We start from the raw sequence: 54,583 nt of genomic DNA, 5'->3' as shown, positions 1-54,583 counted from the left end.
CAATGCTGCTGGACTCGATGTTGTCACCACCGTTCTTGCGGATGACTTGACGGAACACCAAGCCCTAAAACTTGAAGCGGAGCTAATTTCTGCTTTTGGTACCGAATCTACCGGTGGGACTTTGACCAATTCGGTCATTCCAGGCGGGCCAATCAAGAAGATCAGAAAGGGCTTGGTGATTCCTTCCGGATCGGTAGAAAAGGCTCAAATTGGTCTAGAGCTTATCAAGTCATCGATTCTTGAATTAGCCCGTGCCAATCCGGGAGGTATCCTGAACTCAGACGCTGCAAAAGCACTTGGGCTTCAAAGCGATTACCTTGGTGGCTCTAAGGATTACTTAAGCTGGAGCGTACTTGGCGTGCTTATGCGAGAGGGGAAGATGGTTCGCGTTGAGCCTAGACGACACAAGGCGACAACTAAATGACGGCTAACAATTCATTCAAGCTGACAGCTCGACTTAACACAATCGTTGAACGAAATCTCCTGTCAAGCCGCCAATGACGGCAATGGGTCGTTCTGCGACCCCTCAACCAACCCGCAGATCGGCGTAGAGCAAAAGAAAGGCCCTTCCTCATAGGTGAAAGGCCTTTCGTTTTAGAACTGACTCAGCGTGGTTTATCCGCGCTTGAACAGGCGCTCGTGCATCCATCCATCGTTGGTCAGGATGACGGCCGCCTTACCCTGGATATCTCCCTGGGTCTGTTCCGCAAAATTCTTGTAATTGGCACGCATGCCTTCCGATTTGGCCCAGTCATCTGCACCTTCTACCTTGTAGCGGTAGTTCACCTGCGACAGCTTTACGCCCATCATGTCGCTGGGTTCAGTGAAGTTGCTCACTTCCACAACGGTGTACTTGCCGGTGCAGAAGGCATCTTGTCCAGCCATCGTGTTGGCACCATTGGCGATGAGGAATTTCTTGCCGGTGTCAGTGACTTGGTACTCGGTGGCCGGCTCCATCTTGTTGCCGAACATGGCTTTGACTGCGGTGTCCCGCTTTGTCAGCAGCCCGGCATCGACCAGCGCGTCGGCGCGCTTCTTGCTCTGACCGCGGCGTTCAGAGCGGCCAGCGAGTACTTGCCAAGATGCTGGATGATGACTTGAGCTTTCTTGTGTTCGCCGGCTTGGGTGGAGGCCCGCTTGGTGGGTGTGACTTCTTTGAGGTAGCGGGTCAGTGCCGCTGCGACGGTCATGCGCTCGGCGGGTGCGCGCTGGATATATACGCCGCGTACCATTTCGTCTTCGGTACGGCGCGCCCAGTCTTCGGCATCCCGCTTGGTGCGGAACGTCTTGGCCGTGGCCGGCCAGCCAGTCTTGCGAATTAGGGCTTTCCAAGTGCCCGAGGACGTCTTAACAATCGTAGCCATGAGTACTCCGTATGGGGCTAGCGCCGCATCACTGTACCGAAACTGTACCTGACCACAATTTTAGGAAAATCCCCCGGTGCGGGGCTTGTACTGCGAAATCTTCTAATGGCTTGAATTAGCAGAAGATTTGGAGATGGTGCCCGGGGCCGGAATCGAACCGGCACGCCTTGCGGCGGGGGATTTTGAGTCCCCTGCGTCTACCAATTTCACCACCCGGGCACGGGGGAACGGGCTTCGAGCGAAGGCCGTCTGGAAGGAAGGTTGCGATTATATGCGGTCTTGAAAATCTTCGCTTGTGCCCTCATGTGTAGGGGCACGCCCGGGGCCGCTGCCGTGCGCCGGCCCGCGATTGTTCATTCTTTGACCAGTTACGTACCACGATGAGCCAGACCACCACGAATTCCGCATCCGAAACCCTGGGGTTCCAGGCCGAGGTGAAGCAGCTGCTGCACCTGATGATTCACTCTCTCTACAGCAACAAGGAGATCTTCCTGCGCGAGCTGGTGTCGAACGCGTCGGACGCGTGTGACAAGCTGCGCTTCGAGGCGATCGACCAGCCGGCCTTGCTGGAAGGCGACGGGGAGCTGGCGATCCGGGTGGATTACGACAAGGCCGCCCGCACGATCACGATTTCCGATAACGGTATCGGTCTGTCGCGCGACGAGGCGGTGGCCAACCTGGGCACGATTGCCCGGTCGGGCACGCGCGAGTTTTTCTCGCAGCTGACGGGCGACAAGCAGAAGGACGCGCAGCTGATCGGCCAGTTCGGGGTGGGGTTCTATGCCTCGTTCATCGTGGCCGACAAGGTGACGGTGCTGAGCCGCCGCGCCGGGCTGGCGGCCAATGAGGCGATCCGCTGGGAGTCGGACGGGCAGGGCGAGTTCAGCATCGCGCCGGCCGAGAAGGCCGGCCGCGGCACGGACGTGACGCTGCATTTGCGCGCCGACGAGGACGAGTTGCTCAATGGCTGGAAGCTGCGCGAGATTCTGCGCCGTTATTCGGACCATATTTCGCTGCCGGTCCGCATGGCCAAGGAGGATTGGGACGCGGAGAAGGGCGAGCAGGTCAAGGGCGATGAGCTGGAGACGGTGAACCAGGCGAATGCGCTGTGGACGCGCAACAAATCGGATATCACCGACGAGCAGTATCGCGAGTTCTACAAGACGGTGTCGCACGATTATGACGATCCGCTGGCGTGGACGCATAACCGGGTGGAGGGCCGCAGCGAGTATACGCAGCTGCTGTACGTGCCCAAGCACGCGCCGTTCGATATGTGGGACCGCGACGCACGCCGCGGGGTGAAGCTGTATGTGAAGCGGGTGTTCATCATGGACGACGCGGAGCAGTTGCTGCCGTCGTATCTGCGTTTCGTGCGCGGGGTGATCGATTCGGCGGATCTACCGCTGAACGTGTCGCGCGAGATCCTGCAGGAGAGCCGCGACGTGCGGGCGATCCGCGAGGGTTCGGCCAAGCGGGTGCTGTCGCTGCTGGAGGACATGGCGGAGAACAAGGCGGAGGATTACGCGACGTTCTGGACGGAGTTCGGCCAGGTGCTGAAGGAAGGCACGGGCGAGGACGCGGCCAACCGCGAGCGCATCGCCAAGCTGCTGCGCTTTGCGTCGACGCACGACGGCGGGCAGGCGCAGACGGTGTCGTTCGCCGACTATGTGGGCCGCATGAAGGACGGTCAGGACAAGATTTACTACGTGACGGCGGATACCTTCACGGCGGCGGCGAATAGTCCGCATCTGGAGATTTTCCGGAAGAAGGGCATCGAGGTGCTGCTGCTGTCGGATCGGGTGGACGAGTGGATGCTGTCCTATCTGCGCGAGTTCGACGGCAAGTCGCTGGTGTCGGTGGCCAAGGGCGGCCTGGACCTGGCCGAGTTGGCGGACGAGGAAGAGAAGAAGCGCCAGTCCGAGGTGGCCGAGACGTTCAAGCCGCTGGTCGAGCGTCTGCAGCAGGCGCTGGCCGAGCAGGTGAAGGAGGTGCGGGTGACGCAGCGCCTGGTGGATTCCCCGGCTTGCGTGGTGGTGGGCCAGAACGAGCTCAGCCCGCATTTGCTGCGCATGCTGAAGGCGGCCGGCCAAGAGGCGCCGGAGGTCAAGCCGGTGCTGGAAATCAACCCGGACCACGCGCTGATCGCGCGGATTCGCGATGCCGGCGAGGCGGAGTTCGGCGATTGGGCCGCGCTGCTGCTGGACCAGGCGCTGCTGGCCGAAGGCGCGCAGATCGCCGACCCGGCGGCCTTCGTGAAGCGCTTGAACGGGCTGTTGCTGAAGGCTTGAGGGGTTTTCGATGTGCGACGTGCCTGTCCCAGCGGGGGCAGGTACCCTGTGCCGCAGGTGCCAGTCCCCGTTCGGGGTAGGCACGCGGAGGAGTCGGTCGGTGCCAGTCCCCGTTCGGGGACAGGCACCGAAGTATTAGGTTAGCGGCAGCGTCAGGATGCCCTGGGTGGCGGGGCGCATCATGAGGCGGCGGTACCAGGCCGCGATGTGGGGCGTGGCGGGGCGTTCGATGGGCAGGCCCAGCCAGCGGTGCGCGGCGCAGCCCAGCGCGATGTCGCCCATGCTGAATTGCGGGCCGGCGATGAAGTCGCGCCCGGCCAGGGCGTTCTCCAGCATCAGGGCGGCCTTGCCGGCCTGGCGGGCCGAGGCTTCGATGGCGGCGGTGTCGCGCTGTTCGGCCGGGGTGCGCACCAGGCCCAGGAAGGCGGCCAGCATGCTGGGCTGCCATTCGGTGGTCTGCCAATCCATCCAGCGGTCGGCGTCGGCGCGTAGGCACGGGTCGGCGGGGCTGATCGCGCCGTCGCCGTAGCGCGCGCCCAGGTAGCGCACGATGGCGTTGGATTCCCACAGGATGAAGCCGCCGTCGTCGATCAGCGGCACCTTGCGGTTGGGGTTCATGCGGATGTATTCGGGGGTGTCCAGCCCGCCGAACTGGCCGCCGGCCTCGATGAAGGTGTGCGGCAGCGCCAGTTCGCGCACGGCCCACATGACTTTTTGCACGTTGACCGAACTCAGCCGGCCCCAGATCTTCAGCATGTCGAAACCCCTGTCTTGATTGTCGGTACCGCTATACGGGCGGCAGGTTGCGCCGCGGAAAGCCGCTTTCGCGGCCGAACCGCACCCAGTTGAAGGCGCGCCCCGGGTCGGTCTTGCGGCCCGGGGCGATGTGTTCGTGGCCGCGCGCGTCGGCCAGCGGGTAGCGCGCGCGCAGCACCTGCGCCAGGCGCGCCAGCGTGGCGTACTGGGCATCGGCGTAGGGCAGGATGTCGGTGCCTTCCAGTTCGATGCCGATCGAGAAGTCGTTGCAGTTGGCGCGGCCCTTGAAGCTGGATACGCCGGCATGCCAGGCGCGCGACTCGGTGGCGGCGAACTGGATGACGGCGCCGTCGCGGCGGATGAAGAAATGGGCCGAGACGTGCAGGCCGCGCAGGCGCTCCAGCCACGGGTCGGCGCTGTAGTCCAGCCGGTTCAGGAACAGGTCCGCGACGTACGGGCCGCCGAACTGGTTGGGCGGCAGGCTGATGTTGTGGATGACCAGCAGGCTGATCTGCGTGCCCGCGGGGCGGGCATTGACGTTGGGCGAGGGGGCGCGGGTGACCGCGGGCCCGGGGATCAGCCAGCCGTGGCGGTCCAGTAGCAGTCGTTGCATGATGGGGTCAGGCTTGTTGCGGGTGACCCTGCATTATGCAGGATGGGGCCGGATCCTCCAGCCCGCCGGGATGCCGCGGCCGCCGTTCAGCCGCGATCGGCGCCGCGGCGGGCGTGGTCGCTGCTGCACCAGGTCTGGCCGCCCAGCAGCACGGCCTCGGCGCGCGGCAGGTGCACGCCGCAATGGGCGCAGCGCACCATGGGCTGGCTGGCGGCGTCCGGGGCGGGACGGGGGGGCTCGGCGCGCGGCGCGCGCTTGCCGGCGGCGCGGGCGCCGGCCAGGCGCGCGATGAACAGCACGGCCAGAATGACGACGAACCAGAAGATCAGCTTGCCCACTTCAACCTCGATGCAGAATGACTTCCAGCACGAACCGGCTGCCGGTGTAGGCCAGGATCAGGAACGCGAAGCCGGTCAGGGTCCAGCGCAGCGCGACGCGGCCGCGCCAGCCGCGGATGTGGCGGCCCAGCAGCAGCACGCCGAAGGTGGCCCAGGACAGCAGCGTGAAGATGGTCTTGTGGTCGAACGGCAGGAATTTGCCGGTCAGGGTGATGGAGGCGACCGAGCCGGAGCCCACCGCCAGGGTCAGGACCGCGAAGCCGATCCAGATGACGCGAAACAGCAGGCGCTCCTGCACCAGCAGCGGCGGCTGGGCATCCAGCACGCGGCCGACGATGCTGCGCTCGGCCGGCGCGTCCAGCGGACGGTGCAGGTGGCGATCGAGCAGGGCCATCAGCATGGCGTGCAGGGCGGCGATGGTGATCAGGCCGTAGGCGGCCAGCGCGATCAGCAGGTGGGCGCGCAACCAGGGGTTGTTGGCATGGGGCACCAGCTGGGCCTGCGGGAACAGCGCGGCTATTGCGGTTACGATAGCGGCTGCCGGCAGCAACAGCAGCTGCAGGCCGTCGATGCGGATCAGCAGGCTTTCCAGCCAGAACACGACCAGGCCCAGCCATACGGCGGCCGACAGGGCCAGCGCCCAGCCGATGTACAGGTGTTGCGTCCCCAGCATGGCTTGCTGCAGGGCCACGCCGTGCAGGACCAGCGCGCCCAGCAGGCCGGTTCGGGTTAGCTTGCTTGCTTGATCCACGCTGCCGCGGCCTTGCAGGCGTCGCCACAGCGACCCTGCGAGTACCGCATAAGCCAGCGCGGCCACGGCGTGAAATACAATGCCTGATGACATAAAAACCGTTGTCTGGATGGGGCCATGGGCGCTTGTCGCCCGCCGGCGGCTAGCTGCGCCCAGGCGGCCTCGTTCAATCAACTAGTGTAAGCGGAAACGCCTCTCATGCTCGATAACCTGACTCAACGGCTGTCGCGCGTCGTCAAGACGCTGCGCGGCGAAGCCCGCCTGACCGAGGCCAACACCCAGGAGATGCTGCGCGAAGTGCGCATGGCGCTGCTGGAGGCCGACGTGGCGCTGCCCGTGGTGCGCGACTTCGTGGCGCGCGTCAAGGAAAAGGCCCTGGGCGAAGAAGTGGCCGGCAGCCTCAGCCCCGGCCAGGCCCTGGTGGGCGTGGTCCACAAGGAGCTGACCAGCCTGATGGGCGGCGACCTGGGCGAGCACGCCGGCGAGCTGTCGCTGGCCACCCAGCCGCCCGCGGTCATCCTGATGGCCGGCCTGCAGGGCGCGGGCAAGACCACCACCACCGGCAAGCTGGCGCGCTGGCTGTCCGAGGGCCAGCACGTCCAGAACGGCCGCAAGACGGGCAAGAAGAAGGTGCTGGTGGTCAGCGCCGACGTCTATCGCCCGGCCGCCATCGAGCAGTTGAAGACCGTGGCCGCCCAGGTCGGGGTGGATTTCCTGCAGTCGGATGCGAGCCAGAAGCCGGAAGACATTGCCCGCAACGCGGTCGACCATGCGCGCCGCCACCACTACGACGTGCTGATCGTCGACACGGCCGGCCGGCTGGGCATCGACGAGGCCATGATGCGCGAGATCCGCGCGCTGCACGACCTGGTCAAGCCGATCGAGACGCTGTTCGTGGTCGACGCGATGCAGGGCCAGGACGCGGTCAATACCGCGCGGGCCTTCGGCGACGCGCTGCCGCTGACGGGCGTGGTGCTGACCAAGCTGGACGGCGACGCGCGCGGCGGCGCGGCGCTGTCGGTGCGGCATGTCACCGGCAAGCCGCTGAAGTTCGTCGGCGTATCCGAAAAGCTGGACGGCCTGGAGCCGTTCCACCCCGAACGCATGGCGCAGCGCGTGCTGGGCATGGGCGACATCGTGTCGCTGGTCGAGCAGGCGCAGAAGAACATCGACATCGCCGAGGCGCAGAAGCTGGCCTCGAAGATCAAGTCCGGCAACAAGTTCGACTTGAACGACTTCCGCGACCAGCTGGGCCAGGTCAAGAAGCTGGGCGACATGGGCTCGCTGCTGGAAAAGCTGCCCGCGCAGTTCCAGCAGGCGGCCGGCCAGCTGCAGGGCGGCCAGGCCGAGAAGCAGCTGCGCCGCACCGAGGGCATCCTGAACTCCATGACGCCGGGCGAGCGCGCCAAGCCCGAGCTGATCAAGGCGTCGCGCAAGCGCCGCATCGCCGCCGGCGCCGGCGTGCCGGTGCAGGAAGTCAACCGCCTGCTGTCGCAGTTCGAGCAGATGCAGGGCATGATGAAGCAGATGAAAAAGGGCGGCATGGCCAAGATGATGCGCGCCATGGGCGGCATGAAGGGCCTGGGCCGCTTTGGCGGCATGCGCTAGCGGCGAGCGTGGGCGTGCAATAAAAAAACGGCCAGACTTTGCGTCTGGCCGAATCGATCGGGGCTAAGCGGGGATAGCCGCCCCGATACAAACCGGCAAACGCTGCGGGGTTTGCCGGTCTGTCCTGGTTGTTACTCGGTAAGCGGCGGAATGCGCAGCACCTGGCCCGGGTAGATCTTGTCCGGATCGCTGAGCATGGGCTTGTTGGCCTCGAAAATCGTCGGGTACTTGGCGCCCTTGCCCTTGCCGTAGTTGGCTTCGGCGATCTTCCACAGGGTATCGCCCTTCTGCACCGTGTACATCACGGCGGCGGGGGCGGCCTGCGCGGTCTGCAGCTGGTTGTCCACCTGCGCCACGCCCACGGTGTTGCCCAGGGCCAGCACGATTTTCTCGGCCGCCTCGGTCGAGGCCGCGTTGCCCTTGACCGTGACCTTGTCGCCATCGACGGAGATGTCCAGCCCTTCGGCCGACAGCCCGTGCTTGTCCAATTCCTTTTTCAGCTCGTCGGCGGTCGCGGCCTTCGCTTCGCTGGCGCCGAACAGTTTCTCTCCGACTTCCTTGATGAAGTTGAGCAAGCCCATTTTTCTTCCTTGTGCGTTGAAAAAAGCATTGATCGCGAAAACGATTATGGGTGCAGCGGCGGCGCGGGTGATGCAGCAAGATGTAACGTCTTGCAGCTTCATGCTGCCGCCGCGGCGCCCGCGGACGGACGGCCTCGCGAGTTAGCCGCCGCCCACCGCCACGACGATTTCGATCTGATCGCCATCGTCCAGCAGGGTATCGCCATGTTTGCTTTTGGGCACGATTTCGCCGTTGCGCTCGACCGCCACGCGCTTGCCCTGGTAGCCCAGGGTTTCCAGCAGTTCGACGACGGTGGTCTGCAGAGGAAACTCGCGCGCCTCGCCGTTCAATGTGATGTGCATACGGATCTCCTCAAGCGGGGTTGGCTGCGTAAGTATCGGTAGCCTGGATCAGCCGGGCCAGGATGCCGGGTTCGTCGAACGCGTGGCCCGCGTCCGGAATCAGGTGGAACTGCGCCTGCGGCCAGGCGCGGTGCAGGTCCCAGGCGGTGCGCGCCGGCGTGCACACGTCGTAGCGGCCCTGCACGATGGTGCCGGGTATGCCGTGCAGCTTGTGCGCATCGCGGATCAGCTGGCCTTCCTCCATGAAGCCGCCATGCACGAAGTAGTGGTTCTCGATGCGGGCGAAGGCCAGCGCCGCGCGGTCGGCCGCATGGCTTTGCTGGTGGCGCGGGCTGGGCAGCAGGGTGATGGTGTGGTCTTCCCAGCGGCTCCAGGCCTTGGCCGCGCGCAATTGCTCGGCCGGATCGTCGCCGGTCAGGCGCCTGTGGTAGGCCGCGATCAGGTCGCCGCGCTCTTCGGGCGGGATGGGCGCCACGTATTCTTCCCAGCGGTCGGGAAACAGCCACGACGCGCCTTCCTGGTAGAACCACTGCACTTCGGCGCGCCGCAGCCCGAAAATCCCGCGCACCACCAGTTCGCTGGCGCGTTGCGGGTGGGTCTGCGCATAAGCCAGCGCCAGGGTCGAGCCCCACGAGCCGCCGAACACCAGCCAGCGCTCGGCGCCCATGACCTCGGCGCGCAGGCGCTCGATGTCGGCCACCAGGTGCCAGGTGGTGTTGTTCTCCAGGCTGGCGTGCGGCAGCGAGCGGCCGCAGCCGCGCTGGTCGAACAGCAGCACGTTGTAGCGGCGCGGGTCGAACAGCTGGCGGTGCACCGGCGAGCAGCCGCTGCCCGGGCCGCCATGCAGGAATACCGCCGGCTTGCCCTGCGGGTTGCCGCACAGCTCCCAATAGATCTGGTGGCCGTCGCCGGTGTCCAGGGTGCCTTGGCGATAGGGTTCGATCGGTGGATAGAGCATTCAGGCTCGCTTGAACATCAGGTCCCAGACGCCGTGGCCCAGGCGCAGGCCGCGCGTCTCGAACTTGGTTTGCGGACGGAAATCCGGGCGCGGTGCGTAGCCGTCGACGGTATTGCGCAGCAGCGGCTCGCCGCTCAGCACTTCCAGCATCTGGACCGCGTAGTCTTCCCAGTCGGTGGCGCAGTGGATGTAGCCGCCCGGCGCCAGCCGGCTGGCCAGCAGCGCCACGAAGGGCGGCTGCAGCAGGCGGCGCTTGTGGTGGCGCTTCTTGGGCCACGGATCGGGAAAATACACGTGCACGCCGGCCAGCGAGTCGGGGGCGATCATGTCGCGCACCACTTCCACCGCGTCGTGCTGGACGATGCGCAGATTGGCGATGGCCGATTCCTCGATGCGGTGCAGCAGCGAGCCCACGCCGGCGTTGAAGACTTCCACGCCCAGGAAATTGTCGCCCGGGCGCGCCAGGGCGATTTTTTCGGTGGTCTCGCCCATGCCGAAACCGATTTCCAGGATGGTGGGCGCCTGGCGGCCGAAGGTGGCGGCCATGTCCAGGGGGCGCGGCGCGTACGGCACGGACCACTTGTCCATCAGCTGCTCCAGCGCGTCGCGCTGGCGCTGCGTGATGTGGCCGCGGCGGTGCACGAAGCTGCGGATATGGGTGGCGCCCGGGCTGGCGGGGGCGTGCTCGGCGCTGGCCAGCGCGGCCTGGGTGGCCTCGCTCAGCGGGGCGCCTTCGGGAGGATTGGCGGGGGTGTTCGTATTCATAGGCTGAATTGTAGTAGGGCCGCGACCCCGGCCGGCGGGCCGCTGGCTACAGGTATAGTTCATCACTGCGTATCTGTCACGGCACCCCATCCATGAATCCAGCCCGCTTCGATCTGGTCACGCTGGCGCTGTTTGTCGCGGTGGCGCGCCAGGGCAGCATTTCGGCCGGCGCGCGCCAGTCGCACCTGGCGGTGGGCGCGGCCAGCAAGCGCATTTCCGACCTGGAGAGCGCCCTGGGCACGCCGCTTCTTTACCGCACCGCGGCCGGCGTCGAACTGACCGACGCCGGCCAGGCCTGCCTGGCGCACGCCCTGCGGGTGCTGCAGGAGGTCGAGCACATGGCCGGCGTGCTGTCCGATTTCGCGCAAGGCGTGCGCGGCCAGGTGCGCATCGCCGCCAACACTTCGTCGATCACCCAGTTTCTGCCCGAAGACCTGGCCGGCTTCATGCAGCGCCATCCGGCCGTGCGCATCCACCTCGAAGAGCAGAACAGCAGCGACATCGTCACCGCCGTGGCCGAGAACCGCGCCGACGTCGGCATCTTCGCCGACCGCACGCCCGCGGCCGGGCTGACCACCGTGCCGTACCGGCTCGACGAGCTGGTGCTGATCACGCCGCCGCGCCACCCGCTGGCCGCCCGTGCCCAGGTGGCGTTTGCCGACACGCTGGACTGCGACTACGTCGGGCTGCCGCCGGCCACTTCGCTGGCCACCCGCCTGGCCGACGAGAGCGCGCAGCTCGACAAGAGCATCCGGCTGCGCATCCAGGTGCGCAGCTTCGACGCGATCTGCCGCATGGTGGTGGCCACCGGCGGCGTCGGCATCCTGCCGCGCATCGCCGCCGAGCCGCACGCGCGCTCGATGCAGGTGCGGCTGATCCCGCTGTCCGACGACTGGGCCCAGCGCTGGCTGCTGCTGGGCGTGCGCGACCTCGACAGCCTGCCGGTGGCCGCGCGGCTGCTGGTGCGCAGCCTGGCCGAAGGGGCGGCCTGAGGCGCCGCCGGCCTTCTCCATCCACGAAAGCCCCCTTGCCCATTTGCTCATACCTGCCGCGCGGCAATTGCCCGCACACTGCTGCTCCATATAAGCCACGAATACGGAGACGACATGGCGGGGCAGATACTGGCCGGCATACGGGTGCTGGAGCTCGGGCAACTGATCGCGGGGCCCTTTGCCGCCAAGACGCTGGCCGACTTCGGCGCGCAGGTCATCAAGATCGAACCGCCGGGGCAGGGCGACCCGCTGCGCAAGTGGCGCCTGCTGCATGAGGGCACCTCGGTCTGGTGGGAGGCGCAGTCGCGCAACAAGCAATCCGTGTGCGTGGATCTGCGCCAGCCCGAGGGCCAGGACCTGGTGCGCCAGCTGGCCGCCCAGGCCGATGTGCTGATCGAGAACTTCCGCCCCGGCACCATGGAGAAATGGGGCCTGTCGTGGGAGACGCTGCATGCCCTCAACCCGCGGCTCATCATGCTGCGCATCTCGGGCTACGGCCAGACCGGCCCCAAGGCGCAGGAGCCCGGCTTCGCCGCCATCGGCGAAGCCATGGCGGGGCTGCGCTACCTCAACGGCGAGCCCGGCCGCGCGCCCGTGCGCGCCGGCCTGTCGCTGGGCGACACCGTTGCCGGCCTGCACGGCGCCATGGGCGTGCTGCTGGCCCTGTACCAGCGCGATGCGCGCGGCGGGCAAGGGCAGGTCATCGACGCCGCCCTCTACGAGAGCATCTTCAACCTGAGCGAGAGCCTGCTGCCCGAGTACTCCGTATTCGGCGCCGTGCGCGAGCCGGCCGGCGCCGCGCTGCCGGGCATCGCCCCGTCCAACGCCTACCCGTGCCGCGACGGCTACGTGCTCATCGCCGGCAATGGCGACGCCATCTTCCAGCGCCTCATGCAGCGCATCGAACGCAGCGACCTGGGCGACGACCCGGAACTCGCGCACAACGACGGCCGCGCGCGCCGCGCCCACGAGCTGGACGCGGCCATCGGCGCCTGGACCGCCCAGCGCGACATCGGCAGCGTGCTCGAGGCCATGCGCGCGGCCGGCGTGCCGGCCGGGCGCATCTACAGCGTGGCCGACATCGCGCAAGACCCGCACTACCAGGCCCGCGGCGCCATCGCCCGGCTGCGCGCGGCCAGCGGCATCGAGGTCGACATGCCGGCGGTCTTTCCCTGCCTGTCGGACAACCCGGGCGCCATCCGCGAACGCGCCCCGCTGCTGGGCGAGCATACCGACGCCGTGCTGGAAGAGGCTGGGCTCGACGATGCGGCGCGCGCCGGCCTGCGCGCCCGTGGGGTGATCGCATGAACGGCCCGCAACGCATCGAGATCAACGAAGTCGGCCCGCGCGACGGCCTGCAGATCGAGCGCACCCTGGTGGCCACCGACGACAAGGTCGCCTTTGTCGACGCTTTGTCGGCCTGCGGCTTCGCGCGCATCGAAGTCACCAGCTTCACCTCGCCCAAGGCCATTCCCGCCCTGGCCGACGCCCAGGACGTCATGCGCCGCATCGCGCGCAGGCCCGGCGTCGTCTACACCGCGCTCATCCCCAACATCCGCGGCCTGGAACGCGCGCTGCAGGCCGGCACCGACGAGATGAACCTTGTCATGTCGTGCAGCGAAACCCACAACCGCGCCAACCTGCGCATGACGCGCGAGCAGTCCTTCGACGAGCTGGCCGCCATCCTGCGCCGCGCCGGCGAGGCCGGCGTGCCGTGCAACGTATCGCTGTCGACCGCCTTCGGCTGTCCCTTCGACGGCGATGTGCCGGCCGACGACGTGATGCGGCTGGCGCGCCAGCTGGCCGACGCCGGCGCCCAGGGCATCACCCTGTGCGACACCACCGGCATGGCCTATCCCACCCAGGTCGCGCGGCTGTGCGAGACCTTCCAGCGCGCCTTGCCCCGCACCGCGCTGACCGTCCACCTGCACAACACGCGCGGCATGGCGCTGGCCAACGCCGTGGCCGCCTGGCAGACCGGCGTCACGCGCTTTGACGCCGCCGCCGGCGGCCTGGGCGGCTGCCCCTACGCGCCCGGCGCCAGCGGCAACGTCAACACCGAGGAAATCGTGCACATGTTCGATTGCATGGGCGTGGCCACCGGCGTCGCGCTGGCGCCCCTGCTCGACATCGTGCGCGGCCTGCCCGGCCTGGTGCAGCGCGCCCTGGCCAACCCCTTGCTGGCGGCCGGCCCACGCCTGGCCACCCACCAGCCGCCGGCCTGGCTGGCCGAGCGTTTCCCGGCCGCCTGACGGCGGCCATCGTCACCACAGTACCCATAACAAACAGGAGACCAACCATGCACATTGCCAAGCTACGCCTGCTGCGCGGCGCCGCCCTGGCCGCCACCCTGGCCGTGGGCGCCACCGCCGCGCACGCCAGCGACTATCCCCAGCGGCCCATCTCGCTGATCGTTTCGGCCGCGCCGGGCGGCACCACCGACATCGCCGCGCGCCTGATCGCCCAGCCCCTGGGCCAGGCCCTGGGCCAGACCGTCGTCGTCGACAACAAGCCGGGCGCCTCCGGCGGCATCGCCGGCCAGATGGTCGCGCGCGCCCAGCCCGACGGCTACACCCTGCTGCTGCAGTACTCGGGTTTCCAGGCCATCACCCCGCACGTCTCCACCAACCTTGGCTGGGATCCCATCAAGGACTTCGCGCCCGTCGCCAACGTCCTGTCGGCCCCGCAAGTCGTCGTCGTGCGGCCCGACCTGCCCATCAAGACCCTCAAGGACCTGGTCGACTACGCCAAGGCCAACCCCGGCAAGCTGAACTACGCCTCCTCCGGCAACGGCTCGCTGCAGCAGGTGGCCACCGAACTGCTCAACCAGATGGCCGGCATCCAGATCGCCCACATCCCCTACAAGGGAACCGGCCCGGCCTTGAACGACCTGCTCGGCGGCGCCGTCGACCTCACCATCACCACCCCGCCGCCGCTGCTGGGCCACATCGCCGCCGGCAAGCTGCGCGCCCTGGCCGTCACGGGCGACAAGCGCCTGCCCAGCCTGCCCGACGTGCCCACCGCCGCCGAAGCCGGCTACCCCGACCTCATCGTCTCGTCGTGGTTCGCCATGTACGCCCCGGCCGGCACCCCGCCCACCATCGTCGAGAAACTGTCGGGCGAAATCCGGAAAATCATGGCCACCGACGCCTTTCGCCAGAAAGCCGCCGAGCAGGGCGCCGAGGCGCGTTACATGGATCCCAAGCAACTGGGCGCCTACACCCAGGAAGAACTGGACCGCTGGGGCAAGGTCGTCAAGGCCGCCAATATCAGCGCCAACTGAGGCTGCGTGACCGCCCGCCCGCCGCGCGTGCGCGCGGCGCCGCTGGGCGCTATAATGCGCAGCTTCCCCGGCCCCTTGCGGGCCGGCGGCATCCAGAGCGGGTGTAGTTCAATGGTAGAACGGCGGCTTCCCAAGCCTCAAGCGTGGGTTCGATTCCCATCACCCGCTCCAACTCCCACCAAATATCAAGTGGCTACCGCGCCGCTCATGCAGAGGCATGCGGACGCTGGGGCTCGATTATCGGTGGCGTTGCCCCAAAATTGGCCCAGGTCTCCCAGACGCGCGGGCTGAATTTCAATGCGATTTTCCGTGGGGGTAGCAGGCTTGCTCCGCAGGTGTAGCGACTGGGCGGGTATGAACAGGCATGGTTCACCCAAGCCTGAATTTTTTGATGATTGCTATAACTTTGCGCAAGATTGAGGGGGGCTGGGGCGACAGCAAGCATTCTCGGTTCAGGCTGGTCATCGTCTGAGTCTGGCCGCAAGCACGAGCGCATTCCAGTCATCCGGCGGATTCCCTCTATCCAGCATCTTCCTGAATACACGATAAGCATCGTCGTCGCTTTCATAAGCGCGCTTCGTGTCTTCATCATTGACCCACGCCACCACGATGATCTTGCTGGCCGCATGGTATCGAAAGAACAATCGGTACTGCTGGAAGAATTTGGCCAGGAACCAATGCTTGTGCTGGTCTCCCAGCGTTCCACCTTGCCGATATTCCGCCCGAGTCGGATCTTGAGGGATGACCTCGAACGCCAATTTCGCGATAGCGGCCAAGCGCTTCGTGGCATTGCGTCGATGGTATCCGTCCGGATCTTTGCGCTTCAATGCTCCAACCTGCTGCTGAAGACTTTCCAGTTGCGCACGAAAGAGCGGATGCAGGTAGATGGTCCAGCCGTTGACCGTAACGGGGCCATTCGATTCAGCCGTCATTCGTCATCCGCGGACAGCGGCGCATCGAAGTCGATATCTCCAGCCTCGAGTGCGGCCTTTTTCATATAGGCAAGCAAGTCGTCCGACAAGGGGACGAGGCGTTCCGGATGCGACGCGATGTCGTGGGCGAGGAAAGCCAGGAATGCCCCAAGCACGGGGTCTTCCTCACCAGCTTCTTTGGCACGCGAGAGCACCACTTCGCCGTTGGCGCGGATGCTGTAGTGAATCTTGTCGCGTTTCTTCAGGCCGAGGGCTCGCCTTACCGTTTCGGGAACAGTGGTCTGGTAGCGTTCGGTGAGGGTGGATTCGACATCCAGGGTCGCGGGCATGCTGATCTCCCAAGGGCAGATAAAGCATGGTAATGCAATTGCATTACCATGTCTGGGCAGAGATCATGCGCCCATGCGCAATCTCGTGTGTCGCGCCCCAGGCTCCTTGGTGCGTTCCAAATCCGTCAGATGGCCGCACTCACTCACGCTTGGTTGGCTCGACTCCAAGACAGAAGGCTGCTGCTGCAGCGGTTTTCTCTGAGTGCGTCCTGATCGAGGAAAGCATCTCGAGAGTATGGTTCTATATAAGTCCAAATATGAATGTTTAATTTTATATATAACTCATATTTGATGGTTTATGCAAAATTTGGCGCATTGATTGTGCTGTGCCGGTGTGCTCAAATATGAGTGCCTATCGGCGGTTTTCACCCATATTTGAGCAGGTGCCCGCATGCCGACTTCCGAACAGAGAAATTCCAGCCCGCGGGTCGCGATGCCTCGGCCTGTGGAGCGTGCGTTGCAACGCCTTGGACAGGACATCTCCACCGCGCGCCGTGTGCGTCGCTTGAGCCAGGAAGACCTGGCGCAGCGTGTCGGCACTTCGCTCAGTACAGTCAGGCGTATGGAAGACGGCCATCCCGGCACGGCCTTGCATACTTTCCTGCGTGCCTTGCATGTGCTTGGCCGTCTTGACGATGTGCTGCGCGTGATGGCCACCGAGAATGATGTGCTGGGGATGGAACTGGTGCGGGAGCAACTGCCGCAACGCGTGCGCACGGTTCGCGGCAGCAAACCGCGAGTGGGTCGTTCCGCTGTCGCCAAAGAAGGTACGTCCGATGACGCCGATGAACTGGAGGGCTTCTGATGGCGACCAAGTCCTCGAGGCGTCAGGACCTGGAAGTGCATCTGGGATCCGCCGGCCAGGTTGTCGGGCGCTTGTATCTGGGCAGCGGCAAGCGCAGTGCGTTCAGCTACGACGAGCGCTGGTTGCGCGATGCGAGGTTCTTCACGCTGTCGCCTGATTTGCTGCCCGTCCTCAGCGTACAGCACCGGGCGGAGGTCGCTCAGGCAGTGGACCGCTGGCGTGTCGTGGCCAGAGGGCTCGGCATGCAAGGCACTGATCTGGTGGATTTCGAGCCCGCATTTGCGTAGGGCCGTACTATCCAGGCCCATCAAACTGGCACGAATTGCCGTAAATCGTCGCTGCAGTCGTGCGTGAAAGAGCGGGTGCGGACAGCGATGGTCCAGCCATTGCTTGCGACGTGGCCGCAGCGCGTTCCGCCGCCTTTGAAATCCCCCTACAACCCCAGCGCCGCCCGTAACGCCTGGACTTTCTCGTTGACCCGCTTGGCGCGATAGATCAGCGCGACCTGCGCGCTGGCCGGCGAGGGCGAGATGCGGATGGGGGCGACCGTGCCGGGGGGGACGTTCTGCAGCGTTTCGCCGTGCGCGAAGCCCAGCCCTATGCCGGCCACGACCAGCTGGATGCTGGTGGTGGGGTTGTTGGCCTCGACCACGGGCACCGGGGGCAGCAGCCCGGCGCGGCGGAAGACCCAGTCTATCTCCTTGCGCAGCATCGAGTCCTGGGCGGGCAGGATCCAGTCTTCGTTCACCAGTTTCGCCAGCGGCACGGGGCGGCGCGATCTGGCGAACCGATGTTCGGGGGGCGCGACGAGCTGGTAGTTCGATTCGTAGAGTTTTTCCTGGTGCAGCGGCATCTTGACGGCTTCGATGTGCTGCGGCGCGTAGGTGGTGACGAGCGCGTCGGCGTCGCCTTCCTGGAGCGCGGCGAACAGTTCGGGCACGGGGCGCTCGATCAGCTGGACGTGCACGCGCGGCCGCAAGGCGGCCAGGCGGCTGATCACCATGGGCATGACGCTGTGCGCGACGAAGTGCGGCGCGCCGACGCGGATCAGCGCCGCGACTTGCGGTCCGAGATTGATTTCCTGCGGGACGCGTCCCAGCTCTTCGAGGATCTGCCGCGCGCTGCGCGTGGCAGCGATGCCGTGTCCGGTCGGCGACAGGCCGCGCGAGGTGCGCACGAACAGCTGCACGCCCAGCACGCCCTCGATTTCTTCCAGCATGCGGCTCAAGGCGGGCTGGGTGACGTGCATTTCCTGCGCGGCGGCCCTGAGGCTGCCTTCGCGCGCCAGCGTAAGCAGCAGCTGGAAATGGCGAAAGCGCAGGCGCGAGGCGAGCCGGTTGAGGTCGGGGTCGAGGAGGTCCATTGCGATAACAAGGGGTTTTCACACGATAAGAAGATATTACTTCAGCAAATCGCTGATGCCTCCTAAGATTTGCGCAATCGATGCACTGCTCAGGAGCTGCAATGCTGCATGCGAAGCGAGTGTTTCCGGCACGGCGGGCGTTTGTTGCCGCGCTGGCCGTTCTGATGCTTTGCGCCGGGGCTGGCGCGGATGCGCAGGGGGATTGGCCGGCGCGGCCGATCCGGGTGGTGACGCCGTTTCCCGCCGGGGGGATCAACGATACGGTGATCCGCATCGTGTGCGACAAGGTCGCGCCGGCGCTGGGGCAGCCGATCATCGTCGAGGTGAAGGCGGGCGCGGCGGGAGGCATAGGCACGGATTTCGTGGCCAAGAGCGAGCCGGATGGATATACCTGGCTGGCCTCGTCGGGGCCGGTGTTCACGGCGGCGCCGGCGCTTTTCAGCAGCCTGCCTTTCGATCCGCTCAAGGATTTCCGCGCGGCGGCGATGCTGGCGACGGCGCCGAACATCCTGGTGGTGCCGCCGCAGCTGCCGGTGTCGAATCTGCGTGAGCTGGTCGCCTATGCCAGGCAGGCGCCGGGCGGCATTTCGTATGCGACGCCGGGCGCGGGCAGTTCGGCGCACCTGGGGACCGAGGCGTTCATGCGCGACGCGGGTTTCAGCGCCACGCAGGTGGCGTACCGGGGCGCGCCGCCGGCCCTGCAGGACCTCATCGGCGGGCGGGTGCAGTTCATGATGGTGAGCGCGAGCCTGGCGGCGGCGCAGATCGGCGCGGGCAAGCTCAAGGGCCTGGCCGTGATGGACACGCGCCGCTACCCGGGCGCCGCGGATATTCCGACGGTTGCCGAGGCGGGGTTCAACGTCGAGCCGGTGGTGCCTTGGTTCGCGATCCACGTCCCGGCGCGCACGCCCGAGGCGATCGTGGCGCGCATCAATCGCGAGGTCGCCGCGGCGCTGGCGGATCCCGAGGTCCGGGCCAGGTTGCGCAAGGCCGGCGCGGCGGCGGCCGAGCCGGCGGCGCCGCGGCGGATCGATGCGGCGATGCAGGCCGAGGCGGCGCGTTTCCAGGCGCTGGCGCGCGAGCAGAATCTAAAGCAGCAATGATGAGGGGGCGGTGCAGTCATGGCGTCGATTGAAGGGAAGGCAGGTGGGTCCGCATCGGTTTTCGAGTTGATGAACCCCGCTTCCGTGGCGGTGGTCGGGGCGTCCGAGGACCGCCGCAAGTTCGGCGGCCGCATCCTGCATTTGTTGAACAACCAGGGGTACCAGGGCCGGATTCTGCCGGTCAATCCGGTGCGCGCGGAGATCCTGGGGCACCAGGCCTACCGTTGCATCATGGATCTGCCGCACGCGCCGGACCTGGTGATCCTGGCGATTCCCCGGGACCTGGTCGTCCAGGCCGTGTCCGACTGCGGCGATATCGGCGCCAAGGGGGTGATCGTCGTCGCGTCGGGGTTCTCGGAGTCGGGCGATGAAGGGGCCCGGCTGGAGCAGCAGCTGCTTGCCGTCGCGCGCGAGAAGGCGGTGCGCCTCATCGGGCCGAATTGCGTGGGCGTCGTCAGCCCCGCCAACGGGTTTTCGTTGGCGACCACGGTGTCCCTGGTGGACCGCGCCCCGGTGAAGGGGCACATCGGCCTGATAAGCCAGAGCGGGGCGGTCATGGGGACGATGATCGATCGCGGCATCAGCCAGGACGTCGGCTTTTCCCATTGCATTTCCGTGGGCAACCAGGCGGACCTGGATTTCTGCGATTTCGTCGATTTCATGATCGACGATCCGGGCACGCACGTGATCTGCACCTATGTCGAAGGCATCAGGCGTGCGGATCTGTTCCTGCGCGCGGCCGCACGCGCCCAGGCGGCGAACAAGCCGTGGCTGCTGATGAAGTCGGGCAGGACCGAGGCCGGCGCCGCCTCGGCGTTCTCGCATACGGCGAGTCTTGCGTCGAACCAGGCGATCCTCGATGGCGTGTGCCGCCAGTTCGGCATTGTGCAGGTCGACGACGTCGAGGGCATGCTGGTCGCGGCGTCCGGCTGGAACAAGTATCCGGACATGCGGGTCCGCTCGGTGGCGGTCCTGTCGCCGTCCGGCGGCGGCTGCACGATCGCCGCGGACCGGCTCAGCGATATCGATGTTCCCCTGGCCCGGTTCTCCGATAGCGCCACGGCGGCGCTTGCGCCGCTTTTCGATGGCCCGGTGCGCAATCCGGTGGACATCGGCGCGGCCAACGACGGCGCCGCGATGGGCTACGTCGAGACGATCCACCGGGCCGCGCTGCAGGACGAACAGGTGGACCTCGTGCTGTCCGTCGTGACCAACGCGCCGGTGCTTACCGAGGTCGGGAGAATGATAGGCGATGCGGCCAGGGCGGTGGCCCAGCCGCTGCTGGCGGTCGTCATGCCCGGCGGCTATGCCGAGGGGGCGCGCGAGCATCTGGCCGCGGCGGGCGTGCTGTGCACCGATTCGCTGGACGCGGCGATGCGCGCCATCGACGCCTGGCATGCGTGGGCGCGGCGGCCGGCGGCCAGCAGTGCGGTCCGGCCGCAGGGGCTGCCCGTCCCGCAGCCGGGCGGCGCCGGCCGCCTGGACGAGGCCGGGGTCAAGCGGCTGCTGGGGCGCTACGGCATTCGCGTCAACGAAGGGCGGGTCGCCTCGACGCCCGATGAGGCCGCGGCCGCGGCCCAGGCGCTGCGCGCGCCGTACGTGGTCAAGGTGATCAGCGACGACATCAGCCACAAGACGGAGGTGGGCGGCGTCAAGCTGGGCCTGGCGGACGGCCCCGCGGTGCGGGCGGCGGTCGTGGAGATGGCGGCGCAGGTGCGGCGCAAGCGGCCCGATGCGCGGGTCGATGGCTTCCTGGTGCAGGAGTTCGTGCGCGGCGAGCTGGAGTTGCTGCTTGGCCTGAAGCAGGACGCGCAGTTCGGCGTGACCCTGGCCGTCGGCGCCGGCGGCACGCTTGCCGAGGTCCTGCGCGACGTGCTGTTCGCGCCGTGTCCGATCTCCAGGGAGAGCGCCGGGCGGCTGCTGGAGCGGCTCAAGCTGGCGCCGCTGTTCGGCGGCGTGCGCGGGGGGCCGCCGCTGGACGTGGCGGCGGTGGCGGACGCGATGGTCCGCCTGAGCTGGCTCGGCCACGACCTGCGCGACAGCCTGCAGGAGCTGGACATCAACCCGTTGCTGGTTCTTGCCGACGGGGCGGGATGCGTCGCGGTGGACGGGCGCGCTCTGTCGGGTTGAGACGGACCGCGCCCGACGCTTTATTCAAGTTCGACAGGAGGAGAACATGGAAGTCACTTACCAGTCGCTCGACGGGATTGCGCTGATCACGATCGACAGGCCGCAGCGGGGCAATTCGATGAACCCGGCGGTGGTCCGGGAACTGGCCCGGGCCTGGGAGCGATTCTCCGACGGGGATGAGCTGGTCGCGGTGATCACGGGCGCGGGCGACGATGCGTTCTGCACCGGGGCGGATCTCAAGGAGTTGCCGGGCGAGGTATGGCGCGCGCTGCCCAACTTCGCGGTGCCCACCGACAAGCCCATCATCGCCGCGGTCAGCGGCCATGCCGTGGGAGGAGGCTGCACCCTGGCGCTCTACGTGGACATGATCGTCGCCAGCGAGTCGGCGAAGTTCGTCTATCCGGAGGCGAAGCTGGGCATCTTCCAGGGAATCATGGGGGGCTTTCCCAGAAAGCTGCCTTACGCGGCCGGGTTGGAGTGGATCACGACCGGCGACCCCATGTCCGCGCAGCGCGCATACGAACTGGGTTTCGTGAACAAGGTGTGCAAGGTGGGCGAGCAGGTCGAGGTGGCGCTGGAGATGGCCCGGAAGATTGCCGGCAACGCGCCGCTGGTTGTGCAGGCCATGAAGCACCTGGCGCTCAAGACCTTGCCGGCCAACCCCATGGAAACCTTCTATCCGCAAAAGCGCATGCTCGAGGCGATCGCCCGGAGCCAGGATGCCGAGGAGGGTCTCCAGGCGCTGCGCGACAGGCGCGCTCCGGTATTCAAGGGCCGCTAGGCGGCGGCGGTTCGCGGGACGGCGCGCGCAGACGAGCCTGCCCATTTCGATCAGGATGTGCACAGGAGACAAATCATGATTCGTTCTTCGTTGGTCCGTTGGTCGGTTGCCCTGGCGATGCTGGGCTGTCTGTCGGGCGTCGGCGCCGCGGGTGCGGCCGCCGGGTTTCCGGCGCAGCCGATCACGCTCGTCGTCCCCTACCCGCCGGGCGGCACGGCCGACAGCCTGGCCCGGGTGCTGGCCAAAAGTATGGGCGCGCGGCTGGGCGTGAACATGATCGTGTTGAACAAGGGCGGGGCGGGCACGGTGGTCGGCACGCAGTTCGTGGCCAATAGCGCCGCTGACGGGTACACGCTGCTGTTTACCGCCACGCCGTTCGCGATCAATCCGTCGCTGTTCGAAAAGCTGCCCTATGACACGTTGAAGGATTTCACGGTCGTGTCCGATATCGCCGAGACGCCCCTGGTCGTGGCGACCGGTTCCGGCACGTCCATCAATACCCTGGGCGAGCTGGTGGGCCGGCTGAAAACCGGCAAGGACAATTCATATGGCTCCGCGGGGCCGGGCAGTTCGCCGCACCTGGTCAGCGAATTGCTGCTGCACGAGGTGCAAGGGGAGGCGACGCACATTCCGTATCAGGGCAGCATGCCGGCGGTGATGGACCTGGTCGCCAATCGCACGACGTTCATGTTCGATACGCCGCTGTTGATGCTGCCGCTGGCCAGGGAGGGCAGGCTGAAGCTGCTTGCGCAAACGTCCACGCAGCGCTCGCCCCTGCTGCCCGCGGTGCCCACGCTGCAGGAAAGCGGGTATCCGAACCTGAGCGTGACGTCATGGTTCGTGGTTGCCGCGCGCTCGGGCACGCCCAGGGAGGTGCTCGAGAAGCTGAATTCGGCGATCAATGCCGCGCTGGCCGATCCGGTCGTCGCGGGCGCCTACGAGGCGCAGGGGATGATCAAGACCGGCGGGACGCTCGACAAGGCGCAGGCCAAGCTGCGCCAGGAAGTGAAGAACTGGGCGCTGGCGGTGCAGGTGTCCGGGGCCAAGGTGCGCTGATCCGGCCGGGGCGCCCGTGCAGGAGGGCGATGGCCAGCCCTCCCTGGCGCGCGGCCCGGCCGCGATCCGCTGCGCCGGAGGCAATCGGGATCGCGTGTTTCCGGATTATCCCGGCAATAATGAATTTGGATATTACATATTAATATTCAGGGCGTTGTTTTTGAATAAGATAATTCAATAATCAATAATAAATAAAAGCAGATCGATATTTCCGCCGGCAGCGGAGGCTACGCACCGGCGACGCACGCCGTCCCGCCTGGCCTGTCACGCATGCCGCGCCGGCGCTCGATCTCCGGGGCGTGCACAGCCAGGCCCCTTTGCATGCTGCCGGCGGTTTCGCGCCTCCAGGCGGACCCATAATGCATTTACTGCATTATGACTTCATGGAATATCCGGCACGCAAATCGGAAATTGACAGAATAATTGCCTTGCCGCAATCTGGCCGCACGCTTTTTCCGTGGTTTTATTTTTCACTGCGTGTATTGGAGGCATTTATGCGTGAACCCACTCCCGAATTGGTGGCGCGCCGCCGCGAACTGGTCGAGGCAACGATGACGCGGGTGCGCGCCATCGAAAAGCAGCAGGGCCAGACCCGCGAGGCGCTGGAGGCGATCAAGAGTGAATTGCTGGCCCTGGCCCGTGAGCGGGATGTTTTCCTTACCACGGAATTCAAGCCTGCCAAGCGCGGAACCTTCAAGGATTTCGTTGCCTATCGCTTGAACGAAGAGGACGGCACGGGGCGGGCGATGTATCTGTCGCTGGCGCTGCCCGGCAAGTCGAGCCCGCCGCACAATCACAAGAACTGGGCGGTGCTGGTGGGCCTGGTGGGCGCCGAGGAAAACCGGCTTTACGAGGCGGACGACAACGGCAGCTTCCGCCAGCGCGATGCCATCATGGTCGGCCCGGGTGTGGGCGTGGCATTGATGGGTGACGACATCCACAGTATCCACGTGCAGGGCGTGGGCGATGAGCCGGTCTGGCAGTTGCGCTTCTACGAGCGTCCGCTGGAAGACCAGGTGGACCGCGAGCAGTTCGATCCCGGTACCGGCAAGCGCGAGATTTTTCCGCCCAATCCCAATGTGAAGCCGTCCTGAAGGGAAGGTGGCGTCCAACCGGGGGAGCGTGGCGTGCCGCGGTCCCGACCATAGTCCGACAGGGGGAATGGCGATGAAGCGACGTGAAATGTTGAGTCTTTGTGGCAAGTCCGTGATCGCGCTGGGCTGTGGCGGTCTTCCGGCGGTCTTGCGGGCCCAGGGGCGTTTCCCCTCCAAGGCGTTGACGTACGTGGTGGCTTATACGCCGGGATCGGCCAATGACATTCTGGTGCGGATCCTGGCGCCGGAGCTGGGCAGCCAGCTGGGGCAGAACATCGTCGTGGACAACAAGCCGGGGGCGGGCGGCAGCATCGGGATGGCGGCCGTCGCGCAATCGAAGGCGGACGGCTACACGCTGGGCCTGGGGTCGACGGCGACGATGGCGATCAATCGCGCGCTGTACAAGAACCTGCCGTACGACCCCTTGCGGGACTTCGAGTCGGTCGTGAAGTTCGCTTCGACGGCAAACGTGCTGGTGGTGCCCGCCGGCGGCCCGGTGAAGACGCTGGCGGATCTGAAGCCGCGCGACGGCAAGTCGCTGATGTTCAGTTCCCCCGGCAATGGGACGACGCAACATCTGGCCGGTGTGCTGTTCAGCAGTACGACGAAGCTGCCGACCGAGCATGTGCCGTATCGCGGTCCGGCCGAATCGGTGATGGCGGTGGCGTCGGGGGAGGTCGATTTCTCGCTGGCGTCCTTGCCGTCGGCGCTGGCGCAGATCCGGGCCGGCCGGCTGCGGGTGTTGGGCTGTACCTCGCTCACGCCGCCGTCCAGCCTGCCGCAGGCGGTGTCGCTGGCGGATCAGGGCTTGCCGGGCTTCGAGCGTACCGAAGTGTGGTTCGGGCTGGTGGTCCCTTCGGGTACGCCCGGCCAGGCGAGGCTGGCCCTGGAGCAGGCGTCGGTCCAGGTGCTGGGAAAGCCGGAGGTGCGCGAAAAGCTGGAGCAGGCGGGCTACCAGCCCGCGAATCCGCGCTCGGAGGGGAAGTTCGATCCGTTCGTGCGCGAGCAGGTGGCGTTCTGGGCCGATCTGGTGAAGCAGGCGGGCGCTTCGATCGATTGACGGTGGGCCGGGCCGGATGGGTGGGCGGCATGCATTGGGGGGAGAAATGTCCGAGGTCGTGAGCGCGCAATGGTTGAGGCAGCGCCTGGAAAGCGGGGCGGAGTGCGCGGTGGTGGATCCGCGCGAAGAGGGGGCGCATTCGGTGTCGCCGCATTTGTTCCATGCGGTCAACCTGCCGTTGTCGCAACTGGAGTTGCGGGTGGAGCGTTTGTTTCCGCGCCGCGACGTGCCGATCGTGGTGGCGGGCGCGGGCGACGCGCTGGATGAGCGCGCGCGGCGCCGGCTGTGCGAGCTGGGGTATCCGGGCGCCGTGCGGCTGGAGGGCGGCTCGCCCGCCTGGGCCGCGTTGGGCTTGCCGTTGTTTACGGGGTTCAACACGGCCAGCAAGGCGTTTGGCGAGTATGTGGAGCATGGTTGCGGGACGCCGTCGATTTCGGCCGACGAGTTGCGGGAGATGGTGGCGTCGGGCCGTCCGCTGGTGATCATGGACAGCCGTACGCCGGCCGAGCACCGCCGGGCGACGATTCCGGGTTCGGTAAGCACGCCGGGCGCGGAACTGGTATTGCGCTACGCGGAACTGGCGCCGGACGCGCAGACCACCCTGGTGGTCAATTGCGCGGGCCGCACGCGCAGCATCATCGGGGCGCAGTCGCTGATCAATGCGGGGGTGCCGAATCCGGTGTACGCGTTGCGCAACGGCACGATGGGCTGGGCGCTGGCCGGCCACAAGGTCGAAACGCAGTCCACGCGCCAGGCGCCGGAGCCTGGCGCGGCGACACTGGCGTTGGCGCAGCAGCGCGCGGCGGCGGTACGGCGCCGCTTCGGGATCGGCGAGATCGGCGCGGCCGAATTGCAGCGTCTGCGCGCGGGCGGCGAGCGAACGGTGTACCTGTTCGACGTGCGCACGCAGCAAGAGTACGAGCGCGGGCATGTGCCCGGCGCCGTGCATGCGCCGGGCGGGCAGCTGGTGCAGGCGACGGATTCCTATGTGGCGGTGCGCAATGCGCGCATCGTCCTGTATGACCATCATGGGGTGCGCGATGTCATGACCGGATCGTGGTTGCGCCAGATGGGACATGAGGATGTGGTGACGTTGCGGGCGGATGCGGTGTCCGCGGCGCAACTGGCGCCGGGTCCGCAGGCCGCGCGGGTCGCGGGACTGGACGACGCGGCGGTGCGCCGGCTGGCGCCGGCCGAGGCGGCCGGGCGGCTGGCGCAATACGCGGTGGTGGACGTGGGCGCCTATCGCGATTACCAGGCCGGCCACGTGCCGGGGGCATATTGGGTGACGCGGGCGCGCCTGGCCGAGGCGCTGGGCCGGCTGCCGGCGGATCGGCCGCTGCTGCTGGTGTCGCCGGACGCGTTGCTCGCCGGACTGGCCTGCGCCGACGTGGCGGCCACGGCCGCAAGGCCGGTATATGCGCTCGAGGGCGGCATGGCGCGCTGGCGCGAGGAGGGCTGGCCGGTCGAAGAGGGCGACGGGCGGCCCTTGCACGAGCCCGACGACGCATTCGTCAAACCGTTCGAGGCCAGGGATCGCGAGTCGTCGATGCGGGCCTACCTGGATTGGGAGGTGGGCTTGCTTGACGCGGTGCAGCGTCATCCCGCCATTCACTTCGACTTGTACAAGGGATGAGCCTCTGGTAGAGCTTTCTCCACCCTGGGAGGAAGTCGATATGAATCTGAGGCAGATCGAGGCGTTTCTGGCGGTGGTTGATCTGGGCACCGTGACCCGGGCGGCGGAAACCATGTATGTGACGCAGTCGGCGGTAAGCCGGTTGATCTCCCGCCTGGAGCGCGAGGTGGGCTTTACGCTGTTCGATCGCCGCCAGGGCCTGATGGCCCCGACGGCGGAGGCCAAGGCGCTGCACGCGGAGGCCATGCGCTCGTACATCGGGCTCAAGGAGATCCAGTTCGCGGCGCAACGGATCGCGCAGATCGGCAGCGGCACGCTGAAGGTATGCGTGATGAGTTCGCTGCAGCAGGGAGCGCTGCCCAGGCTGGTGACGGAGTTCATGCGCAAACATCCCGGGATTTCGGTGATGTTCGACGTGCAGCGCCACTACGACGTGGTGTATGCGGTGTCGCGCGGCAGCGCGGAGATCGGCTTCGCGACGCTGCCGGTGGATCATCCCAATATCGAATCGCTGCCGATCGCGCGCACGCCGGTGGTCTGCCTGTTGCCGACCGGGCATCCCCTGGCCGCGCTGGAGACGATACGGCCCATGGACTTGCACGGCGTGGATTTCATCAGCGTGCCGCGCATGCGTTTCAACGATCGCATTACCCGCATTCTCGAAGCACATGGGGCGAGGCCCCACACGCGTATCGAGGCGGGCACGATGCTCGCGGCCATGGCGCTGGTGGAGGCCGGGGCCGGGGCGTTTGTCGTCGATGCCTTTACGTTGGGGGCGGTGCGCGACGCGCCGGTCGTGCTCCGGCCGTTCCATCCGGAAGTCATCGTCGAGGTTGGAGCGTTGTATTCGAACTCCCAGCCGCTTTCCATCCTGGCATCCAGGCTCCTGGAGCATTGCCGGGCATTCCAACATGATAGGGAGACAGCATGAACGCCGCACCGCCCCGCCCAGGCGTCCCCGGCCGCGCCGGTGGCGGGCGTCCGGGCACGAGAAACCGGTGCCCACACAGGGTGTTCATATCGTGAACACCCAGCTTCTGTTTCACGCGTCTCCGATCCTACGATGGCTGCGCATCGATGGGTGCGTTGCCAAGCATCGGAGACAGAAGGGTGACAACAACTATTGCTGGCGGCCCTGCCTTGGACGGGCTGGTCGTACTGGACATATCTCGCGTGCTGGCGGGCCCTTTGGCCGGCCAGATCCTGGGGGACCACGGCGCCAATGTCATCAAGGTCGAATCCTTCAACGGCGATGACACGCGCGGGTACGGCCCGCCGTTCGTCGGCGAGGACGCGGCCTATTTCCTGGGCCTGAACCGAAACAAGCGCAGCATCGCCGTCGACCTGTCCCGGCCGCAGGGCCGGGACCTGTTGCTGGACATGGTGCTTGGCGCCGATGTGCTGATCGAGAACTTCAAGCTGGGCACGTGGCGCAAGTGGGGCATCACGGACTTCGGCCAGCTCAGCGCGCGCAATCCGCGGCTGGTCCATTGCCGCATTTCCGGTTTCGGCGACGATGGCCAGCTCGGCGGCATGCCGGGTTATGACGCGGCGGTCCAGGCGCTGACCGGTTTCATGACGATCAACGGGCCCGCCGAGGCGGACCCGACCAAGATGGGCGTGCCCATCATCGATGTCAGCACGGGCCTGAATGCGGCGATCGCGATATCGATGGCGCTGTTCGAACGGTCGAAATCCGGCAAGGGGCAGCTGGTGGAGGTCAGCCTGTTCGACACGGCGCTGGCGATCCTGCATCCGCATGCGGCCAATGTGCTGGCCGGCGGGAAGGCCGAGCGCAGCGGCAACCTGCATCCGAACATTTATCCCTATGACTTGTTTCCGACCCGCACGACGGATGTCTACCTGGCCGTGGGCAATGACGGCCAGTTCCGCTACCTGTGCGAGTCGCTCGGTTGCCCGCGGCTCGCCGACGACGACCGCTTTTCGTCCAACCGGCTGCGGGTCGCCAACCGCGTGGCCTTGCGCGAGATCCTGACCGAGCGCCTGAAGGACGTGGATGGTTCCGAGCTGTTCCAGGGCTTGCTGAACAACGGCGTGCCGTGCGCGCCGGTGCATTCGGTGCAGGAGGCGCTGGAACTCGAGCATGTGCGGCAGCGCGAAGGCCTGGTGCGGGTGGGGGAGTACGAGGGGGTGCGCTCGCCCATCCGGATGCGGCGCACGCCGCCGTCGGTGCGGGCTCGTCCGCCCGGCATCGGAGAGCATACGGACGCGCTGCTGGGCGAGCTGGGGTTGCCGCCCGGGCAGATCGCAAGACTGGTGGACGAGGGCGTGGTGAAGGTTTCCAAGGAGCGAGCATGAACCATATCAGTATCAGGTACGAGGACTCGGTGGCGGTGGTGACCTACGACCGGGGCGAGAAGAAGAATGCGATGTCGATGCAGATCATCCGGGACCTCACCGCGACGGCCGAGGCGCTGAAGGATCGCCACGACATTACGTGCGTGGTGCTCGGCGGCAGCCGCGCGGCGTTCAGCGCCGGGGTGGACCTGACCGACCCGGAGCGCTTCGACCTGGCCGGCAAGAGCCTCAGCGAGCAGCGCCAGATCCTCACCCTCGGCACGCGCATGTGCCGGTCGTGGGAGGAGCTGCCGCAGCTCACCATCGCGGCCATCGAGGGCATGAATGTGGGCGGCGGCGTGGCGCTGACGCTGTGCTGCGACTGGCGCGTGATGGCCGACGACGCGTATTTGTTCGTGCCCGAGGCCCAGATCGGGATCAACCTGAGCTGGAACGCGATTCCCCGGCTGGTGAACATGGTGGGCGCCTCCATGGCCAAGCAGATCGTGCTGCTGGGCGAGAAGATGCCCAGCGCGCAGGCCAGGGAGCTGGGCCTGGTCGATTGGGTGGTGCCGGGCGGCGGCGCCGAGGCGCGCGCCATCGAGCTCGCCCGCCGCGCGTCGCAGTGTCCGGCGCATGTGGTGCGGATGAGCAAGCAGAGCATCAACGCCCATGCGAATGCGCTGAATCATCTGGGCGCCTATATGGATGTGGACCAGGCCATGGTGTGCGGCGCCTCGCCCGAGGCGGCGCGCGCCCGCGGCCGGTTCAACGAGGCGCGCGCCTAGCGGCGACGGCGCCGCCGGCTGGACAAGAAGAACGACCAGGAGACAGAAGATGAATACCAATTTCGCGAAGTGGCTGGGGCGGCTGGCGATGGCCGGTGTGGCGTTCGGGTTGGGCGTGCCGGCCGCGACGGCCGCGGATCGGCCATCGTCCTGGCCTCGCAAGTCGGTGACGATCGTGGTTCCCTTCTCGCCTGGCGGATCCACCGACCAGATCGCCAGGCTGTTCAGCGCCAAGCTGGCCGAGAAGCTGGGGCAGCCGTTCGTGGTCGTCAACCGCCCCGGCGCCGGAACGATCGTGGGCATGCAGGAAGTGGTGCGCGCCAGGTCCGATGGCTATACGCTGCTGCTGGCGGTCAGCACGGTGTCGACCCAGCCGGCGCTGTACCCGAACCTTCCCTATGATGTAAAGCGCGACCTGGTGCCGGTGTCGCTGCTGGGCAAGATTCCGCTGCTGATCTATACCAATCCGGCCTTCCCGGCGCACACGCTGGGCGAACTGATCGAGCAGGCCCGCAAGCCGGGCGCGGACATCACCTATGCGTCGCCGGGCGCGGCGTCGACGGCCGGCTTGACGGGAGAGTTGTTCAACGAGAAGGTCAAGACGGCAATCCGCCACATTCCGTACAACAGCGGCTCGCCGGCCATGACGGACGTCATGGGCGGAAACGTGGACCTGCTGTGGGGGACGGCGGCGCAGGGGCTCGAGCAGTACCGGGCCAAGCGGCTGAACGCGGTGGCCATATCGAGCGAGCGCCGCAGCCTGTCGTTTCCCGAGGTGCCGACGTTTCGCGAGCAGGGCGTGGACCTGGTGGCCGAGGAGTGGTTCGGCCTGATGGCGCCCAAGGGCACGCCGCCGGAGATCGTGGCCAGGATCAGCCAGGCGGCCAGCGAGATCGTCAAGGGCGGCAGCTTTGGCGGCGACTACAATTATTTCGAATTCATCGGCTCGGATCCGGCCTCCTTCGGCGCGTACATGGACGCGCAGGCGGCGTTGTGGACCGGCCTGATCCACCGGCTGGGGCTGAAAGTGAAGTGAAGGCCTTGAGGGCGCGCGACATCGACATATCGGACGAGGAGCAGGACAAAGGGCCGCAGGCCTTGCGGCGCGGGCTGGCCATCGTGGAGTTCCTGGAGGGCGCCGCGTCCCCGGGGGTGCCGGTGGCCGAGATAGCCCGGCGCACCGGCTTGCGGCGGCCGACCGTCCACCGCCTGCTCGACGCGCTCGAGCAGTTCGGCTGGGTGGCCAGGCGGGACGACGGGCGCCGGTTCCTGGCGCGCGAGCGCGGCGCCGACGCCAGCTTTCTTGACGCCGGCCTCGATCCGCGCGCGCCGCGCTCGCTGATCCTGCAAGCGATACCGGCGATGCGGCGCCTGGCGCAGCGCTTCGGCGACACCGTCTATCTGGTCTGGCGCGACGGCGGCGACTCGGTGTCGATTCACCGCGAGTTCGGGTCGTATCCGATCCAGGTGGTCGGATCGTACCCGGGCAACCGCTATCCCCTCGGGGTGGGCTCGGCCGGGATGGCCATCCTGGCGGCGATGCCGACGCCGGCGGCCGAGTCGCTGGTCATGCGCAATGCCGACAGGATCCGCGCCTTCGACGGGCTGGCGCCCGAGGTCCTGCTGCGCCTGAGGGCCTGCGCGGTCGAGAGCGGTTATGCCGTGATGCAGAACTACGTGGCCAAGCAGGCGCTGGGCGTCGGCTGCGCCATGAAGCGCAGGCAGGGCGTGCCCGTTCTCGCCATGAGCGTCAGCTCCGTGGCCGAACGCATGTCGAAGGCCCGGCAGCGCGAGATTGCCACGGCCATCCACGCGGAGCTTGCGCTCCTGGCGCAAATGGAGTGAGGGGCCCGGCCCTGCCCGAAACGCCTACTGCACGGTCGCGCCCGAGGCTTCGACCACTTCCGCCCAGCGCTTGATCTCCTGGCGGACGTACGCGTCGAAGGCCGCCGGGTCGGAGACCTCGGCCTGCGCGCCCATTTTCTCCAGCCATTGCAGGACGTCTTTCTGGGCGAACACGTGCACCATTTCGGTGTGCAGCTTTTCGACCACGTCGCGGGGCAGGCCGGCAGGCCCCATCAGGCCGAACCACGAACGCACGTCGAAGCCGGGCACGGTCTCGGCGATCGCGGGGATGTCGGGAAACGCCGGGTTGCGCTGGGCGCTGGTCACGCCGAGGGCGCGCAGCTTGCCGGTGCGGATGTTGGGCGCCGCCGACGGCAGGTTGTCGAACATCAGGTCCACGTGGCCGCCCAGCAGGTCCGTGACGGCGGGGGCCGAGCCCTTGTAGGGCACGTGCTGGTACTTGGCCCCGGTGTCCATGCGGAATTTCTCGGCCGACAGGTGCTGCGAGGTTCCGTTGCCCGACGAGGCGAATGTCAGGTCGTGGGTCTGCGAGTAGCGGATGAACTCTTTCACGCTGTTGACCGGCACCTTGGGGTTGACGACCAGGACGTTGGGGATCGAGACCACGCCGGCGATGAACGTGAAATCGCCGAGCGTGTCATAAGGCAGGCTCTTGACCAGGCTGGCGTTGATGGTGTGGTTGATGGCGCCCATCAGCAGGGTGTAGCCGTCGGCGGGCGCGCGCGCCACGGCCTGGGTGCCGATCACGCCGCCGCCGCCCGGCCGGTTCTCCACCACCATGGGTTCGGGCCATGACGGGCCCAGGTGCTGCGCGATCAGCCGGGCGACGAGGTCGGTGGCGCCGCCGGCGGCGGCCGGTACGACCAGCCGCACGGGGCGTTGGCCGGGGTAGGCCGTTTTCTGCGCCCAGGCGCGGGTGGCCAGCAGGCTTAACAAGGTCGCGGTCAGAAACGAGCGTCGGTGCATGATGTCTCCTGTCATTATGGTCCGCGCTTGCCGGTCATGGCCGGGGCGCGTCTTGCTGGATATCCGGCGATGGCGCGGAATTCACATGGGTTCGAACACCGGCGCATGGCGCCCTTCGGGGGTTTGCCGGAATGCCACGCGCAATCGCATGCCGATGTAGAGGTCCGCGGCGTCGGCCCCCACGATGTTGGTCATGGCCAGCGGCCCTTCGTCGAGCTGGACATAGGCCAGCACGTAGACGGGCGCCTGCCCCCGATGGATGGCCGAGAAGGTGTGCAGCGTGGCCGTGCCGGCGGCGGGCTGCCAGCGCAACCGGTCGGACCCGCACTCGGGGCAGAATGCGCGCGGGTGCCAATGCGTCCGGCCGCAGTCCTGGCAGTACGGCAGCAGCAGGGCGCCGCCGGCCGCGGCCTGCCAGAAGGGCGCAAGTTCCGGGAAGGCCGCGACGTAGGGGTCGTGGGAGAGGTCGGTCGATGTCATATGCGCTCCAGCAGCACGGTTGCGTGGGCGTGGCCGGCGCCCATTACCAGGCCGGGCCCCGTCGCCAGCGCGATGTCGCACGAGGGCACCTGGACGGCGGGGTGCGCTTCGCCGCGCAACTGGCGCACCGCCTCGATGACCTTGGTGATGCCGCCGCGGTTCTGCGGATGGTTGTTGCACATGCCGCCGCCGTCGGTGTTCCAGGGCAGGCGCCCGACGCCGGAGATCAGGTTGCCGTCGGCCACGAACCGGCCGCCCCGTCCCTTGGGGCAAAAGCCCAGGTCTTCCAGCTGCAGGGCCACCATGATGGTGAAGTTGTCGTACACCGAGGCGTATTTCACGTCGGCGGGCGCGAGGCCGGCCATCTCGAAGGCGCGCGCGCCGGTGACGGCGGCGCCGGTCTGCAGCAGGTCCAGGCGGCCGGCTTCGTTGGTGCGGATGGTCTCCGCGTAGCCGCGCACGCCGATCCGGGGGCGCGCCAGCGAGGCGGCGATGTGCGGCGCGACCAGGACCAGCGCGCCGCCGCCGTCGGTGATGACGCAGCAGTCCATCCGGCGCAGCGGGTCCGCCACCAGTGGCGAGCCCAGCACGTCCTCGGTCGTGTACCGCTTGCGCAGCAGGGCGTGGGGGTTGTGCTGGGCGTGGTGCGACGCGGCCACCTTGACCCACGCCAGTTGTTCCATGGTCGTGCCGTATTCGTGCATATGGCGGCGCGCCAGCAGGCCGTACATGCCGGCCACCGTCCAGGCGTAAGGCTGTTCGAAGGCGGCGGCCGGCCGCTCGGGCGGGATCTGGCGGATCTCGGTGCCGGTGGCCTGGCCGCTGCTGCGCGGCTTGCCCGCCAGCGTGATGAGGGCCACCGAGCATTTGCCGCGCGCGATGGCGTCGGCCGCATGGCCGACGTGCGCGATATACGAGCAACCGCCCGATTCGGTGCCGTCCACATGGCGCAGCTTGCGCAGGTTGAGGTAGTCGGCCATCAGCGCGGGCATGCCGCCCGGCGCGTCCGCGGCGCAGAAGTAGCCGTCCACGTCGTCCAGGGACAGGCCGGCGTCGGCCAGGGCGCCGCGCGCGCATTCCGCGTGCAGTTGCGCCGTGGACTTGTCCGGCGCATGGCGGGTGGGGTGTTCGAAGGCGCCTGCCACGAAGGCGGGATGTTGAAAGGCCATGTCGTTATCCAGTCGATATGAGGTCCGGGGTGGCGGGGCGGGAGGCCGGGCGCTGCGCCTGCGCTCAGACGCGCCGCGCCTGGCCGCTCCAGTAGCGCTCGCGGATGTCGCGCTTGAGCACCTTGCCGACCGAGCTGCGTGGCAATTGCTCCCATACTTCGATCGTCTTGGGGGTTTTCATGCTGCCCAGCCGTTCGCGGCAGTAGGCCAGGACCTGCTCCGCGTCCCATTGCGCGCCCGCCTTGAGCTCCACGATCGCCTTGATGGCCTCGCCCCAGTGGTCGTCGGGCACGCCGACCACGGCGCAGTCGCTGACCGCCGGATGCGCCCACAGCACTTGCTCGACTTCGCTGGGAGAAATGTTGAATCCGCCGGAGACGATCAGGTCTTTCATGCGGTCGACGATATACAGATAGCCGTCGCCATCCTGGTATCCCACGTCGCCCGTGTGCAGCCATCCCTGCTTGAACGTCTCGGCGGTCTTGGCGGGGTCCTGGTAGTAGCCCTTGGCCACCAGGTCGCCCTGGACCACGATTTCGCCGCGCTCGCCCGCCGGCAGCAGGTTCCCGTGCTCGTCCATGATGCCCATGCGCACGAACGGGGAGGCGCGGCCGCAGCTTGCCAGCCTGTGCTGCAAGGCGGGGTCGCGCAGGATGCGGGCGTGCTCGTCCGCGCTCAGGACGGTGCACATGAATGGCGCCTCGGCCTGCCCGTAGGCCTGGACCATGACCGGCCCGAAGATGTCCAGCGCTTCGCGCAGCTTGTCCACCGACATCGGGGCGGCCGAGTACAGGAAGTAGCGCAGCGACGCATAGTCGCCCCGGCGTATCTCCGGATGCGCCAGCAGCTTGTAGATCGCCGTCGGCGGCAGGAAGATCTGCGTCACCTTGTAGCGCCCGATGGCGTCGATGATCGCGGCCGGGTCGGCCGTGGGCAGGATCACGTTGCAGCCCCCGTAGGCGCAGGCGGCAAAGGTGGCCGATCCCGCCGCATGCGAAAGCGGCGCCACGACCAGATGCACGGGCCGTTCGAGCACGGGCATGGCGGCGTACCAGTTGGCCAGCAGCGCCAGGTAGTTGCGGTGCGTGATCAGCACGCCCTTGGGCAGCCCGGTGGTGCCGCCGGTGCCGCGGATGGCGACCACGTCGTCGGTGCGCGCATCGCTGCGGACTGGCGCGGCGGACTGTCCCGCCATCCAGTCCTCCAGGGATGGCGCCCGCGGCAACGCGCCGTCGATGCACACCACGCCCTTGAGGGCGGGCAGGGCCTGGAGCAGGCCGGGCAGCTGGGCGGCGAACTGGCTGTGGATGAACAGGAACTCGCAGCCGCCGCGCGCCAGGATATTGGCGTTTTCCTCGGCGGCGTTGCGCGCGTTGACGGGCAGCCACATGTAGCCGGAGCGGACGATGCCCAGCGTGGCGGGAAAGGTGAGCAAGTGGTTGGCCGACAGCGTGCCGACCTTGCTGTCGCGGTCCAGCCCCGCGGCGCGCAGGCCGTTGGCGATGCGGTGGGACATGTCCTGGACCTGCCCGTAGCTGAGCGTGCGCCCGCCGGGCTCGATGAAACAGGGTTCGGCCAGGCCGTAGCCGGCGCCTCGATCGAAAGTGTCGATCAATTGCATGGTTGTCTCCGGAGCGCGATTCGATGCCGTGCGGGCGCGATGCTTGCCCGTCCCGAGCCGCTGCTCCTCTCGGCGGCTACGGCAATAGGAAAACGTTTCCCTATCAACGATGCTACGATGGTCCGCCAAGATCGACAATGATATGGAACGTTTTCATCCAGGAAAACCATGACGAGACGAGTATCCGTGCGCGAGGTCGCGCATGCGGCCGGGGTCGCCATCAGTACCGTTTCGCGCGTGCTCAACGGCTCGGGCTATGCGAGCCCGGACGTCCGCCTGCGCGTGCAGCAGGCCGTCGCCAGGCTGGGCTACGAGCCGGACTACACGGCGCGCCACCTGCGTACCGGCCACAGCCGCACGATAGGCTGCCTGCTGCCCAGCATCGCCAACCCGTTCGTCGCCCAGCTCCTGAGCGAGGTGGAGCGGCTCGCGCAGGCGGCCGGCTATTCCCTGCTGGTGGGCAGTTCGGAGCAACGGTCGCGCGACAAGGAGCTGGTGGCGTTCTTCGAGAACCGGCGCCTGGAGGGCATCATCGCCTTGCCCGCGCACGAGTACGATCCCGTCGCGGCCTCGCCCTTCGCCACCACGAAGCTGCCCACGGTCATCATGGACCGCGACATGGGCCCGGATTTCGATGCTGTGCTGATAGACCACGAATCCGGCATGCGCCAGGTCATGGACTACCTGCTGAGCCTGGGCCACCAGCGGATCGCCCTGTTCGCCATCGGCAGCCAGGTGCGTCCGGGCCGGCTCAAGCTGCGCAGCTACCGCGCCGCGCTGGAGGCGGCCGGCCTGCCGTTCGACGACAGGCTGGTTTACCTGACCGATTCGTCGCTCGAGTCCGCGCGCCAGCCCATGCAGCGCATGTTGGGGCTGGACGCTCCGCCGACCGCCATCATCGCCGTGGGCACGCAGTTGCTGTCCGGGGCCGTGCACGTGGTGCGCGAGGCGGGGATGGACATTCCCCGCGATATGTCGGTGGTGGCGATAGGCACCATGCAGACCCTGGAGTTGATGTACCCGCCGGTTACCGCGCTGCGTTACAACTTCCAGGACAGCGCCCGCGCCGTGGTGCAGCTGATCCTGGAGCGCATCGAAAGAACCGCGCCGCCGCAGGCGCGCACCGTGGTCATTCCCTCCGACCTGATCCTGGGCAGTTCCTGCGGGCCGGCCCCGGCGCGCTGAGCATCGGCCCGGAAAGCCATTGAAACAGCTTATACGTACCGTATCCCTGTATGCAGGACTGAAACATGCCTGAACGGGTATCTTGTCCTCCAGGCCGGTGGCGCCTTGCTCCATCCGGCCCGATGCGGGGCCGCGTCGCAGGGACGCCCCGCTACAGGAGAACAACGATGACAATCAACAAACGAGTGATGCAAGCGATCCTGGCCGGCGCGTTGGCGCTGGGCCTGAGCACTTCGGCGCTGGCCGACAAGCAGGGCCGCAATACGGTGATCGGGGCCGGGTTGGGCGGCGTGGCCGGTGCGCTGCTGTCCGACGGCGACCCCTGGGTGACCCTGGGCGGCGCGGCCGCCGGCGGCGTGCTGGGCCACGTCATCACCGACGACGACCGGCGCGGGCGCCGCCATCATTGGGACCGCGATCGCGGCCGCGACTACAAGCGGGCAAGCTACCGGGGCCATGACAAGTACCGCGGCAACAAGCATCGGTACAAGCACCGCCGCCATTGAGCGCGGGCCGCTCGGGCTCGAGGCGCGCACCTGATTTCCGGACGGCGTGCCGACCCATTGCGCGACAGGGCCGGCTTGGCGCCGGCCCCGGCGTCGTCAGGCTTGCGCGAGCGCGTGGGCGGCGGCCCGCCAGCTTATGGTCGCCGACTTGGTCAAGCCTCCGACGTAGCCCGAGCGGACTCCCCCTTCGAAACCGCCGGTGCAGCAGCCTGCCGCGTACAGGCCCGGGACCGGCGCGCCGCCGGCCTGCAGCACCTGGCCGTTGCCGTCGATCGCGATGCCGCCCATCGTGAATGTGATACCCGGAACCAGCCTGACCGCATGGTAGGGCGGGTGCGCGATCGGACGCGCCGCGCCGGCGGTGCGCGAGGGGACCAGCGCCGCGGTCGCGCCCCGGGCCAGGGCCGCGTTGTAGGCCAGCACCGTCTGCGATAGTCCATCGGCATCGACGCCGGTCATGGCGGCCAGTTCGGGCAGCGTGTCGGCCGATTGCACCGTCCCGCCGGACAGCGGCAGATAGGGATTGGCCGGCAGGATGAATTCGGTGGCCGGCCCTTCCCATATGGCGCGGTCGAACACCAGTACCGTGCCTTGCGGATCCGGCAGGCGGGCCAGCGCGTTGGTCATGTAGACGCCGCCCAGGCCCTCGTCCATCACGCGACGGCCATCCTGGCCGACCACGATTCCCGCCCCGGCCAGCATATCCATGATGGGGTAGGGCCAGAGGCGTTCGTCGTGCAAGGCGTCCTGGCACAGAAGATGCCCGTAGATGTTCTCCATGCCGACCAGGGCCGCGCCGGCCTCCTGCGCCAGGCGGATGGCGTCGCCCCGGCTGACGCCGGCGCCGCGCTGCTTCAGCTTTTCGGGTGCCGGGCTGACGTACTGGCGCAGCATGTCCATATTCGCCTGGAAGCCGCCGTCGGCCAGCATGACGAAGTCGGCCTCGATGGCGTGGCGTTCGCCGTGGCGCTCGTATTCCAGGCCGGCGCAGCGGCCTCCCGCCATCAGCAAGCGGGTGACGCGCGCGCCGCGTACAAGGCGGCCCGCGTCGGCTTCCAGGCGTTGGCGCAGCGTGCGCAACAGCATGTCGCCGCCGCGCCCCTGCCAGTGCAGGCCCGGCTGCATCAGGCTGGGCGGCGCCAGGAAATGCTGGCGCCAGGCATCGGGCCCCGCCTTCATCAGGCGTATGCCCTTGTCCTGCAGCCAGCGGACCGCGTGCCGGGCGTCGGCGGCGATGGCTTCGGTCAGCGTGTCGGTGGCGAAGTCCGCGGTCGCCGTCTTGATGGCCGCGGCCAGCGTTTCGGCGGGCTCGTCGATGTCGTGAAAGCACAGGTGGAACGCGCCGCCCGTGTAGCGGGTATTGCAGCGGTAGAGTTCGTCGTCGCCCTGTTCCAGTACGACGACCTTGCCGCCGAGCTCGGCCGCGCGCGCGGCGAATACCATGCCGGCGATGCCGCCGCCCATGACCGCGATACGCAAAGGCTCGCGCCGACCTGCATCCGTTCGGGTCATTTTGGCAGGAGCATATCGGTGATCAGCTCGACCATTTCCACCAGGGCGCGGCCGATCACGAACACGATGACGGCCGCGACGATGGCGATGGCGCCCGGGATGGCCGAGGGCATTTGCACGAGCATGGCAACCCCGGCGGCCAGCAACACGATGGCGATGGCCAGCACCAGGTTGCGGCCGTGCCGCGCAACGAAGCGCAGCATGGGGTAGTGGGGAACATTCAAGGGCAAGGCTTGCATTTATGACACGTCCCTGTCGAGAAAGGAGGCAACCCGCGCGGCCACCGCGTCGGGACGCTGCAGCGGGGGGAAATGGGCGGCGTCCGCCACCGCCTCGAAGCGCGCGCCGTCGATGCGCGCCGCCAGCGCGGCGCCGGTTTCGGGCGGCCAGATGAAATCGTGTTCGCCGGTCAGCACCAGCGTAGGCGTCGCAATGCGCGCGAAATCGCCGTCGTCCAGGCTGAACGCGGCCAGTGCCTCGGAATGCATGGCATAGGAGATGGGCGCATTGCAGATGAAGCGCTCCAGGTACTGGCCCCAGCCGTCGTCGCCAGCCTGGCCGAGCAGGCCTTTGAAGGCGTTGCGATAGCTGGTTTCCGCCACGACGCGCATGCCTTCGGTGCGTACCTTGGCGGCGCGGCCCAGCAGATACTCGCTGCTGTTCCTGTCGATGGAAGGGGTGCCGTCGCACAGCACCAGGCCGTGCAATCGGTCGGCGTGCCGGGCGGCGACATGCGCGGCGGTGACCGCGCCCATGGCCAGGCCCATCAGGGCGAAGCGGCCTTCGATCTTCATGGCGTCGGCGAAATCGATGGCGTCCTGGGCCAGGTCCCAGAGCGTGAACGGCTGGCTCGTATGTTCGGAGCGCCCGGCGCAGCGCTGGTCGAACGCATAGACGTCGTAGCGGCGGCAAAGGCGCTGGGCGAACGGTTCCCAGCTTTCCAGCGTGCCGCCCAGCTCATGCAGCAGAACCAGCGGCGTGGCGTGGGCCGGTCCCGGGAAGCGCCGGTAATGCAGGCAAAGCGGGGTGGCGCGGCCGGGCCCGGCAAGTTGGACGTAGGGCATCGTCAGTTCACGCTTTCCTTTGAGCCAATGCCGAAATAGGCATTGACCACGTTGGGATTGTTGGAGAGTTCCTCGGCGGAGCCCGAGAGCTCGACCGAGCCGTTCTCGATGACGTAGGCCCGATCGACAAAGGACAGCACCGAGCGCACGTTCTGCTCCACGATCAAGACCGTCACGCCCTGCTCGCGGATCCCGGCGATCGCCTGGAAAAGCTGCTTGACGATGGTGGGCGCCAACCCCAGGGACGGCTCGTCCAGCAGCAGCATGCGCGGCGCCGACATCAACCCCCGGCCGATGGCGACCATCTGCTGTTCGCCGCCGGAAAGCGTGCCGCACAATTGGCCGCGACGTTCCTTCAGCTTCGGGAACAACTGGTAGACGCGCTCCAGGTTCTCGCTGCGCCGTTGCCTGGCGCGCGGCGTGGAGACGCCAACCAGCAGGGTGTCGAGCACCGTCATCTGGGGAAACAGCTGGCGGCCTTCCGGCACGCACACCAGGCCCAGCGCCACCATCTGGCTGGGCGACAGGCCGGTCGTATCCTTGCCGTCGAAGCGGATCGTGCCGCCCGATGGCGCGATCAGCCCGGAGACGGCCCGCATGGTGGTGGTCTTTCCCGCGCCGTTGGAACCGACCAGCGACACGACCTCGCGTTCGGCGACGTGGAAGTCCAGGCCATGCAGCACCGAGAACAGACCGTAGCCGGCGCGCAGGCCGGAGACTTCAAGCAGGCTAGGCATTGCTGACTCCCATGTACGCGACCTGGACCGCTTCCGACTGGATCACGTCCCTGGCCGTGCCTTCGGCGATCTTGCGTCCGGAATCCATGCACAGTACGTGCTGCCCCAGGCGCTGGACGATCGCCAGCGAATGCTCCACCAGCAGCACGCCCACGCCGCGTTGGTGGATTTTCTCGATCATGGTGGCCACTTCATGCTGCTCGGGCAGGTTCAAGCCGGCCATGACTTCGTCGAGCAGCAGGTAGGAGGGCTGGGTGGCGAGCGCCTTGGCGACCTCCAGCCGCTTGAGGTCCGGCAAGGTCAGGTACGAAGCGAGGAAGTCGCGTTTCCTGTGCAGACCGACTTCGTCGATGATGTGCAGGGCGCGCTCGCGCGCCTCTTCGTACCGGGAGCAGCGGGCGTAGGCGCCCACCATGACGTTGTCGAGCACCGTCATGTCGCGAAACGGCCTGACGATCTGGAACGTGCGCGCGATGCCGGCCAGCGCGACCTGGTCCGGGCGCATGGACGATACGTCCAGGCCGTTGAAGCCGACCTTGCCGAGCGTGGGCCGCAGGAAGCCCGACAGCACGCTGAAGAGCGTCGTCTTGCCCGCGCCATTGGGGCCGATGATGCACAGGATCCGGTTGGTGTCGGTGGCGAAGGAGATGCTGTCGACCGCCACGAGCCCGCCGAACCGGACACTGACATTTTCCACGTTCAGCATGTCAGGACGCCTCCGGGGTTGCGCTGGCGGGAAGGCGCGTGGCCTTGCGGTCGACGCGCCGGTGCAGCAGCTGGCCGACAATGCCGCGCGGGAAAACCAGCAGGATGACGACGAAGAACAGGCCGTAGATCATTTGCGCCAGCGCCGACACGGAGGTCGTGCCGAATGCGCTGCCGACCGTGATCAGCGTCTCCTGGACGATGACCATCACGATGCCGCCCAGGAACGGCCCCAGGGCCGTGCCCCGTCCTCCCAGCACCGCGCCCATGACCATGAACAGCGTGATGGACAGCGACAGGTCGTAGCCCGGCTCGACGTACCTGACCAGGCCGGCGTAGATGACGCCGCCGACGCAGGTCAGCGCGGCGCTGATGACGAACGCCAGCCGCTTGATCGCGGCGACATCCACCCCCAATGCCTGCGCGCCTTCTTCCTGCTCGCGCAGCGCCACGAGGTCGTAACCCAGTTTGCAGCGTTCGAGCGCCAGGCTGCCCAGCGCCAGGGCGATGGATATGCCCAGGAAGATGTAGAAGAACGGCAGGTCTGAGCCGAAGCTGAAGTTCAGGGCGCCTTGCATGCCGGGAATCTGCAGGCCTTGCGAGCGTCCCAGCGCATCGCTGTTGATGACCAGGATGCGGGCGATCTCCGCCAGCAACAGGGTGCCGACGGCGAAGTAGATGCCGCGCAGCGCGTAGCGAAAGCATATGGTGGCGATGATCCAGGCCAGCCCGACCGATACCAGGATGGCCAGCGGAAACGCGGCGACCAACGGAACGTCCGGCATGCGGGCGAGCAGCGCGACCGAGTAGGACCCGATGGCGAAGAAGAGCGCATGGCCCAGCGACATCTGGCCGGCATAGCCGCCGATGAGGTTCCAGCTGGCGGCCAGGTAGCCGCACATCAGGCCCATGGTCATGACCCGGGTGTAGTACGGATTCATCCACGGGGCGGCGACCGCTGCCACGACGACCACCAGGGCGGCAATGAACCAGAGTGTCGTTCCCTGCTGCCGGAATGAGTCTGTCAATTTGGAGAACATGGATTTCCCTGCGTGCTCAACGTTTGACCGCACTGATCAGCCCTGTCGGGCGAACCAGGAAGATCAGGAAAACCAGCGCGTAGACGATGGCGAGCGCCAGATCGCCATGGCCGGTGACCTGCGAGACGGCGATGATGACGCCCACGATCAGTCCGCCCAGGATGCTGCCGCTCATGCTGCCCATCCCGCCGAGCACCGACACGACCACCGCGGCCAGCGAGTACTCGAAGGCGCGTTCCGGGAATATGGGCGCCATGGTGGCCAGGGCGGTGCCGCTGACCGCCGCGCATGCGGCCGCGATGCCCAGCGCCACCGCCGAAAGGTGCTCGACGTTCAGGCCCGCCACCCGCGCGCCGACGGGGTTCTGGGCGCACGCATGCAGCTTGCGTCCCAGGTCGGTGCGCGTGAGCATCAGGTGCAGCAGCACCAGCACCAGCAGCGAGACGGCGGCGGCGGCGAGCTGGGTGTATTGCAGGATCACCGGCCCGACGATCAGGGAGTGCTGCAGGCTTGCCTCGGTAAGCGAACGGGCGTCCGTGGAATAGACGAACTGGGCCAGGTACTGGAAGGCGATCAGCAACCCGATGGAGAACAGGATCTGGCTGTCCTCGGGTGTCTGGAGCGAGCGGCTGATCAGCCAGCGGTGCAGGAAGTAGCCGATGACGAAAGCCACCGGCACGATCAGCAGCAGGCCGAGGTACGGATTGATGCCGGTAGCTTCCCAGAGCACATAGGCCGCGTACATCGACCACAGGACCACGGCGCCGTGCTGGAAGTTCACGACGCGGGACACCCCGAGGGCCAGGTTGAAGCCGGTGGAAAGGAGGGCCAGTATCAGCCCTCCCAGCACGCCGCTCACGAGACCCACCAATAACAGAGTCAGGAACATCATGGAGACCGGGCGTAAAAGGGTTGTCAGGTTCGCTTGGACCAGGGCGGCATCGGCCAGACCGGCTTGGTCGTGGCGATGTCGGCCGGATACACGATGCGCTGCTGTCCGTCGAGCAGCTGCATCACCAGGCCTTTGGCGCGGACGTTGTCGCCCGCCTGGTCGAACTTGACGCCGTCGCGCAGCACGTACGGGTTGCCGCCCGCCTGCAGGTCGGTGGTGCGCAGGGCTTCGGTCAGCGCCTCGCGGCTGAGGTCCGAGGCGCGCTCCAGCGCGTCGTACAGCGCGCCCACGCACGTCACTGCGAGCGAGGCCTGGTCGTCCAGGTCGCGGCGGTACTTGGCCTTGTAGGCGTTGGCGTAGTTGGCCAGCAGCGGGTTGTTGGCGACCAGCTCGGGAACGAAGCCCACCGCATCGGTGACGAACGCGGCATCCTTTTTCAGGTTCTCGACATATTCGGGCGTGTACGGCGCCCCGGCGATGTGCACCGACGCCATGAGGTCGTAATTGAGCGTCTTCATGGCCCGCATGATCTGTATGCCGTCGGGCGCGAACAGGGCGTGGAAGATGAGGTCCACGCCGGACAGCTTCAGCCGTTGCAGGACGGGCAGGAAGTCGCTGACCTTGCCGGCCGGGAAGGAGACGTTCTCCTGGATGTCCCAATCCGTCTTCTTGATGCGCGCGATGGCGCCCTGGATGGCGTCCTGGCTGAAGGTGGAGTCGTCGGCCATGGTGGCGACCTTGCGCGGCTTGGTGCCGGTGGCCTTGATCATGGCTTCGGAGAAGTCCACGGCCGTGGTGGCCAGATGGCTGGCCTTGGCGCCGATGCGGAAGAAATACTTCATCCCGCGCTGGGTCAGCGAATCGCCGAGGTCGGTGCTGACCATGGGGGTGCGGGACTTTTCCGCGACGGCGCTGCCGACCATGGTTGCGCCGCTGGTGACGTTGCCGATCACCGCCAGCACGTTGTTGACCTGTATTACGCGTTCGGTCTGCGTGCCGGCCATCTGCGGGTTGCTTTGGTGGTCGACGGAAATCAGGTCGATCTGCGCGCCGCCTTTCGACTTGATGCCGCCTGCCGCATTGATCTGCTCCACCGCGAGCCGCACGGCATCGTTGACGGGGATGCCCCAGGGGCCGGCGCGGCCGGTCAGGCCGGCCACGACGGCGATCGGGATGCGCTTGGGTTGCGCCCGCACGATGGCGGGAAAGGCCATCGCGGCGGCCAGGCCGCCGGTGCCCAGCGCCAGGCGCCGGCGTGTCTGGTTCACGTGCGCGTCGACCGGCCGTTGGCCGCCGGGGGATTTGTCTCTCATCCTGAGCCCTCTCGTGGTTTCTTGGAATGTTATCGAATGATCATTCATTCATTATTGGGCTCCGCCGAAAGCCTGTCAATTGGCAAATCAGGGGAAAGAGCTAGTGGAAATCCCGAACCGGAGGCCCCGGATCGAGAAAATCCGGTATCAATTTGGCATTTGGATGAACATTGGTTCATAATGCGTCCGTGCCTTGGCGCGATCGGCCGTGGCCGTCGCGCCGGGCTTTCGGGTTACAGCGGCGCCTTCGAGCCGGCTGCAGGAGTTCCATATCAAAATGCAAAAGACCGTCGATGAGTCCCCTCTGGTGACAAGGCGCCGCGCGCAACTGGTCAAGGCAGCAATCAAGCTCTTCTCCCGGATGGGGTATCACGCGGCTACGGTCAAGGACATCGCCGACGAGGCCGGCGTCAGCGCCGGGTTGATGTACCAGTACGTATCGGACAAGCAGGACCTGCTGTTCCTGGCGCTGCAGCATATCGTCCAGCGCAACAAGGAAGAAATGCCCTTGGCGCTGAAGGGGGTCGAAGATCCGATCGCCCGCCTGTACCGGGCCATCGACGCCTATACGCGCGTGATCGCGGCGAACCAGCAGGCGGTGCTGCTGACCTATCGCGAAACCAAATCGCTCAAGCCCGAGTACATCGAGCAGATGAAAGAACTCGAACTGGAAACCAACCAGTTGATCACGGAGTGCGTCACCGACTGCATCCGCGCGGGCTACCTGGCCCAGACCCATGAAGAGCTGCTGGTCTACCGCATCATTGTCGCGGCCCACGCATGGCCGCTGAAGCACTGGCGCCTGCGCCAGATCGTCACGCTCGACGAGTATCTGGAGCAGGCCATCCACGCGCCCTGGGCGGGCCTGCTGCTGCCGCGCGGCACCAGCCGGTATGAAGAATTGCGCCGCGCCGGCCAGCTTTGCGCCACCGATATCGCGGGCGACCCCGACGCCGAGGACGCCGAAAAGGCTTCCGCGCCGAAGGCGAAAAAGCGCGCCCGGCGCAGCCGCGCCGCCTGAAGCCGGCGCGGCTTGCCGCCTATGCCGGTTCGGGCACGAAGTAGAAATCGGCGATGGTGCGGATTTCCGATAGATAGCGCGCCTGGACGCGCGTGCCCGGCGGCGACCCGTTCTCGTCCACCACCATGAAGGCCTTGATGCACGTGTCGGCGCCGTCGGGCCGCACCAGCGCCGTGGCGATCACGGCGTCCAGGTGCGCCAGGTGCGCCGGCGCCTGCGGCAGCACGATCGTGGTGATGACTTCGCCCTTGCCGCTTAACGGATGGTCGGTGGCGGCGGCATAGCATTTGGAGCAGATCGGGCGCAGCGGCAGCCAGACGAAGCCGCAGCCCGAACAGCGGCTGGCGATCAGCGTCTTGTTCTGCAGCCCGTGGAAGTACGCGGATTGCCCGCCGTAGCTGAGGCGGTACCGGTAGACGTCCTCGAGCTCCACTTCGAAAATGTCCGTCTCGTTCATGATTTCCCCAATACGATGGTGCAGCTCTGCGAAATGCCGGGTCCGCCGATGGCTGAAAAGATCGCTCGTCCCTGGTTGATCGGTACTTGCGTGCCGCCCGCGCGGCCGCGCAGCTGCTGCACGATTTCGCCCACGCGGGAGATGCCCGAGCAGCCGGCCACGTGGCCGCAGCCGATCATGCCGCCGGACGGGTTGACTGGCATGGGGCCGGAACGTTCGGTGTAGCCTTCGTCGATCAACCGGCCACCTTGCCCCGGCTCGCACAGGCCAAGCTCGGCATAGCTCATGAGCTCGACCCCGCTGAGCAGGTCGTGCGTTTCGATGAAATCGAGCTGCTTGCGGGGATCGCTGATGCCCGCCATGGAATAGGCGCGCTGCGCCGACTGCTGCTGGCAGAGCAGCCGGCCCAGGTTGTCGAAGTCCGGCATATAGCTGCGCAGGTTGGACGCGCCGGCGCCCTCGATCCAGATCGGATCGTCGCAGATCTCGCGCGCGCGGTCCTCGGAGGCCAGGATCAGCGCCGCCGCGCCTTCGCTGTACAGGCAGCAGTCGAACATCTTGATGGGGCCGGCGATGCGCCGCGAGTTCATGACCTCGTCGACGGTCAGTTCCATGCCGCTTTGCGCCAGCGGATTGCCCAGCGCGTTGCGGTGGTTCTTGACCGAAACCTTGGCCATCTGCTGTTCGGTGGGCGCGCCGTACCGGTCGATATGCGCCTGGACGGCGAAACCGAAGTTGGCCGCCGCCAGCGGCTCGACCGGGGCTTCCCAGTTGGTGTCCAGGTCCAGCATGATGGCCTTCAGGAAAGCCGAGGAGCGCTTGTTCTGTTCCGGGTCCCAGAGGTCCATGCCCTTGCCGGAGCCGACCACCAGCGTCACGTCCGACATGCCGGACATGATCTCGATCATGCCCTGCCGCACCGACATGGCGCCGGTGACCGCGCCCGCGCTGACGTGCACCGAGGACTTGCCCGCCATGCCGATGTAGTCCTGCATGGTGGTGCTCGGGCAGCATTGCCGTACCCAGGCCACCATCAGGTCGGACAGCCCCCAGACGACGTGATCCACGTCGCTGGAAGACAGGCGTGCGTCCTCGAGCGCCGCCTTGGTCACGTCCAGGGCCAGCTCATAATATGTCTTGTTGGCGTATCGAACCCGCCATGGAATCAGGCCTACGCCCACGATGCCGACTTTCAATTCGAAGCTCCTTGTTGTCCCTTGCTCGTTGTCCCGCCGCTCAGTGCCCGGCCAGCAAGCGGCCATAGCCCGGTACCCGGTCTGCGCGGCCCGCGCTGCGTAACAGCTTCCAAAGCGTGGCGGTGGTGGAGGTGATGACCGGGCGATCCAGCTGCTGCTCCAGCAGGCCGACGACTTGCTGGGCGTTCATGTTCAGGCAACTGATCAGCAATGCGTCGGCGTCGGGGTGCCAGGCGCGCTGCGCCAGCTCGTACATCTGGCGCGCGTCTGGCGACGCCAGCGCGAAGGAGTCGGCGATATTCAGGTTGGCGGCGTTCAGTACCTGGAAGCCCGCCTCCTCGAAGAACGCCTTCTCGGCATGATCGATCGCGTCCGTATAAGGAGACGCGATGGCGATCTTGCGCGCGCCGCATGCCTGCAATGCTTCGATGATGGCCCCGACCGCCGTGAAGCACGGCCTGCCGGTCGCTTCCTCGAGCGATTGCCGCAGGCGCCGGTCGTAATCCAGCCCCTGCACGATGCTGGACGCCGTGCAGCAGTAGGCAATCGCGTCCGGACGGCAGCTGGCGATGCGCCGCGCCGCGTCCAGCCCTTCTTCGTGGTCCATGCGCCGCAACGCCTCGGCCGTGACCTCGCTGGCCAGCAGCATGCGGGTCGCGTGCACGCGGACGTCGGGCGCGACGGCCTGGGTGAACCAGGGCTCGACCACGGTATTGACGCTGGGCAGGATCACCCCGAGCCGCGTACGCGCCGCCTCGGGCGTGCGAAGCTGCCCGGGAAGGCGGCGCAGCGCCGCGTCGTAGGACATCAATGTGTGGGCCGGCGTGTTCATGGCGGTCAGCACATGGTCAGGCCGCCGCTGACACTGATGGCCTGCCCGGTAATGAACGATGCCTCGTCCGACACCAGGAAGACCGCCGCGGATGCCACCTCTTCCGGCCGGGCGGTGCGGCGCAGGGGAATGGCCCGCACCATGGCGTTGCCGATCTTGCCGCCGAATTCGTCGTTCTTCACCAGGTCGTCCCACAGGCCGGTATCGGTCGGGCCCGGGCAAACGACGTTGGCCAGCACGTTGTGCCGGGCATATTCGCGCGCGATCGATTTCGCGAAGGCGATGGCCCCGCCGCGGCAGGCGGCCGAAACCGATTCGCCGCTGGTGCCCACCTTGCCCGAATCGGAGCCGATGATCACGATACGGCCGCCGCCGTTGCGGATCAGTTCCGGCAGCACCGCGCGCACGGAGTCGATCACGCTGCGCAGTTCAACCGCGATGGTCAGGTCGACCGTGTCTTCCGACGTTTCGAGAAAGGGCAGGATGCGCAGCGCCGTGCCCACCGTGCTCATGAACGCGTCGATCTTGCCGTAGCGCTCGACGGTGGCCGAGACGATCGCCGCGACGTCCTGGCGCCGCGTCAGGTCGCCCTTGACCAGCAGCACGCGTTCGTCGCCGTATTGCGCGGCGATCCTGTTCAGCTCGTCGGCGCTGGAACGATAGTGCAGGGCGACGCGGGCGCCGCGCTCCAGCATCATCCTGGCGGCCGCCAGGCCGATTCCGCCCGAGGCTCCGCCCAACAGCACTACTTTATCGTTGAAGTCCTGCGACATGGTCTTGCTCCTTTTTGGTTTGCTATTCCGTGCACCGGCACGCTGTGTCCATATGTGCTGCGATTACATCCGTTTGGCCACTTCCTCGAGCATGATCTCGGTGGCGCCGCCGCCGATGGCATGCACCCTGGCATCCCGGTACATGCGTTCGATCGGCGTGCCCTGCATGTAGCCCGCCGCGCCGTGGAACTGCACGCAGTCGTCCATGACTTCGTTGACCAGTTCTCCGCACAAGGCCTTGATCATCGAGACTTCCTTGACGCATTCCACGCCGCGCGCGTCCAGCGCGGCGACGCTGTAGACGAAGTGGCGGGCGCTTTCGACCCGCGCCGCCAGCATGGCCAGGCGCTGCCTGATGGCCTGCTTGTCCCACAAGCTGGCCCCGAAGGCCTTGCGCAGCCTGGTGTATTCCAGCGTCTGGGCGATCGCGGCCTGGGATTCCCCCAGGGCCTGAGCCGCCAGGACCAGGCGTTCGTTCTGGACGTTCTTCATCAGGGCGGCGAAGCCGCGGTTCGGTTCGCCCAGCAAGGCATCGGCCGGCACCCGGCAGCCGTCGAAAGACAATTGCGCCGTGTCGGAGCTTTTCCAGCCCATCTTGTCCAGCCGGCGCTCCACGCTCAGTCCGGGTGTCCCCTTGTCCACCAGGAACAGCGAAACGCCCTGCGAGGGGCGGGCCGACGGATCGGTGCGCGCGGCCACTACGTAAAGGTCTGCATGCACGCCGTTGGTGATGAAGGTCTTGGCGCCGTGCAGGACCCACGCGTCGCCGTCGCGCACGGCGCGGGTGCGCAGCGTGGCGATGTCGGAGCCCACGTCGGGCTCGGTCATGGCGATGGCGACCAGGCAATCGCCGCGGACGATGGCGGGCAGATAGCGCGCCTTCTGCTCCGGCGTCCCGACCGCGGCGATGGGCGGCGAAGCGGTATCGGTCTGGGTGAGGATGGTGATGGAGAAGCCGCCGAACGTACTGCGGCCCAGTTCCTCGGCGAACACGACCGAGGCGGTGGTGTCGGCATCGGCGCCGCCGTAGCTTTCCGGAAAGCGCATGCCGAGCATGCCCAGCTCGCCCATGCGCCGGATCACCGAGCGCGGCGTCTGGCCGTCGCGCTCCCACGCATCCGCATGGGGGATGACCTCGCGCTCGACGAAGCGCCGCACCTGCGAGCGCAGCAGCTCGTGCTCTTCTTTCACGCCCGGCAGGTTCGAGGTTGCAATGGACATGGCTCGGCTCCTCAGCGGGCGATCTGCCCGCCGTCGACCACGAAGCTCTGGCCGGTGGTCCATTGCGCCTCGTCGGAGGCCAGGTAGACGGCGATCGGGCCGATGTCGCTGGGCTGGCCGAAGCGGCGCAGGGGGATCTGCTTCAGCCCGGCGGCGCGCACCTGCTCGTCCTGCATGTACGGCGCGGTCAGGTCGGTTTCTATCCAGCCCGGGCAAATCGCGTTGACGCGCACTTTGTGGCGGGCCCATTCCATCGCCAGGCTTTTCGTCAGCTGCAGCAAGCCGCCCTTGGTGAGGCAATAGACGCTGTTGTCGGGCGCGCCGACGTGGCTGTAGATGGACGACATGGTGATGATGCTGCCCTGCTTGCGCTCGGTCATGTGCCGGCCGACGGCCTGCAGGGTGTGCATCGCGCCGACCAGGTTCACGCCGATCATGTGGTCCCACTGCTGCGGCGTCCAATCCAGGAAAGGACGCAGCACATTGACGCCGGCGTTGACGACCAGCACGTCCAGGTGGCCGAAGCGCTCGATGGCCTGGGCCGTGGCGCGCCGCACCGATTCGGCCTCGGTAATGTCGAAGGCATCGATGGTGGACTGCACGCCGTACTCGTCGATGCGGGCGCGGGTCTGCTCCAGCTCCGCCTGGTCGCGTCCCCACAGCGCGACGTTCGCGCCCGCCTGCGCCAGGCACAGCGCGACATTCTGGCCTATGCCACGGCTTGCCCCGGTGACGAGGGCGGTCTTTCCGCTCAAATCGAACAAAACTGTCTCCGTTGGATTCAGGTGCCGGACCGCGGCTTTTGCAGGCGGTCCCATGTATTGGTGGTAAACGGCTGGGCGCGCAGGACGTGCTTCATCACCTTGTTGGTGGGCGTCTTGGGCAGGGCGTCGACGAACTCGACATAGCGCGGGACCGCGAACCTGGGCAGCCGGGCCAGCGCGTGCTCGACCAGCGCCTGGGGATCCGGCTGCGCGCCGTCGCGCACCACCACGACGATCTTCACGTCGTCGCCGCCGAGCTCGCATGGCACCGCGATCGCCGCCACCTCGAGCACGGCGGCGTCCTCGCTGATGGCGCGCTCGACCTCGAAAGCGGATACGTTCTCGCCCCGCACGCGGATCGCGTCCTTGATGCGGCCGGTAAAGTAGAGGTCGCCGTCGGCGTCCAGCTTGCCGGAGTCGCCCGTGTGGAACCACAGGTCTTTCCAGGCGGCGACGGTCGCCGCCGGATCGCCGTCGTAGCCGGCCATCAGGGCGCCGGGCTCGGCGGCCCGCACCAGGATCTCGCCCACGGCATCGGCGGGCAGGGCCTGGCCGTGCTCATCGGCGATGCGTATCTCGAACCCGGGCGCGACACGCCCGGCGCTGCCGGCCTTGGCCGATCCGTGCGGCACGTAGCAGGGCACGTTGGCCTCGGTGGATCCATAGCCGGAACGCAGGTCGACGCCGAAGCGCTCGCGGAACGCCACGAGGTCGTCGGCGGCCCCGCCGATGCCCCAGCCGACCCGCAAGGTCGATCCCTTGCTGTCCGCCTGGGTGGTCGACTTCAACAGGATGTGCAGGATCTCGCCGATGTAGTAGAAAGCGGTGCAGCCGTGCTCCCGCACCTCGGGCCAGAAACGCGATGCGCTGAAGCGTTCGGTCAGCACCATGCGGGCGCCGACCAGCATGACGGGGATGGTCAGCATCGCCTGCGCGGTGTTGTGAAACAGCGGGAAGTAGTTGTAGTAGACGTCGTCCGGCCCGAGATGCATGTCCGCGGCCATCATCCGGCCCAGGATGTATTGCTGCGCGTGCGTCAGCAGCACGCCCTTGGACGGGCCGGTCGTGCCGGAGGTGTTCATGACCGCGCCGATGTCCGCGCCGCCGACATCGGCGCAGCCCGGCACCGGGGCGTCGGAGGCGCCCGCGACCAGCTCGGCGTAATCGAGCCCGCGGGTGGCGGCCGCCTGCGCCGGGTCCGCGTCCAGCAACAGCAGCACCGGCCGGCTGTCGAGGCCTTCGAGCGCAGCTTCCAGCTCGGGCAGCAGGGCGGCCTGGACCACCACGGCGTCGATTCCCGAGCGCTTGAAGGTATGGGCAATCTGCGGAGCGCGGTAATCCGTGTTGATCGGCACCTGCACGGCCCCGAGCCGGGACAGGCCGAACCACAGGTCCAGATACTCGAGGCGGTTGTGCAGATCGATGGCGACGCGATCGCCTTGCTTGACGCCGGCGGCGGCCAGCGCGTGGGCGGCCCGGTTGGCGCGCCGGTCGGCTTCCGAGTAGGTCAGCCACTGTCCGTTGAAGTGCACAAAGGGCCGATCCGGCGCGGCTTCGGCCTGCCTGGCAAGAATCTTCGCCGCGACCCGTTCGCCAAGCGGTAGCGGATCTTCCGAGGGGGCAGCCAGGCCGCCGCCAAGCGGGAATCCGAATTGGAGCGGATGTTTTGAATGATCAGTCATTCGATTATTTTCCTGAGCCATGTTTGAACCAATGCGAGTTTCGATGTGTCCGCCGGGGCCGCGCGCCGCGGTCAGTCGTCCAGCACTTTGCCCAGCACGGGATTGGGCGCATATGCCCAGTATCGAGCGTACTCGTTTGCCACCACGATGCAACGGCCGTTTTCCCCCTCCAGGGCGGGGCCGCGCAAGGCGCTCAGTCTGCCCTTGCCTTCGACGAGCGCGACATGGCCGGGCGGCTCGCCGGCGCCGGATTCGTAGCGGATGACCCTCATCTGGCTGACCTGGGCGTGCGGTTCGTAGGTGGCGCGCAGGTCGTCGATCAGCGCGGCGGCCGCGCTTTGCGCGATGCCGCGGTAGTGCAGCAGCAGCAGGCGCGGCGCCTGGCAGGCTTGCGCCTGGCCGGGGTAGATCTGTTCTCCGGTGACGCGCCACAGGCCCTTGACCTTGCGCAGTATCCGCTGGGACCACGGGCTGAAGCGCTCGCCCGCCATGTTGCGATAGGACGCGCCTTCCAGCACGGCAGGCGAGCTCAGGTCATACGCCGCCATATAGCGCGGAAACCCGTCCAGGCACACGTATCGCCGGGCCGTCTCGAAGCCGTCGACGGCCGCGCGCTCGGGAAGGTGTTCGGTGTCGTACCACTCGTTGAACTCTTCGTCCATGGCGGATGGCGGTTCCATGGTCACCATCAGAAAGCCCTTGCTGTTCATAGTCGGTTGCGACTCCCCCGCCGTTGTCCGTGCGCTTGAAATTGACATCGAATGAATGTTCATTTAGCTTACGTGACACCCTTTTGCCCGTCAACAGGATATTTCCCTGGAACCACGATCAAGGCTGATATGAACTACGACGACTTCAAGCACATCGACTTCGACCGCCGCCCGGATGGCGTGCTGCTGGCCACGTTGAATCGCCCCGACGTAATGAACGCCACCAATGCGCGCCTGCATTGGGAACTGAGCAAGCTGTGGAACGTGATCAACGACGACGCCAGCGTGAAGGTGGTGGTGGTGACCGGCGCCGGCGACCGGGCCTTCTCGGCCGGCGGCGACCTGGAATGGATCGAAGGCATGATCGGCAATCCGGAGGTGGTCACGGCCGTCATGAAGGAAGTGGCGGATATCGTCTACAACATGCTCGCCTGCGAGAAGCCGATCATCTCGGCCATCAACGGCACGGCGGTGGGCGCCGGCCTGGCGGTCGCGCTGCTGGCCGACGTGAGCGTCATTGCCGAGGACGCGACGTTCACCGATGGCCATGCCCGTATCGGCGTGGCCGCCGGCGATCACGCCGCCATCGTCTGGCCCTTGCTGTGCGGCATGGCCAAGGCCAAGTACTACCTGATGACCGCGGACTTCATCAATGGCAAGGAAGCGGAGCGGCTGGGCCTGGTCACCTTCGCCGTCGCCCGCGACGAACTCATGGCGCGGGCGATGAACATTGCCGCCAAGCTGGCGCGGGGCAGCCAGACCGCCATCCGCGGCACCAAGAAGGCGCTGAACAACTGGATGCATATGGCCGGTCCGATCTTCGATGCGTCGCTCGGCATCGAGATGCTCGGATTCCT

Annotated in this window: 57 protein-coding genes, 2 tRNA genes and 1 pseudogene (2 of these 60 only partly in view); 26 read left to right on the top strand and 34 right to left on the bottom strand. The window is 67.0% G+C overall.

What is annotated here, in order from left to right:
- Nucleotides 1-424, top strand: partial view of a GIY-YIG nuclease family protein gene (locus CAL11_RS21710; protein WP_086094232.1) — the 3' portion only. 146 nt of this gene lie to the left of the window's left edge; 424 of the gene's 570 nt are visible here — the last part of the coding sequence; its start codon lies off the left edge, out of view; the stop codon is at nucleotides 422-424.
- A gap of 191 nt (nucleotides 425-615) precedes the next feature.
- Here the strand turns inward: CAL11_RS21710 and CAL11_RS21705 are convergent, their stop codons facing one another.
- From CAL11_RS21705 to CAL11_RS21695, 3 genes and pseudogenes are all read right to left on the bottom strand, one after another.
- Nucleotides 616-972, bottom strand: coding sequence for a hypothetical protein (locus tag CAL11_RS21705; RefSeq protein WP_086094231.1), 357 nt, complete (start codon nucleotides 970-972; stop codon nucleotides 616-618).
- A gap of 62 nt (nucleotides 973-1,034) precedes the next feature.
- Nucleotides 1,035-1,364 (bottom strand): annotated as a pseudogene (locus CAL11_RS21700) (integrase); the annotation flags it as partial.
- 134 nt (nucleotides 1,365-1,498) lie between these two features.
- Nucleotides 1,499-1,583 (bottom strand) — tRNA-Leu (locus CAL11_RS21695).
- A 161-nt stretch (nucleotides 1,584-1,744) separates the two neighbouring features.
- Between CAL11_RS21695 and htpG the strand changes: the two genes are divergently transcribed.
- On the top strand, nucleotides 1,745-3,652 hold the full coding sequence (gene htpG / locus CAL11_RS21690; RefSeq protein WP_086094229.1) for a molecular chaperone HtpG: 1,908 nt from the start codon (nucleotides 1,745-1,747) through the stop codon (nucleotides 3,650-3,652).
- 135 nt (nucleotides 3,653-3,787) lie between these two features.
- Here htpG and CAL11_RS21685 read toward each other — a convergent pair whose 3' ends face one another.
- The 4 genes from CAL11_RS21685 to CAL11_RS21670 form a co-directional block, all read right to left on the bottom strand.
- The gene (locus CAL11_RS21685) at nucleotides 3,788-4,408 is read right to left on the bottom strand and encodes a glutathione S-transferase family protein (protein ID WP_086094228.1); all 621 of its coding nucleotides are present in this window, start codon (nucleotides 4,406-4,408) and stop codon (nucleotides 3,788-3,790) included.
- Nucleotides 4,409-4,439: 31 nt separating this feature from the next.
- A complete protein-coding gene (ampD, locus tag CAL11_RS21680) occupies nucleotides 4,440-5,021 on the bottom strand; it encodes a 1,6-anhydro-N-acetylmuramyl-L-alanine amidase AmpD (RefSeq protein ID WP_086094227.1) in 582 nt (193 codons plus the stop codon).
- An 86-nt stretch (nucleotides 5,022-5,107) separates the two neighbouring features.
- The gene (locus tag CAL11_RS21675) at nucleotides 5,108-5,359 is read right to left on the bottom strand and encodes a PP0621 family protein (protein WP_033462967.1); all 252 of its coding nucleotides are present in this window, start codon (nucleotides 5,357-5,359) and stop codon (nucleotides 5,108-5,110) included.
- A gap of 1 nt (nucleotide 5,360) precedes the next feature.
- Nucleotides 5,361-6,203, bottom strand: coding sequence for a cytochrome C assembly family protein (locus CAL11_RS21670; protein ID WP_033462965.1), 843 nt, complete (start codon nucleotides 6,201-6,203; stop codon nucleotides 5,361-5,363).
- A 105-nt stretch (nucleotides 6,204-6,308) separates the two neighbouring features.
- Between CAL11_RS21670 and ffh the strand changes: the two genes are divergently transcribed.
- Complete coding sequence (gene ffh, locus CAL11_RS21665; protein WP_033462963.1) at nucleotides 6,309-7,718, top strand: signal recognition particle protein; 1,410 nt, start codon at nucleotides 6,309-6,311, stop codon at nucleotides 7,716-7,718.
- A gap of 131 nt (nucleotides 7,719-7,849) precedes the next feature.
- Here ffh and lysM read toward each other — a convergent pair whose 3' ends face one another.
- From lysM to trmB, 4 genes are all read right to left on the bottom strand, one after another.
- Nucleotides 7,850-8,299, bottom strand: coding sequence for a peptidoglycan-binding protein LysM (lysM, locus tag CAL11_RS21660; RefSeq protein ID WP_033462962.1), 450 nt, complete (start codon nucleotides 8,297-8,299; stop codon nucleotides 7,850-7,852).
- Between the two features lie 141 nt (nucleotides 8,300-8,440).
- On the bottom strand, nucleotides 8,441-8,641 hold the full coding sequence (gene thiS / locus CAL11_RS21655) for a sulfur carrier protein ThiS (RefSeq protein WP_003807812.1): 201 nt from the start codon (nucleotides 8,639-8,641) through the stop codon (nucleotides 8,441-8,443).
- Nucleotides 8,642-8,651: 10 nt separating this feature from the next.
- Nucleotides 8,652-9,599, bottom strand: a complete 948-nt coding sequence (pip, locus tag CAL11_RS21650; protein WP_033453654.1) for a prolyl aminopeptidase — start codon at nucleotides 9,597-9,599, stop codon at nucleotides 8,652-8,654.
- On the bottom strand, nucleotides 9,600-10,364 hold the full coding sequence (gene trmB, locus CAL11_RS21645; RefSeq protein ID WP_167382556.1) for a tRNA (guanosine(46)-N7)-methyltransferase TrmB: 765 nt from the start codon (nucleotides 10,362-10,364) through the stop codon (nucleotides 9,600-9,602).
- 92 nt (nucleotides 10,365-10,456) lie between these two features.
- Between trmB and CAL11_RS21640 the strand changes: the two genes are divergently transcribed.
- From CAL11_RS21640 to CAL11_RS21620, 5 genes are all read left to right on the top strand, one after another.
- Complete coding sequence (locus CAL11_RS21640) at nucleotides 10,457-11,356, top strand: LysR substrate-binding domain-containing protein (protein WP_086094224.1); 900 nt, start codon at nucleotides 10,457-10,459, stop codon at nucleotides 11,354-11,356.
- 114 nt (nucleotides 11,357-11,470) lie between these two features.
- Nucleotides 11,471-12,664: a CaiB/BaiF CoA transferase family protein gene (locus CAL11_RS21635; RefSeq protein WP_033462958.1), complete on the top strand. Its 1,194-nt coding sequence runs from the start codon at nucleotides 11,471-11,473 to the stop codon at nucleotides 12,662-12,664.
- Entirely contained in the window at nucleotides 12,661-13,608 is a 948-nt protein-coding gene (locus CAL11_RS21630; protein WP_086094223.1) for a hydroxymethylglutaryl-CoA lyase, read from the top strand. Before CAL11_RS21635 ends, CAL11_RS21630 begins: the two co-directional genes overlap by 4 nt.
- A gap of 47 nt (nucleotides 13,609-13,655) precedes the next feature.
- Entirely contained in the window at nucleotides 13,656-14,639 is a 984-nt protein-coding gene (locus tag CAL11_RS21625) for a Bug family tripartite tricarboxylate transporter substrate binding protein (protein ID WP_086094222.1), read from the top strand.
- A gap of 97 nt (nucleotides 14,640-14,736) precedes the next feature.
- A tRNA-Gly gene (locus CAL11_RS21620) sits at nucleotides 14,737-14,810 on the top strand.
- A gap of 290 nt (nucleotides 14,811-15,100) precedes the next feature.
- Here CAL11_RS21620 and CAL11_RS21615 read toward each other — a convergent pair.
- Both CAL11_RS21615 and CAL11_RS21610 read right to left on the bottom strand, forming a co-directional pair.
- Nucleotides 15,101-15,571 (bottom strand): type II toxin-antitoxin system YhaV family toxin, encoded by a 471-nt coding sequence (locus CAL11_RS21615; protein WP_086094221.1) that lies wholly within the window; start codon nucleotides 15,569-15,571, stop codon nucleotides 15,101-15,103.
- On the bottom strand, nucleotides 15,568-15,900 hold the full coding sequence (locus CAL11_RS21610; RefSeq protein WP_086094220.1) for a type II toxin-antitoxin system PrlF family antitoxin: 333 nt from the start codon (nucleotides 15,898-15,900) through the stop codon (nucleotides 15,568-15,570). Before CAL11_RS21610 ends, CAL11_RS21615 begins: the two co-directional genes overlap by 4 nt.
- Nucleotides 15,901-16,291: 391 nt before the next feature.
- On the opposite strand from CAL11_RS21610, the gene CAL11_RS21605 reads away from it, so the two are divergent.
- Together CAL11_RS21605 and CAL11_RS24585 are read left to right on the top strand one after the other, a co-directional pair.
- Entirely contained in the window at nucleotides 16,292-16,705 is a 414-nt protein-coding gene (locus CAL11_RS21605) for a helix-turn-helix domain-containing protein (protein WP_086094219.1), read from the top strand.
- The gene (locus CAL11_RS24585) at nucleotides 16,705-16,992 is read left to right on the top strand and encodes a hypothetical protein (RefSeq protein WP_244172871.1); all 288 of its coding nucleotides are present in this window, start codon (nucleotides 16,705-16,707) and stop codon (nucleotides 16,990-16,992) included. Before CAL11_RS21605 ends, CAL11_RS24585 begins: the two co-directional genes overlap by 1 nt.
- Before the next feature lie 146 nt (nucleotides 16,993-17,138).
- Here the strand turns inward: CAL11_RS24585 and CAL11_RS21595 are convergent, their stop codons facing one another.
- Nucleotides 17,139-18,068 carry a LysR family transcriptional regulator gene (locus tag CAL11_RS21595; RefSeq protein ID WP_086094218.1) on the bottom strand — a complete coding sequence of 310 codons (930 nt, stop codon included), beginning with the start codon at nucleotides 18,066-18,068 and terminating at the stop codon, nucleotides 17,139-17,141.
- Nucleotides 18,069-18,169: 101 nt separating this feature from the next.
- Between CAL11_RS21595 and CAL11_RS21590 the strand changes: the two genes are divergently transcribed.
- From CAL11_RS21590 to CAL11_RS21535, 12 genes are all read left to right on the top strand, one after another.
- The gene (locus tag CAL11_RS21590; protein WP_244172870.1) at nucleotides 18,170-19,171 is read left to right on the top strand and encodes a Bug family tripartite tricarboxylate transporter substrate binding protein; all 1,002 of its coding nucleotides are present in this window, start codon (nucleotides 18,170-18,172) and stop codon (nucleotides 19,169-19,171) included.
- Between the two features lie 69 nt (nucleotides 19,172-19,240).
- The gene (locus CAL11_RS21585; protein WP_244172869.1) at nucleotides 19,241-21,301 is read left to right on the top strand and encodes an acetate--CoA ligase family protein; all 2,061 of its coding nucleotides are present in this window, start codon (nucleotides 19,241-19,243) and stop codon (nucleotides 21,299-21,301) included.
- 46 nt (nucleotides 21,302-21,347) lie between these two features.
- A complete protein-coding gene (locus CAL11_RS21580) occupies nucleotides 21,348-22,082 on the top strand; it encodes an enoyl-CoA hydratase/isomerase family protein (protein ID WP_086094216.1) in 735 nt (244 codons plus the stop codon).
- A gap of 75 nt (nucleotides 22,083-22,157) precedes the next feature.
- Entirely contained in the window at nucleotides 22,158-23,138 is a 981-nt protein-coding gene (locus tag CAL11_RS21575) for a tripartite tricarboxylate transporter substrate binding protein (protein ID WP_167382555.1), read from the top strand.
- Nucleotides 23,139-23,632: 494 nt separating this feature from the next.
- Complete coding sequence (locus tag CAL11_RS21570) at nucleotides 23,633-24,232, top strand: hypothetical protein (protein ID WP_086094215.1); 600 nt, start codon at nucleotides 23,633-23,635, stop codon at nucleotides 24,230-24,232.
- Nucleotides 24,233-24,299: 67 nt separating this feature from the next.
- Nucleotides 24,300-25,292: a Bug family tripartite tricarboxylate transporter substrate binding protein gene (locus CAL11_RS21565; RefSeq protein WP_086094214.1), complete on the top strand. Its 993-nt coding sequence runs from the start codon at nucleotides 24,300-24,302 to the stop codon at nucleotides 25,290-25,292.
- Nucleotides 25,293-25,338: 46 nt separating this feature from the next.
- Nucleotides 25,339-26,928 (top strand): rhodanese-like domain-containing protein, encoded by a 1,590-nt coding sequence (locus tag CAL11_RS21560; RefSeq protein WP_086094213.1) that lies wholly within the window; start codon nucleotides 25,339-25,341, stop codon nucleotides 26,926-26,928.
- A 40-nt stretch (nucleotides 26,929-26,968) separates the two neighbouring features.
- Nucleotides 26,969-27,859, top strand: coding sequence for a LysR family transcriptional regulator (locus tag CAL11_RS21555; RefSeq protein ID WP_068924787.1), 891 nt, complete (start codon nucleotides 26,969-26,971; stop codon nucleotides 27,857-27,859).
- A gap of 209 nt (nucleotides 27,860-28,068) precedes the next feature.
- The gene (locus CAL11_RS21550; protein WP_167382554.1) at nucleotides 28,069-29,247 is read left to right on the top strand and encodes a CaiB/BaiF CoA transferase family protein; all 1,179 of its coding nucleotides are present in this window, start codon (nucleotides 28,069-28,071) and stop codon (nucleotides 29,245-29,247) included.
- Nucleotides 29,244-30,014: an enoyl-CoA hydratase/isomerase family protein gene (locus tag CAL11_RS21545; protein ID WP_086094211.1), complete on the top strand. Its 771-nt coding sequence runs from the start codon at nucleotides 29,244-29,246 to the stop codon at nucleotides 30,012-30,014. The genes CAL11_RS21550 and CAL11_RS21545 overlap by 4 nt, the downstream gene beginning before the upstream one ends.
- A 49-nt stretch (nucleotides 30,015-30,063) precedes the next feature.
- Entirely contained in the window at nucleotides 30,064-31,050 is a 987-nt protein-coding gene (locus tag CAL11_RS21540; protein WP_086094210.1) for a tripartite tricarboxylate transporter substrate binding protein, read from the top strand.
- The gene (locus tag CAL11_RS21535; RefSeq protein ID WP_086094209.1) at nucleotides 31,047-31,859 is read left to right on the top strand and encodes an IclR family transcriptional regulator; all 813 of its coding nucleotides are present in this window, start codon (nucleotides 31,047-31,049) and stop codon (nucleotides 31,857-31,859) included. The genes CAL11_RS21540 and CAL11_RS21535 overlap by 4 nt, the downstream gene beginning before the upstream one ends.
- Nucleotides 31,860-31,883: 24 nt before the next feature.
- Here CAL11_RS21535 and CAL11_RS21530 read toward each other — a convergent pair whose 3' ends face one another.
- The 4 genes from CAL11_RS21530 to CAL11_RS21515 all read right to left on the bottom strand — a co-directional run bounded on the left by CAL11_RS21530 (nucleotide 31,884) and on the right by CAL11_RS21515 (nucleotide 36,116).
- On the bottom strand, nucleotides 31,884-32,846 hold the full coding sequence (locus CAL11_RS21530; protein WP_086094208.1) for a Bug family tripartite tricarboxylate transporter substrate binding protein: 963 nt from the start codon (nucleotides 32,844-32,846) through the stop codon (nucleotides 31,884-31,886).
- An 81-nt stretch (nucleotides 32,847-32,927) separates the two neighbouring features.
- Nucleotides 32,928-33,326: a Zn-ribbon domain-containing OB-fold protein gene (locus CAL11_RS21525; protein ID WP_086094207.1), complete on the bottom strand. Its 399-nt coding sequence runs from the start codon at nucleotides 33,324-33,326 to the stop codon at nucleotides 32,928-32,930.
- Nucleotides 33,323-34,495: a thiolase domain-containing protein gene (locus CAL11_RS21520; RefSeq protein WP_086094206.1), complete on the bottom strand. Its 1,173-nt coding sequence runs from the start codon at nucleotides 34,493-34,495 to the stop codon at nucleotides 33,323-33,325. Before CAL11_RS21520 ends, CAL11_RS21525 begins: the two co-directional genes overlap by 4 nt.
- 64 nt (nucleotides 34,496-34,559) lie before the next feature.
- Complete coding sequence (locus CAL11_RS21515) at nucleotides 34,560-36,116, bottom strand: class I adenylate-forming enzyme family protein (protein WP_086094205.1); 1,557 nt, start codon at nucleotides 36,114-36,116, stop codon at nucleotides 34,560-34,562.
- Between the two features lie 168 nt (nucleotides 36,117-36,284).
- Here CAL11_RS21515 and CAL11_RS21510 point away from each other — a divergent pair, with 168 nt between their 5' ends.
- Together CAL11_RS21510 and CAL11_RS21505 are read left to right on the top strand one after the other, a co-directional pair.
- Entirely contained in the window at nucleotides 36,285-37,301 is a 1,017-nt protein-coding gene (locus CAL11_RS21510) for a LacI family DNA-binding transcriptional regulator (protein WP_086094204.1), read from the top strand.
- Nucleotides 37,302-37,468: 167 nt separating this feature from the next.
- Complete coding sequence (locus tag CAL11_RS21505; protein ID WP_033462915.1) at nucleotides 37,469-37,807, top strand: glycine zipper 2TM domain-containing protein; 339 nt, start codon at nucleotides 37,469-37,471, stop codon at nucleotides 37,805-37,807.
- Nucleotides 37,808-37,903: 96 nt separating this feature from the next.
- On the opposite strand, the gene CAL11_RS21500 is transcribed toward CAL11_RS21505, so the two are convergent.
- The 8 genes from CAL11_RS21500 to CAL11_RS21465 are packed head-to-tail and all read right to left on the bottom strand — an operon-like array spanning nucleotide 37,904 to nucleotide 45,070.
- A complete protein-coding gene (locus CAL11_RS21500) occupies nucleotides 37,904-39,286 on the bottom strand; it encodes an FAD-dependent oxidoreductase (protein ID WP_244172866.1) in 1,383 nt (460 codons plus the stop codon).
- Between the two features lie 29 nt (nucleotides 39,287-39,315).
- Nucleotides 39,316-39,558, bottom strand: coding sequence for a hypothetical protein (locus CAL11_RS21495; RefSeq protein ID WP_086094202.1), 243 nt, complete (start codon nucleotides 39,556-39,558; stop codon nucleotides 39,316-39,318).
- Nucleotides 39,559-40,383 carry an alpha/beta fold hydrolase gene (locus CAL11_RS21490; RefSeq protein WP_086094201.1) on the bottom strand — a complete coding sequence of 275 codons (825 nt, stop codon included), beginning with the start codon at nucleotides 40,381-40,383 and terminating at the stop codon, nucleotides 39,559-39,561.
- A gap of 2 nt (nucleotides 40,384-40,385) precedes the next feature.
- Nucleotides 40,386-41,120, bottom strand: coding sequence for an ABC transporter ATP-binding protein (locus CAL11_RS21485; protein WP_086094200.1), 735 nt, complete (start codon nucleotides 41,118-41,120; stop codon nucleotides 40,386-40,388).
- Nucleotides 41,113-41,826: an ABC transporter ATP-binding protein gene (locus tag CAL11_RS21480; RefSeq protein WP_033462906.1), complete on the bottom strand. Its 714-nt coding sequence runs from the start codon at nucleotides 41,824-41,826 to the stop codon at nucleotides 41,113-41,115. Before CAL11_RS21480 ends, CAL11_RS21485 begins: the two co-directional genes overlap by 8 nt.
- A 1-nt stretch (nucleotide 41,827) precedes the next feature.
- Complete coding sequence (locus tag CAL11_RS21475) at nucleotides 41,828-42,853, bottom strand: branched-chain amino acid ABC transporter permease (protein WP_244172865.1); 1,026 nt, start codon at nucleotides 42,851-42,853, stop codon at nucleotides 41,828-41,830.
- A 28-nt stretch (nucleotides 42,854-42,881) separates the two neighbouring features.
- Nucleotides 42,882-43,724, bottom strand: a complete 843-nt coding sequence (locus tag CAL11_RS21470; RefSeq protein WP_230590290.1) for a branched-chain amino acid ABC transporter permease — start codon at nucleotides 43,722-43,724, stop codon at nucleotides 42,882-42,884.
- 56 nt (nucleotides 43,725-43,780) lie between these two features.
- Nucleotides 43,781-45,070, bottom strand: a complete 1,290-nt coding sequence (locus tag CAL11_RS21465) for an ABC transporter substrate-binding protein (RefSeq protein WP_086094198.1) — start codon at nucleotides 45,068-45,070, stop codon at nucleotides 43,781-43,783.
- A 277-nt stretch (nucleotides 45,071-45,347) separates the two neighbouring features.
- On the opposite strand from CAL11_RS21465, the gene CAL11_RS21460 reads away from it, so the two are divergent.
- Nucleotides 45,348-46,091, top strand: coding sequence for a TetR/AcrR family transcriptional regulator (locus CAL11_RS21460; protein WP_086094197.1), 744 nt, complete (start codon nucleotides 45,348-45,350; stop codon nucleotides 46,089-46,091).
- Between the two features lie 19 nt (nucleotides 46,092-46,110).
- Here CAL11_RS21460 and CAL11_RS21455 read toward each other — a convergent pair whose 3' ends face one another.
- The 8 genes from CAL11_RS21455 to CAL11_RS21420 all read right to left on the bottom strand — a co-directional run bounded on the left by CAL11_RS21455 (nucleotide 46,111) and on the right by CAL11_RS21420 (nucleotide 53,696).
- Nucleotides 46,111-46,548 (bottom strand): Zn-ribbon domain-containing OB-fold protein, encoded by a 438-nt coding sequence (locus tag CAL11_RS21455; RefSeq protein WP_086094196.1) that lies wholly within the window; start codon nucleotides 46,546-46,548, stop codon nucleotides 46,111-46,113.
- Nucleotides 46,545-47,744 (bottom strand): thiolase family protein, encoded by a 1,200-nt coding sequence (locus CAL11_RS21450; protein ID WP_033462896.1) that lies wholly within the window; start codon nucleotides 47,742-47,744, stop codon nucleotides 46,545-46,547. The genes CAL11_RS21455 and CAL11_RS21450 overlap by 4 nt, the downstream gene beginning before the upstream one ends.
- 40 nt (nucleotides 47,745-47,784) lie before the next feature.
- Nucleotides 47,785-48,576, bottom strand: a complete 792-nt coding sequence (locus CAL11_RS21445; protein WP_244172864.1) for a maleate cis-trans isomerase family protein — start codon at nucleotides 48,574-48,576, stop codon at nucleotides 47,785-47,787.
- Between the two features lie 5 nt (nucleotides 48,577-48,581).
- A complete protein-coding gene (locus tag CAL11_RS21440) occupies nucleotides 48,582-49,349 on the bottom strand; it encodes an SDR family NAD(P)-dependent oxidoreductase (RefSeq protein WP_086094194.1) in 768 nt (255 codons plus the stop codon).
- A gap of 63 nt (nucleotides 49,350-49,412) precedes the next feature.
- Complete coding sequence (locus CAL11_RS21435; RefSeq protein ID WP_086094193.1) at nucleotides 49,413-50,570, bottom strand: acyl-CoA dehydrogenase family protein; 1,158 nt, start codon at nucleotides 50,568-50,570, stop codon at nucleotides 49,413-49,415.
- 11 nt (nucleotides 50,571-50,581) lie between these two features.
- The gene (locus CAL11_RS21430; protein WP_086094192.1) at nucleotides 50,582-51,334 is read right to left on the bottom strand and encodes an SDR family NAD(P)-dependent oxidoreductase; all 753 of its coding nucleotides are present in this window, start codon (nucleotides 51,332-51,334) and stop codon (nucleotides 50,582-50,584) included.
- A gap of 17 nt (nucleotides 51,335-51,351) precedes the next feature.
- Complete coding sequence (locus CAL11_RS21425; RefSeq protein ID WP_244172863.1) at nucleotides 51,352-53,016, bottom strand: ATP-dependent acyl-CoA ligase; 1,665 nt, start codon at nucleotides 53,014-53,016, stop codon at nucleotides 51,352-51,354.
- A 71-nt stretch (nucleotides 53,017-53,087) separates the two neighbouring features.
- Nucleotides 53,088-53,696 carry a DUF4286 family protein gene (locus CAL11_RS21420; protein ID WP_244172862.1) on the bottom strand — a complete coding sequence of 203 codons (609 nt, stop codon included), beginning with the start codon at nucleotides 53,694-53,696 and terminating at the stop codon, nucleotides 53,088-53,090.
- A gap of 159 nt (nucleotides 53,697-53,855) precedes the next feature.
- On the opposite strand from CAL11_RS21420, the gene CAL11_RS21415 reads away from it, so the two are divergent.
- Nucleotides 53,856-54,583, top strand: partial view of an enoyl-CoA hydratase/isomerase family protein gene (locus CAL11_RS21415; protein WP_086094190.1) — the 5' portion only. 79 nt of this gene lie beyond the right edge of the window; only the first 728 of its 807 coding nucleotides appear in the window; its start codon is at nucleotides 53,856-53,858; the stop codon falls past the right edge of the window.

Origin of the sequence: Bordetella genomosp. 6 (genome assembly GCF_002119705.1) — a bacterium.
GTDB classification, from domain to species: Bacteria; Pseudomonadota; Gammaproteobacteria; order Burkholderiales; family Burkholderiaceae_B; genus Bordetella; species Bordetella bronchiseptica_F.
This window is presented reverse-complemented; position numbering and strand designations above follow the sequence as displayed.

Bases quoted from the DNA above. Each gene is read 5' to 3' on its own strand.
- CAL11_RS21420 (WP_244172862.1), bottom strand. From the start codon at position 53,696: ATGGAACCGCCATCCGCCATGGACGAAGAGTTCAACGAGTGGTACGAC.
- CAL11_RS21445 (WP_244172864.1), bottom strand. From the start codon at position 48,576: ATGAACACGCCGGCCCACACATTGATGTCCTACGACGCGGCGCTGCGC.
- CAL11_RS21540 (WP_086094210.1), top strand. From the start codon at position 30,064: ATGAATACCAATTTCGCGAAGTGGCTGGGGCGGCTGGCGATGGCCGGT.
- CAL11_RS21525 (WP_086094207.1), bottom strand. From the start codon at position 33,326: ATGACATCGACCGACCTCTCCCACGACCCCTACGTCGCGGCCTTCCCG.
- CAL11_RS24585 (WP_244172871.1), top strand. From the start codon at position 16,705: ATGGCGACCAAGTCCTCGAGGCGTCAGGACCTGGAAGTGCATCTGGGA.
- CAL11_RS21555 (WP_068924787.1), top strand. From the start codon at position 26,969: ATGAATCTGAGGCAGATCGAGGCGTTTCTGGCGGTGGTTGATCTGGGC.
- CAL11_RS21545 (WP_086094211.1), top strand. From the start codon at position 29,244: ATGAACCATATCAGTATCAGGTACGAGGACTCGGTGGCGGTGGTGACC.
- CAL11_RS21640 (WP_086094224.1), top strand. From the start codon at position 10,457: ATGAATCCAGCCCGCTTCGATCTGGTCACGCTGGCGCTGTTTGTCGCG.
- CAL11_RS21560 (WP_086094213.1), top strand. From the start codon at position 25,339: ATGTCCGAGGTCGTGAGCGCGCAATGGTTGAGGCAGCGCCTGGAAAGC.
- CAL11_RS21575 (WP_167382555.1), top strand. From the start codon at position 22,158: ATGATTCGTTCTTCGTTGGTCCGTTGGTCGGTTGCCCTGGCGATGCTG.
- CAL11_RS21630 (WP_086094223.1), top strand. From the start codon at position 12,661: ATGAACGGCCCGCAACGCATCGAGATCAACGAAGTCGGCCCGCGCGAC.
- CAL11_RS21495 (WP_086094202.1), bottom strand. From the start codon at position 39,558: ATGCAAGCCTTGCCCTTGAATGTTCCCCACTACCCCATGCTGCGCTTC.
- CAL11_RS21520 (WP_086094206.1), bottom strand. From the start codon at position 34,495: ATGGCCTTTCAACATCCCGCCTTCGTGGCAGGCGCCTTCGAACACCCC.
- thiS (WP_003807812.1), bottom strand. From the start codon at position 8,641: ATGCACATCACATTGAACGGCGAGGCGCGCGAGTTTCCTCTGCAGACC.
- CAL11_RS21625 (WP_086094222.1), top strand. From the start codon at position 13,656: ATGCACATTGCCAAGCTACGCCTGCTGCGCGGCGCCGCCCTGGCCGCC.
- CAL11_RS21490 (WP_086094201.1), bottom strand. From the start codon at position 40,383: ATGCCCTACGTCCAACTTGCCGGGCCCGGCCGCGCCACCCCGCTTTGC.
- CAL11_RS21685 (WP_086094228.1), bottom strand. From the start codon at position 4,408: ATGCTGAAGATCTGGGGCCGGCTGAGTTCGGTCAACGTGCAAAAAGTC.
- CAL11_RS21605 (WP_086094219.1), top strand. From the start codon at position 16,292: ATGCCGACTTCCGAACAGAGAAATTCCAGCCCGCGGGTCGCGATGCCT.
- CAL11_RS21460 (WP_086094197.1), top strand. From the start codon at position 45,348: ATGCAAAAGACCGTCGATGAGTCCCCTCTGGTGACAAGGCGCCGCGCG.
- CAL11_RS21635 (WP_033462958.1), top strand. From the start codon at position 11,471: ATGGCGGGGCAGATACTGGCCGGCATACGGGTGCTGGAGCTCGGGCAA.
- CAL11_RS21590 (WP_244172870.1), top strand. From the start codon at position 18,170: ATGCTGCATGCGAAGCGAGTGTTTCCGGCACGGCGGGCGTTTGTTGCC.
- CAL11_RS21610 (WP_086094220.1), bottom strand. From the start codon at position 15,900: ATGCCCGCGACCCTGGATGTCGAATCCACCCTCACCGAACGCTACCAG.
- ampD (WP_086094227.1), bottom strand. From the start codon at position 5,021: ATGCAACGACTGCTACTGGACCGCCACGGCTGGCTGATCCCCGGGCCC.
- CAL11_RS21485 (WP_086094200.1), bottom strand. From the start codon at position 41,120: ATGCCTAGCCTGCTTGAAGTCTCCGGCCTGCGCGCCGGCTACGGTCTG.
- CAL11_RS21570 (WP_086094215.1), top strand. From the start codon at position 23,633: ATGCGTGAACCCACTCCCGAATTGGTGGCGCGCCGCCGCGAACTGGTC.
- CAL11_RS21510 (WP_086094204.1), top strand. From the start codon at position 36,285: ATGACGAGACGAGTATCCGTGCGCGAGGTCGCGCATGCGGCCGGGGTC.
- CAL11_RS21505 (WP_033462915.1), top strand. From the start codon at position 37,469: ATGACAATCAACAAACGAGTGATGCAAGCGATCCTGGCCGGCGCGTTG.
- pip (WP_033453654.1), bottom strand. From the start codon at position 9,599: ATGCTCTATCCACCGATCGAACCCTATCGCCAAGGCACCCTGGACACC.
- CAL11_RS21670 (WP_033462965.1), bottom strand. From the start codon at position 6,203: ATGTCATCAGGCATTGTATTTCACGCCGTGGCCGCGCTGGCTTATGCG.
- CAL11_RS21440 (WP_086094194.1), bottom strand. From the start codon at position 49,349: ATGTCGCAGGACTTCAACGATAAAGTAGTGCTGTTGGGCGGAGCCTCG.
- CAL11_RS21480 (WP_033462906.1), bottom strand. From the start codon at position 41,826: ATGCTGAACGTGGAAAATGTCAGTGTCCGGTTCGGCGGGCTCGTGGCG.
- CAL11_RS21595 (WP_086094218.1), bottom strand. From the start codon at position 18,068: ATGGACCTCCTCGACCCCGACCTCAACCGGCTCGCCTCGCGCCTGCGC.
- trmB (WP_167382556.1), bottom strand. From the start codon at position 10,364: ATGAATACGAACACCCCCGCCAATCCTCCCGAAGGCGCCCCGCTGAGC.
- CAL11_RS21530 (WP_086094208.1), bottom strand. From the start codon at position 32,846: ATGCACCGACGCTCGTTTCTGACCGCGACCTTGTTAAGCCTGCTGGCC.
- htpG (WP_086094229.1), top strand. From the start codon at position 1,745: ATGAGCCAGACCACCACGAATTCCGCATCCGAAACCCTGGGGTTCCAG.
- lysM (WP_033462962.1), bottom strand. From the start codon at position 8,299: ATGGGCTTGCTCAACTTCATCAAGGAAGTCGGAGAGAAACTGTTCGGC.
- CAL11_RS21425 (WP_244172863.1), bottom strand. From the start codon at position 53,016: ATGACTGATCATTCAAAACATCCGCTCCAATTCGGATTCCCGCTTGGC.
- CAL11_RS21615 (WP_086094221.1), bottom strand. From the start codon at position 15,571: ATGACGGCTGAATCGAATGGCCCCGTTACGGTCAACGGCTGGACCATC.
- ffh (WP_033462963.1), top strand. From the start codon at position 6,309: ATGCTCGATAACCTGACTCAACGGCTGTCGCGCGTCGTCAAGACGCTG.
- CAL11_RS21435 (WP_086094193.1), bottom strand. From the start codon at position 50,570: ATGTCCATTGCAACCTCGAACCTGCCGGGCGTGAAAGAAGAGCACGAG.
- CAL11_RS21585 (WP_244172869.1), top strand. From the start codon at position 19,241: ATGAACCCCGCTTCCGTGGCGGTGGTCGGGGCGTCCGAGGACCGCCGC.
- CAL11_RS21705 (WP_086094231.1), bottom strand. From the start codon at position 972: ATGTTCGGCAACAAGATGGAGCCGGCCACCGAGTACCAAGTCACTGAC.
- CAL11_RS21580 (WP_086094216.1), top strand. From the start codon at position 21,348: ATGGAAGTCACTTACCAGTCGCTCGACGGGATTGCGCTGATCACGATC.
- CAL11_RS21465 (WP_086094198.1), bottom strand. From the start codon at position 45,070: ATGAGAGACAAATCCCCCGGCGGCCAACGGCCGGTCGACGCGCACGTG.
- CAL11_RS21515 (WP_086094205.1), bottom strand. From the start codon at position 36,116: ATGCAATTGATCGACACTTTCGATCGAGGCGCCGGCTACGGCCTGGCC.
- CAL11_RS21565 (WP_086094214.1), top strand. From the start codon at position 24,300: ATGGCGATGAAGCGACGTGAAATGTTGAGTCTTTGTGGCAAGTCCGTG.
- CAL11_RS21455 (WP_086094196.1), bottom strand. From the start codon at position 46,548: ATGAACGAGACGGACATTTTCGAAGTGGAGCTCGAGGACGTCTACCGG.